58 protein-coding genes and 1 pseudogene (2 of these 59 running past the window's edge) are annotated in these 56195 nt (G+C 59.0%); 26 read left to right on the top strand and 33 right to left on the bottom strand.

All coding sequences use genetic code 11. The features are described 5' to 3' along the window. On the top strand, window positions 1-213 hold the 3' portion of the coding sequence (locus KF767_11475; GenBank protein ID MBX3018503.1) for a hypothetical protein. The gene continues 492 nt to the left of window position 1, outside the view; 213 of the gene's 705 nt are visible here — the last part of the coding sequence; its start codon lies off the left edge, out of view; it ends in the stop codon at window positions 211-213. Here the strand turns inward: KF767_11475 and KF767_11470 are convergent. Then, on the bottom strand, window positions 210-950 hold the full coding sequence (locus KF767_11470; protein MBX3018502.1) for a hypothetical protein: 741 nt from the start codon (window positions 948-950) through the stop codon (window positions 210-212). The genes KF767_11475 and KF767_11470 overlap by 4 nt on opposite strands. Before the next feature lie 123 nt (window positions 951-1073). Between KF767_11470 and sohB the strand changes: the two genes are divergently transcribed. The 6 genes from sohB (at window position 1074) to KF767_11440 (ending at window position 8260) form a co-directional block, all read left to right on the top strand. Then, window positions 1074-2111, top strand: a complete 1038-nt coding sequence (gene sohB / locus KF767_11465) for a protease SohB (protein ID MBX3018501.1) — start codon at window positions 1074-1076, stop codon at window positions 2109-2111. 95 nt (window positions 2112-2206) lie between these two features. After that, window positions 2207-3169: an ABC transporter ATP-binding protein gene (locus tag KF767_11460; protein ID MBX3018500.1), complete on the top strand. Its 963-nt coding sequence runs from the start codon at window positions 2207-2209 to the stop codon at window positions 3167-3169. A 15-nt stretch (window positions 3170-3184) separates the two neighbouring features. Continuing rightward, entirely contained in the window at window positions 3185-4261 is a 1077-nt protein-coding gene (locus tag KF767_11455) for a dipeptide ABC transporter ATP-binding protein (GenBank protein MBX3018499.1), read from the top strand. A gap of 12 nt (window positions 4262-4273) precedes the next feature. Continuing rightward, on the top strand, window positions 4274-5953 hold the full coding sequence (locus KF767_11450) for a peptide ABC transporter substrate-binding protein (protein MBX3018498.1): 1680 nt from the start codon (window positions 4274-4276) through the stop codon (window positions 5951-5953). Between the two features lie 68 nt (window positions 5954-6021). Next, on the top strand, window positions 6022-6990 hold the full coding sequence (locus KF767_11445) for an ABC transporter permease (protein ID MBX3018497.1): 969 nt from the start codon (window positions 6022-6024) through the stop codon (window positions 6988-6990). Further along, window positions 6956-8260 (top strand): ABC transporter permease subunit, encoded by a 1305-nt coding sequence (locus KF767_11440; GenBank protein MBX3018496.1) that lies wholly within the window; start codon window positions 6956-6958, stop codon window positions 8258-8260. The genes KF767_11445 and KF767_11440 overlap by 35 nt, the downstream gene beginning before the upstream one ends. A gap of 65 nt (window positions 8261-8325) precedes the next feature. On the opposite strand, the gene KF767_11435 is transcribed toward KF767_11440, so the two are convergent. Next, window positions 8326-8976, bottom strand: a complete 651-nt coding sequence (locus tag KF767_11435) for an ASCH domain-containing protein (GenBank protein ID MBX3018495.1) — start codon at window positions 8974-8976, stop codon at window positions 8326-8328. Window positions 8977-9150: 174 nt separating this feature from the next. After that, window positions 9151-9831 carry a hypothetical protein gene (locus tag KF767_11430; protein MBX3018494.1) on the bottom strand — a complete coding sequence of 227 codons (681 nt, stop codon included), beginning with the start codon at window positions 9829-9831 and terminating at the stop codon, window positions 9151-9153. Between the two features lie 134 nt (window positions 9832-9965). Here KF767_11430 and KF767_11425 point away from each other — a divergent pair, with 134 nt between their 5' ends. Beyond that, window positions 9966-10307, top strand: a complete 342-nt coding sequence (locus tag KF767_11425) for a hypothetical protein (protein MBX3018493.1) — start codon at window positions 9966-9968, stop codon at window positions 10305-10307. A 166-nt stretch (window positions 10308-10473) separates the two neighbouring features. Next, window positions 10474-11115, top strand: coding sequence for a hypothetical protein (locus KF767_11420; GenBank protein ID MBX3018492.1), 642 nt, complete (start codon window positions 10474-10476; stop codon window positions 11113-11115). Here KF767_11420 and KF767_11415 read toward each other — a convergent pair. Genes KF767_11415 through greA form a run of 3 tightly spaced genes read right to left on the bottom strand, consistent with a single transcriptional unit; the run spans window position 11042 to window position 14336 of the window. Further along, window positions 11042-11938 carry a glycerophosphodiester phosphodiesterase gene (locus tag KF767_11415; GenBank protein ID MBX3018491.1) on the bottom strand — a complete coding sequence of 299 codons (897 nt, stop codon included), beginning with the start codon at window positions 11936-11938 and terminating at the stop codon, window positions 11042-11044. The two genes, KF767_11420 and KF767_11415, sit on opposite strands and share 74 nt — an antisense overlap. Further along, window positions 11910-13850 carry a hypothetical protein gene (locus KF767_11410; protein ID MBX3018490.1) on the bottom strand — a complete coding sequence of 647 codons (1941 nt, stop codon included), beginning with the start codon at window positions 13848-13850 and terminating at the stop codon, window positions 11910-11912. The genes KF767_11415 and KF767_11410 overlap by 29 nt, the downstream gene beginning before the upstream one ends. A gap of 27 nt (window positions 13851-13877) precedes the next feature. Then, window positions 13878-14336 (bottom strand): transcription elongation factor GreA, encoded by a 459-nt coding sequence (greA, locus tag KF767_11405; protein ID MBX3018489.1) that lies wholly within the window; start codon window positions 14334-14336, stop codon window positions 13878-13880. 246 nt (window positions 14337-14582) lie between these two features. Here greA and KF767_11400 point away from each other — a divergent pair, with 246 nt between their 5' ends. After that, window positions 14583-15584: a bifunctional oligoribonuclease/PAP phosphatase NrnA gene (locus KF767_11400; protein ID MBX3018488.1), complete on the top strand. Its 1002-nt coding sequence runs from the start codon at window positions 14583-14585 to the stop codon at window positions 15582-15584. A 29-nt stretch (window positions 15585-15613) separates the two neighbouring features. Then, the gene (locus KF767_11395) at window positions 15614-15901 is read left to right on the top strand and encodes a (2Fe-2S)-binding protein (protein MBX3018487.1); all 288 of its coding nucleotides are present in this window, start codon (window positions 15614-15616) and stop codon (window positions 15899-15901) included. Here KF767_11395 and KF767_11390 read toward each other — a convergent pair. The 3 genes from KF767_11390 to KF767_11380 are packed head-to-tail and all read right to left on the bottom strand — an operon-like array spanning window position 15898 to window position 19053. Beyond that, window positions 15898-16368 carry a (2Fe-2S)-binding protein gene (locus KF767_11390; protein ID MBX3018486.1) on the bottom strand — a complete coding sequence of 157 codons (471 nt, stop codon included), beginning with the start codon at window positions 16366-16368 and terminating at the stop codon, window positions 15898-15900. The two genes, KF767_11395 and KF767_11390, sit on opposite strands and share 4 nt — an antisense overlap. After that, a complete protein-coding gene (locus tag KF767_11385; GenBank protein ID MBX3018485.1) occupies window positions 16337-17725 on the bottom strand; it encodes a TIGR01777 family oxidoreductase in 1389 nt (462 codons plus the stop codon). The genes KF767_11390 and KF767_11385 overlap by 32 nt, the downstream gene beginning before the upstream one ends. Next, window positions 17722-19053 carry a deoxyribodipyrimidine photo-lyase gene (locus KF767_11380; GenBank protein ID MBX3018484.1) on the bottom strand — a complete coding sequence of 444 codons (1332 nt, stop codon included), beginning with the start codon at window positions 19051-19053 and terminating at the stop codon, window positions 17722-17724. The genes KF767_11385 and KF767_11380 overlap by 4 nt, the downstream gene beginning before the upstream one ends. 142 nt (window positions 19054-19195) lie before the next feature. Here KF767_11380 and KF767_11375 point away from each other — a divergent pair, with 142 nt between their 5' ends. The 3 genes from KF767_11375 (at window position 19196) to KF767_11365 (ending at window position 23935) form a co-directional block, all read left to right on the top strand. Next, complete coding sequence (locus KF767_11375; protein MBX3018483.1) at window positions 19196-20503, top strand: AarF/ABC1/UbiB kinase family protein; 1308 nt, start codon at window positions 19196-19198, stop codon at window positions 20501-20503. Window positions 20504-20611: 108 nt separating this feature from the next. Further along, window positions 20612-22444: a hypothetical protein gene (locus KF767_11370; GenBank protein ID MBX3018482.1), complete on the top strand. Its 1833-nt coding sequence runs from the start codon at window positions 20612-20614 to the stop codon at window positions 22442-22444. A 282-nt stretch (window positions 22445-22726) separates the two neighbouring features. Beyond that, a complete protein-coding gene (locus tag KF767_11365) occupies window positions 22727-23935 on the top strand; it encodes an HNH endonuclease (protein MBX3018481.1) in 1209 nt (402 codons plus the stop codon). A gap of 55 nt (window positions 23936-23990) precedes the next feature. On the opposite strand, the gene KF767_11360 is transcribed toward KF767_11365, so the two are convergent. Continuing rightward, window positions 23991-24437, bottom strand: a complete 447-nt coding sequence (locus KF767_11360) for a hypothetical protein (protein MBX3018480.1) — start codon at window positions 24435-24437, stop codon at window positions 23991-23993. A 329-nt stretch (window positions 24438-24766) separates the two neighbouring features. Here KF767_11360 and KF767_11355 point away from each other — a divergent pair, with 329 nt between their 5' ends. From KF767_11355 to KF767_11340, 4 genes are all read left to right on the top strand, one after another. After that, window positions 24767-25636, top strand: a complete 870-nt coding sequence (locus tag KF767_11355) for a 3-hydroxybutyryl-CoA dehydrogenase (GenBank protein ID MBX3018479.1) — start codon at window positions 24767-24769, stop codon at window positions 25634-25636. A 9-nt stretch (window positions 25637-25645) separates the two neighbouring features. Then, entirely contained in the window at window positions 25646-26422 is a 777-nt protein-coding gene (locus KF767_11350; protein MBX3018478.1) for an enoyl-CoA hydratase/isomerase family protein, read from the top strand. A gap of 98 nt (window positions 26423-26520) precedes the next feature. Next, window positions 26521-29937 (top strand): cobalamin-dependent protein, encoded by a 3417-nt coding sequence (locus KF767_11345; protein ID MBX3018477.1) that lies wholly within the window; start codon window positions 26521-26523, stop codon window positions 29935-29937. Window positions 29938-29977: 40 nt separating this feature from the next. Next, entirely contained in the window at window positions 29978-30646 is a 669-nt protein-coding gene (locus KF767_11340; protein MBX3018476.1) for a tyrosine-protein phosphatase, read from the top strand. A gap of 67 nt (window positions 30647-30713) precedes the next feature. Here the strand turns inward: KF767_11340 and KF767_11335 are convergent, their stop codons facing one another. After that, window positions 30714-31454 carry a class I SAM-dependent methyltransferase gene (locus tag KF767_11335; protein ID MBX3018475.1) on the bottom strand — a complete coding sequence of 247 codons (741 nt, stop codon included), beginning with the start codon at window positions 31452-31454 and terminating at the stop codon, window positions 30714-30716. Window positions 31455-31693: 239 nt separating this feature from the next. Between KF767_11335 and KF767_11330 the strand changes: the two genes are divergently transcribed. After that, complete coding sequence (locus KF767_11330; protein ID MBX3018474.1) at window positions 31694-32137, top strand: hypothetical protein; 444 nt, start codon at window positions 31694-31696, stop codon at window positions 32135-32137. Window positions 32138-32311: 174 nt separating this feature from the next. Here the strand turns inward: KF767_11330 and KF767_11325 are convergent. Beyond that, a pseudogene (locus tag KF767_11325) lies at window positions 32312-33838 on the bottom strand (hypothetical protein). A gap of 36 nt (window positions 33839-33874) precedes the next feature. Between KF767_11325 and psd the strand changes: the two are divergent. Together psd and KF767_11315 are read left to right on the top strand one after the other, a co-directional pair. Then, window positions 33875-34750 (top strand): phosphatidylserine decarboxylase, encoded by an 876-nt coding sequence (psd, locus tag KF767_11320; protein ID MBX3018473.1) that lies wholly within the window; start codon window positions 33875-33877, stop codon window positions 34748-34750. Further along, window positions 34698-35591: an MOSC domain-containing protein gene (locus KF767_11315; protein MBX3018472.1), complete on the top strand. Its 894-nt coding sequence runs from the start codon at window positions 34698-34700 to the stop codon at window positions 35589-35591. The genes psd and KF767_11315 overlap by 53 nt, the downstream gene beginning before the upstream one ends. Window positions 35592-35630: 39 nt before the next feature. On the opposite strand, the gene KF767_11310 is transcribed toward KF767_11315, so the two are convergent. Both KF767_11310 and KF767_11305 read right to left on the bottom strand, forming a co-directional pair. Then, window positions 35631-36548 carry a hypothetical protein gene (locus KF767_11310; GenBank protein ID MBX3018471.1) on the bottom strand — a complete coding sequence of 306 codons (918 nt, stop codon included), beginning with the start codon at window positions 36546-36548 and terminating at the stop codon, window positions 35631-35633. Then, window positions 36545-36916 carry a 6-pyruvoyl tetrahydropterin synthase family protein gene (locus tag KF767_11305; protein ID MBX3018470.1) on the bottom strand — a complete coding sequence of 124 codons (372 nt, stop codon included), beginning with the start codon at window positions 36914-36916 and terminating at the stop codon, window positions 36545-36547. Before KF767_11305 ends, KF767_11310 begins: the two co-directional genes overlap by 4 nt. Window positions 36917-37009: 93 nt before the next feature. Between KF767_11305 and KF767_11300 the strand changes: the two genes are divergently transcribed. Next, on the top strand, window positions 37010-37498 hold the full coding sequence (locus KF767_11300; protein ID MBX3018469.1) for a 6-carboxytetrahydropterin synthase: 489 nt from the start codon (window positions 37010-37012) through the stop codon (window positions 37496-37498). A 74-nt stretch (window positions 37499-37572) separates the two neighbouring features. Here KF767_11300 and KF767_11295 read toward each other — a convergent pair whose 3' ends face one another. The 3 genes from KF767_11295 to KF767_11285 all read right to left on the bottom strand — a co-directional run bounded on the left by KF767_11295 (window position 37573) and on the right by KF767_11285 (window position 41322). Next, window positions 37573-39444: a hypothetical protein gene (locus KF767_11295; protein ID MBX3018468.1), complete on the bottom strand. Its 1872-nt coding sequence runs from the start codon at window positions 39442-39444 to the stop codon at window positions 37573-37575. A gap of 134 nt (window positions 39445-39578) precedes the next feature. Then, on the bottom strand, window positions 39579-40133 hold the full coding sequence (locus KF767_11290; protein ID MBX3018467.1) for a hypothetical protein: 555 nt from the start codon (window positions 40131-40133) through the stop codon (window positions 39579-39581). Window positions 40134-40299: 166 nt separating this feature from the next. Beyond that, window positions 40300-41322, bottom strand: coding sequence for a hypothetical protein (locus KF767_11285; GenBank protein MBX3018466.1), 1023 nt, complete (start codon window positions 41320-41322; stop codon window positions 40300-40302). A gap of 222 nt (window positions 41323-41544) precedes the next feature. On the opposite strand from KF767_11285, the gene KF767_11280 reads away from it, so the two are divergent. After that, window positions 41545-42540: a hypothetical protein gene (locus KF767_11280; GenBank protein ID MBX3018465.1), complete on the top strand. Its 996-nt coding sequence runs from the start codon at window positions 41545-41547 to the stop codon at window positions 42538-42540. Here the strand turns inward: KF767_11280 and KF767_11275 are convergent, their stop codons facing one another. After that, window positions 42541-44307, bottom strand: coding sequence for a polysaccharide deacetylase family protein (locus KF767_11275; protein MBX3018464.1), 1767 nt, complete (start codon window positions 44305-44307; stop codon window positions 42541-42543). Between the two features lie 123 nt (window positions 44308-44430). On the opposite strand from KF767_11275, the gene KF767_11270 reads away from it, so the two are divergent. Beyond that, window positions 44431-45018 carry a hypothetical protein gene (locus KF767_11270; GenBank protein MBX3018463.1) on the top strand — a complete coding sequence of 196 codons (588 nt, stop codon included), beginning with the start codon at window positions 44431-44433 and terminating at the stop codon, window positions 45016-45018. Window positions 45019-45062: 44 nt separating this feature from the next. On the opposite strand, the gene KF767_11265 is transcribed toward KF767_11270, so the two are convergent. The 4 genes from KF767_11265 to KF767_11250 all read right to left on the bottom strand — a co-directional run bounded on the left by KF767_11265 (window position 45063) and on the right by KF767_11250 (window position 48614). After that, window positions 45063-45719 (bottom strand): hypothetical protein, encoded by a 657-nt coding sequence (locus KF767_11265; GenBank protein MBX3018462.1) that lies wholly within the window; start codon window positions 45717-45719, stop codon window positions 45063-45065. Window positions 45720-46054: 335 nt separating this feature from the next. Next, a complete protein-coding gene (locus KF767_11260; GenBank protein MBX3018461.1) occupies window positions 46055-46726 on the bottom strand; it encodes an iron-containing redox enzyme family protein in 672 nt (223 codons plus the stop codon). Continuing rightward, the gene (locus KF767_11255) at window positions 46723-47397 is read right to left on the bottom strand and encodes a hypothetical protein (protein ID MBX3018460.1); all 675 of its coding nucleotides are present in this window, start codon (window positions 47395-47397) and stop codon (window positions 46723-46725) included. The genes KF767_11260 and KF767_11255 overlap by 4 nt, the downstream gene beginning before the upstream one ends. A gap of 2 nt (window positions 47398-47399) precedes the next feature. Further along, window positions 47400-48614 (bottom strand): acyl-CoA/acyl-ACP dehydrogenase, encoded by a 1215-nt coding sequence (locus KF767_11250; protein MBX3018459.1) that lies wholly within the window; start codon window positions 48612-48614, stop codon window positions 47400-47402. Between the two features lie 218 nt (window positions 48615-48832). Between KF767_11250 and KF767_11245 the strand changes: the two genes are divergently transcribed. Further along, window positions 48833-49576, top strand: a complete 744-nt coding sequence (locus KF767_11245; protein MBX3018458.1) for a hypothetical protein — start codon at window positions 48833-48835, stop codon at window positions 49574-49576. Here the strand turns inward: KF767_11245 and KF767_11240 are convergent. The 5 genes from KF767_11240 to KF767_11220 all read right to left on the bottom strand — a co-directional run bounded on the left by KF767_11240 (window position 49573) and on the right by KF767_11220 (window position 52540). Continuing rightward, the gene (locus tag KF767_11240; GenBank protein ID MBX3018457.1) at window positions 49573-49890 is read right to left on the bottom strand and encodes a helix-turn-helix transcriptional regulator; all 318 of its coding nucleotides are present in this window, start codon (window positions 49888-49890) and stop codon (window positions 49573-49575) included. The two genes, KF767_11245 and KF767_11240, sit on opposite strands and share 4 nt — an antisense overlap. Further along, entirely contained in the window at window positions 49880-50581 is a 702-nt protein-coding gene (locus KF767_11235) for a response regulator transcription factor (GenBank protein MBX3018456.1), read from the bottom strand. Before KF767_11235 ends, KF767_11240 begins: the two co-directional genes overlap by 11 nt. 80 nt (window positions 50582-50661) lie before the next feature. Continuing rightward, window positions 50662-51558, bottom strand: a complete 897-nt coding sequence (locus KF767_11230) for a hypothetical protein (protein MBX3018455.1) — start codon at window positions 51556-51558, stop codon at window positions 50662-50664. Then, window positions 51548-51988, bottom strand: coding sequence for a serine protease spb1 (locus tag KF767_11225; protein MBX3018454.1), 441 nt, complete (start codon window positions 51986-51988; stop codon window positions 51548-51550). The genes KF767_11230 and KF767_11225 overlap by 11 nt, the downstream gene beginning before the upstream one ends. Then, on the bottom strand, window positions 51989-52540 hold the full coding sequence (locus KF767_11220) for a redoxin domain-containing protein (protein ID MBX3018453.1): 552 nt from the start codon (window positions 52538-52540) through the stop codon (window positions 51989-51991). It abuts the gene before it with no gap. A 109-nt stretch (window positions 52541-52649) separates the two neighbouring features. On the opposite strand from KF767_11220, the gene KF767_11215 reads away from it, so the two are divergent. Then, the gene (locus tag KF767_11215) at window positions 52650-53063 is read left to right on the top strand and encodes a FixH family protein (GenBank protein ID MBX3018452.1); all 414 of its coding nucleotides are present in this window, start codon (window positions 52650-52652) and stop codon (window positions 53061-53063) included. Between the two features lie 9 nt (window positions 53064-53072). Here KF767_11215 and KF767_11210 read toward each other — a convergent pair whose 3' ends face one another. From KF767_11210 to glpX, 6 genes are all read right to left on the bottom strand, one after another. Then, the gene (locus KF767_11210) at window positions 53073-54434 is read right to left on the bottom strand and encodes an aldehyde dehydrogenase family protein (protein ID MBX3018451.1); all 1362 of its coding nucleotides are present in this window, start codon (window positions 54432-54434) and stop codon (window positions 53073-53075) included. 2 nt (window positions 54435-54436) lie between these two features. Beyond that, window positions 54437-54793 (bottom strand): hypothetical protein, encoded by a 357-nt coding sequence (locus tag KF767_11205; GenBank protein ID MBX3018450.1) that lies wholly within the window; start codon window positions 54791-54793, stop codon window positions 54437-54439. Continuing rightward, window positions 54786-55214: an SRPBCC family protein gene (locus KF767_11200; GenBank protein MBX3018449.1), complete on the bottom strand. Its 429-nt coding sequence runs from the start codon at window positions 55212-55214 to the stop codon at window positions 54786-54788. Before KF767_11200 ends, KF767_11205 begins: the two co-directional genes overlap by 8 nt. 98 nt (window positions 55215-55312) lie before the next feature. Then, complete coding sequence (locus tag KF767_11195) at window positions 55313-55816, bottom strand: DUF456 domain-containing protein (GenBank protein MBX3018448.1); 504 nt, start codon at window positions 55814-55816, stop codon at window positions 55313-55315. A gap of 4 nt (window positions 55817-55820) precedes the next feature. After that, window positions 55821-56117, bottom strand: a complete 297-nt coding sequence (locus tag KF767_11190) for a hypothetical protein (GenBank protein MBX3018447.1) — start codon at window positions 56115-56117, stop codon at window positions 55821-55823. Window positions 56118-56119: 2 nt separating this feature from the next. Then, on the bottom strand, window positions 56120-56195 hold the 3' end of the coding sequence (glpX, locus tag KF767_11185; protein MBX3018446.1) for a class II fructose-bisphosphatase. Its footprint extends 896 nt past the window's final position; 76 of the gene's 972 nt are visible here — the last part of the coding sequence; its start codon lies beyond the right edge, outside the window; the stop codon is at window positions 56120-56122.

Raw genomic sequence — 56195 nt, 5'->3', positions numbered from 1 at the left:
TTCCTGGCGCAGAAGATCTTTCTGCCCATCGATCCGCTGTTACCGGATCCGGAAAAAGCCACGATCCTGAACCAACAAATTGCCGAGATGACGGGCACGAGCTTCATCGTGATCATGATCCCGTCCATGGCGATGCTTATCGGCATCATGGTGTATCTGTTCCGCGGGATGAGCCGCGCAACCGGGCTCACACTTCAAGAAATGGTTCGTTAGAACTCGTCATCAAAGATCGGCGGCGGCGCCCCTTCATCGATGGCGGGCGGCGGCGGAGGCACGTCAAATCCACCATCCGGCGGAGGCGGCGGGGGCGGCGGCGGAATGTCGGGCTCGAAGAACTCCGGCGGCGGCGGCACCGAGGGCGGAGGCGGCGGCGGAGAATCAAACTCTGGCGGAATGAAGTCGTTCCCCGAGTTCGACGGAAAGCTCGGACGCGACGGTGAACTCGAGCGTCCCCCCGACGAACCCGATCCCTTCCCTTTTTCCGCGAGGATGTTTCGTTTGTGCCACTCAACCCGTTCGGGATCGTGCGCGATCCCCAACTCTTCGAGTTCGGTCACTTTCACGGTCGCCGAGAAGTTGTGGCGAATGTCGTTTCGTTCCGCGAGGTAGGTGTCGCGCAAACGTTCTTGCCGCTTCACCTCTTCGGCTTGCAGACGCAAATATTCTTGGTACTCGGGACCATCCTCACCCATGGCGGCTTTTTGCTTCTTCTTCCAGGCGCGGTACTCGACGAGGTCTTCGTCTCTTTCTTTCTCCCAGGCGTGACGCGACTTCGCGACTTCACCGACGTCTTTCTGGCGCTGGGAATCGAAGTCTTTGATCTGACGTTGATGCGCGTCCCACCCCTGCAAACGCACAAGATCCTCGCGCGAACTGACGACGCGATCAGACAGCGCGGGAAGCGCGAAAAAAATTAGGCTGAAAAACCACAGAGGCGGGCGGTGAAGCATAGGCTCCCCTGAATTCTACCAAGACCGCCGCCGCAAGACACCAACTGCGCCGGTTCCAGGTGGAAAGGACTCGACCTTGGGCCGCCGCCTCAGTTAGGGTGACAGGTCCTTTGGAGGGGTTCCATGAGTGAAGTTCTGATTTTTGCGGCCCAAGCCCTCATCATCTTTCTGGTCATCGCCGGCCTCATCGTGCTTTTGGCGATGATGATCGCTCGGGGTTCCGCGAGTTCCGATCTCGAGGTCACCGCGCTCGACGAAAAGTGGAAGGACCTGAAGTTCTTCATGAACTCCTTCGTTCTCGATAAGGACGAACTCAAAGCCGAGAAAAAACGCCTCAAAAAAGAGAAGAAAGCCGAAAGCAAATTGCCCGAGCCCGAACCTCAGGGACGGGTTTTCGTTTTTCGTTTCGACGGTGACGTGAAGGCCAATCAGGTCGATTCACTTCGTGAAGAGATCAACGCGGTCATTCAGGTCGCGGGTCCCCAGGACGAAGCGGTCATTGTTTTGGAATCCCCCGGCGGCATGGTTTCGGGTTACGGCCTCGCGGCCGCGCAACTCTTGCGTCTGCGGGATCGCGGTGTGAAAGTAACAAGCTGTGTCGATCAGGTGGCGGCCTCGGGTGGTTATCTGATGGCTGTCACCTCGCATCAGATTTTGGCGGCCCCGTTCGCGATCCTGGGATCCATCGGCGTGGTGGCTCAGGTTCCCAATTTTAACCGACTCTTAAAACGCCACGACATCGAATACAAAGAGTACACGGCGGGCGAGTTCAAACGCACGGTCAGCATCTTCGGCGAGATCACTCCTGCCGGCGAGGCGAAATTCAAAGAGCAACTCGAGGAAACTCACGTTCAATTCAAGGATTTCGTGCATCGCTATCGCCCCAATCTCCGACTGGAGGAGGTCGCCACGGGCGAATACTGGTATGGCGAGCGCGCCCTGCAGCTGGGATTGATTGATGCCATAAAAACTTCGGATGACTATCTGTTCGAAAAACTGGCCGAGAAAAAGCAGATCCTCGAAGTGAAGCACAAGCAGAAGCTTCCGCTCTCGGAGAAACTTGCTGAAATGGTCAGCGCTTCCGTCGCCGCCTCGATTGCGGCCTCATCCAAGGCTCTGACGCGGACCTTATCAAAAGAAGCAACAAAACCGCTCACCTAGGTGAGCGTGCCCAGATGAAATCCAATTGATGAATCTTTGACATCCGACTTCCGACCCGCAAGAACTAAACCCTGTTTTTTGGATGGGGGGAGCTTTTGGGTCCGGTGATCGAGGTCCAAAATCTAGAGACGACATTTCCGACGAAGCTCGGGGACTTCCGCGCCGTGCGCGGGGTCTCGTACAAAATCCACCAAGGGGAAACCCTGGGGATCGTCGGCGAATCCGGTTGCGGGAAATCCGTAACCTCGTTGTCCTTGATGCGTTTGATTGAAAAGCCCGGCCGCATCACGCGCGGCGCCGCCATCTTGAATGGCAAAAATCTTTTTGAGATGACCGAAAAAGGCGTCGAGGACGTTCGTGGCGGCGAAATGGCCATGATCTTCCAAGAGCCCATGACCGCGCTGAACCCCGTTCTGACCATCGGTCGCCAAATCGACGAGCAGGTGCTGCGTCACCGCAAATGCTCGGCGAAGGAAGCGCGCGAGCGTTCCATCGAGATGCTGAAACTCGTCGGCATCCCCTCGCCCGCGGATCGTTATAACTCGTACCCGCACCAGCTGTCGGGCGGAATGCGCCAGCGCGCGATGATCGCCATGGCGCTCAGCTGCGATCCGAAGTTTCTGATCGCCGATGAGCCGACGACCGCGCTCGACGTCACCATCCAGGCGCAAATTCTAGAATTGATCCAGGACGTGCAGTCGAAATTCAACATGGCCGTGCAGTTCATCACGCACGATCTCGGCGTCATCTCGGAAATTTCAGATCGGATCATGGTCATGTACGGCGGACTCACCTGCGAGGTCGCGGATGCCCAAGAGCTGTTCCTGAATCCGAAGCACCCCTACACCGAAGCGCTGATCGCCGCGCGGCCGAAGCTGGGTCAGCGCACCGACAAGCTGCGCACGATCGAAGGCTCGGTGCCGGCACCGCATGAAATCCCCAAGGGCTGCCCGTTCCAAAACCGCTGCCCGCGGGTGAAGTCGGATTGCGCGGTGGCGCCCCCGCCGCTCATGGAAGTGAAACCCGGCCACTCGGTCGCTTGTTACCACCCGCTCTAGAAGGAGAAGACGATGATGAACGAATCGGCGCCTCTTCTTGAGGTGCGGAACTTAAAAAAATACTTCCCGGTCCGTAAAGGTCTGCTGCTTCGTCACGTCAACGACGTGCGCGCGGTGGACGACATCACCTTCGATCTGCGCCGCGGGGAAACCCTAGGCCTGGTCGGCGAATCCGGTTGCGGCAAATCGACGCTCGGTCGCGCGATCATCCGTCTGTACGAGCCCACCTCGGGCGAAGTGAAATTTCAGGGGCGCGATTTCCTGAAAGTGGGTGGGAAAGATCTGCGGCAGATGCGCCGGGACGTCCAGATGATCTTCCAAGATCCGATGGCGGCGCTCGACCCGCGCATGACGGTCGCCCAGATTCTGGCCGAGCCTTTCGACATCCACGGCATTTTGAATTCCGAACAGCGCAAAGCCAAAGTCCGCTCGCTGCTGGAAACGGTGGGCCTGAAGGCCTACCACGCGAACCGCTATCCGCACGAATTCTCGGGCGGACAAAAGCAACGCATCTGCATCGCGCGCGCGCTCGCCCTGGAACCCCAGCTCATCATCTGCGACGAGCCCGTCTCGGCACTCGATGTGTCCATCCAGGCGCAGATCCTGAACCTGATGAAAGAACTGCAGCAGAAATTCGGGCTGACGTATCTGTTCATCTCGCACGATCTGTCGGTCATCGAGCACGTCTGCGACCGCATCGCCGTCATGTATCTCGGTAAGATCGTGGAGCTTGCGGACCGCGAAGAGCTGTTCCGCAACCCGAAGCATCCCTACACCCAGGCGCTCATCCGCGCGATCCCGCGCATCGGCGAAGGGAAAAAGAAGTTCTCGCGCTCGCTGAAAGGCGAAGTGCCCAGTCCTTTGAATCCGCCGACGGGCTGCCACTTCCACCCGCGCTGCCCGCACGTGATGGACCGCTGCAAAGTGGAACGCCCCGCGCTCGTCGATGTGGGTCGGGATGCAAGCCCGCTCGTGGATGCGGAAGGTTTCCGGACCTCGGCGGGTCTTCCGCCGACCGTGGGGCTTCCCCATGCGGCCGCTTGTTTTTTGAACGAGAAGACCTTGAACCCGAACCCACGCCCGAGCGCGTAGGAGGAAGAGTTTATGAAAACTTGGAAAATGATCTTGGCGGGAACCCTGCTTTCCGCACTGACGGCCCAAGCGGCGGTCAGCAATAAAGAGCTGAAGATCGGTATCTCGCAAGAGTTCGAAAACTTGAACCCGCTCATCATGACCATGTCGGCGACATCCTACATGTACTCGATGGTCGGCCGTACGCTGGTGACCCTGTCGCCCGATGGTAAATGGGTTCCGCAGCTGGCGAAATCCATCCCCTCTTTGGAGAACGGCCAAGCGAAGCTGAGCGCCGACAAAAAGAAGATCATCGCGACTTGGGAAATCCTCGAGAACGCGAAATGGTCGGATGGCAAGCCCGTGATCTGCGAAGATTTCAATTTCGCGCGCACGGTCGCCTCTTCGCCGAACGTTTCGATCGGTGAAAAAGAGACCTACACCCAAGTCGAAAAAATCGAAGTCGACAAGGCGAACCCCAAGAAGTGCACCTTCACTTACGAGAAGGCGCGTTGGGACTTCTACCAGCTCGCGCGTTTCTTCCCCCTTCCCAAACACATGGAAGAGCCCGTCTTCACCAAGTACGGTAAGGCGAAAGAAGGTTACGAGAAGAACTCGAGCTACACCAAAAACCCCACCGCGAAAGGCCTGTACAACGGTCCTTACCAGATCGCGGAAGTGAAGCTCGGCTCGCACGTCACTTTCGTGCCGAACCCCGAGTTCTACGGAACCGCGCCCAAGATCCAAAAGATCATCGTGCGTTTGATCCCGAACACCGGAACGCTCGAGGCGAATCTGCGCACGGGTGAAATCGACACCATCGGAACCCTGGGCATGGCGTTTGACCAAGCCGTGGCCTTCGACAAAAAAGTGAAGTCGGAAAAACTGCCCTTCGACGTGCAGTTCAAACCCTCGATCACTTACGAACACATCGACCTGAATCTGGGAAACCCGATCCTGAAAGACCTGAAAGTCCGCAAAGCGCTGGTCCACGCGATCAACCGCGACGAACTGGTGAAGGCTTTGTTCGACGGTCGCCAGACGGCCGCCGTCCACAATATGGCGCCCATCGATCCCTGGTTCACCGCCGATCCCAAGAAGATCACGCTTTACCCCTACTCGCGCCGGGAAGCCGGTCGCCTTCTGGACGAAGCGGGCTGGAAAATGAACGCGGCGGATGGCTTCCGTTACAAAGACGGCAAGAAACTCTCGTTCGTGTTCATGACGACCGCGGGCAACAAAACCCGCGAAACCGTGCAGACCTTCCTGCAACAGCAGTGGAAAGACGCGGGCGTCGAAATGATCATCAAAAACGAACCCGCGAAGGTTTACTTCGGCGAGACGATGAAAAAGCGTAAGTTCCCCGCGCTCGCGATGTACGCGTGGGTTTCTTCGCCCGAGTCGACTCCCCGTTCGACCCTGCACAGCGCTTCGATCCCGTCGGAGAAGAACGGCTGGTCGGGACAGAACAATCCCGGTTGGGTGAACAAAGAGGTCGACACGGCGATCGACGCCCTCGACACCGAATTCGACGCGAAAAAGCGCGTTGAGCTCGCCCACACGATCGTGAAGGCCTACACCGACGAAGTGCCGGTGATTCCGCTTTACTACCGCTCGGACGTCGCCGTGACGCCGAAAGGAATCCAGAACTTCCGCCTCGCGGGTCACCAATTCTCGGAGACCAACGAAGTCGAGAACTGGGAAATCAAGTAAGCGAAGATTCATTGAGGGCGCGCCGCACGCGCGCCTTCGCTTGAGTTTTTGGGGAAGGACCAAGGCACATGACCAATTATATTCTGCGACGCCTGCTGCAGACCTTCATCGTCATCATCATGCTGTCGTACTTCTGCTTCTATTTGATGACGCTGATGCCGGGCGACCCGGTGGAATTGATGATCCAGTCCAATCCGAAGATCACTTCGGCGGACGTCGCGCGCCTGCGCGATATGTACGGTTTGGATAAGCCCGCCTACGAACGTTACTGGAACTGGGTGACGACCATCGCTTCGGGTGATTTGGGTTATTCGCGAACCTACCGCGTGCCGGTTTCGGAAATCATGGGCCCGCGTTTGTGGAATACGTTCGTCCTGTCCTTCGCCGCGCTCCTCGTCGCGGTGATTGTCGCCGTGCCTTTGGGGGTCATGACGGCGCTGCGCCCGAACTCGAAATTTGACTACGTGGCGAACCTCTTCGCGTTCACCGGCGTCAGCGCCCCCTCCTTCTGGTTGGGGATGATGCTGATTCTGGTTTTCGCCGTGAACCTGCGCTGGCTGCCGGCGGGGCAGACCTACACCATCGGTCAAGAGTTCGGCTTCTGGGGGACGATCGCGGATCGCGGCTACTATCTGGTGTTGCCGGTGATGACGCTCGCTTATCTGCAGATCGGCGTGTTCCTCCGTTTCACGCGCTCGGCGATGCTGGAAAGTCTGCGCAACGATTATGTTCGCACCGCGCGCGCGAAGGGCCTGGCCCGGAACCGCGTCGTCTGGGGCCATGCATTCCGTAACGCCCTTCTGCCCTTGATCACGATCCTCGCGCTTTCGATCTCGTCGGTCTTTTCGGGCGCGACGATCACCGAAACCGTCTTCTCGTACCAGGGCGTGGGCCGTCTGGTGTACGAGTCCATTCTCGGAAACGATTTTAACGTCGCCATGGTCAGCTTCATGATCTCGGTGTCGATGGTGCTGATCTTTAACCTCATCGCGGACATACTGTATGGATTTGCAGACCCACGAATCAGCTTCCGCTAAACGGCGACAACCTTCAGGGAAAGTGAAACCGAACGTGAGTGAGATCACCTCGAGCGAACAGCGTACTTTACCGGAGGACTCGACGATTTCGCGCCGCCAGATCGAAGCGGCCGAAAAAGTTCAGTCCCTGGGCTCCATCATCTGGGAGAAATTCCTGGTGCACCGGATGGCCGTCGCGGGTTTATTCGTCATCATCGCTTTCATCGTCATCGCGCTTTTGGCGCCCGCGATCGGTCACTTCACGAAGCTCGACCCCATGGCGCAAAACGCCCTGCACCGCTACCTGCCGCCGTTCTCGACAACGACGGCGTCGTCCTCACAGCGCGAGATCGCCATCGAGCGTTTCATCTTGATGTACCCCGAGCTATCCACGGCTTTGCAAAACGAGGCCATCGAAAAGCAACTCGTCACGCCCGTCCGTCCCGAGGACGCGCTTTACGATCTCGCGCAGAAAACCGGCGACGATCTGACCAAAGCGGTCAAAGAGCTGAAGGTCGACGGCGCTTCCTCGTTCCGCGACCTGGTGTCGAATTTCGAAACCTACCACGTCTTCGGCACCGACGAGCTCGGCCGCGATGTCTTCATCCGTTTGGTTTACGGCGCGCGCGTGTCCATCGGCGTGGGGATCATGGTCGCGCTGGTTTCGGCCTTCATCGGGCTTTTGATCGGCTCGGTCGCGGGTTACTACGGCGGCTGGATCGACGTTCTACTCATGCGCTTCACCGACTCGCTCTTGTCGCTACCGCAGCTGCCGGTCCTGATCGTGGTTTCGGCGGTCTCGATCGAAAAGCTCACCGAGGCGGTCCCCTTCCTGGGCTACATCGCGAATCCGTCCAACGAATCCATCGTGAAGCTCGTCTTCATCCTGGTGCTTTTCTCGTGGATGCAGGTCGCACGTTTGGTGCGCGCATCGGTCTTGTCGTTGAAAGAGCGCGAGTTCATCCTCGCCGCGAAAACTCTGGGCGCGACCGATCGCAAGATCATCTTCCGTCACTTGTTCCCGAACACGATCGCACCGCTTCTGGTCTCGGTGACCTTGGGCGTGGGCTCGTCGATCCAAACCGAGGCGGCTTTGAGCTTCCTGGGTCTGGGCATCCAGCAACCGACCCCCTCCTGGGGGAACATGATGTTCAACGCGTTGGAAATCATGCTAGATTCGCCGTTCCTGGTCATGATCCCCGGCTTCCTGATCCTGATGACAACGATCAGCTTCAACTATCTGGGCGACGGCCTGCAGGACGCGATCGATCCGAAGACCCTGCGGAAGTAAGCTTTCCGATTTTCAATCTGGATCCACTTCCGATTCGGAAGTGGAGGAAAAGGAGATGTCCATTCTCACTTTTGAGGTTTGCGAGAGACGTTCTTCCTTACAAGCGTCGGAATTTCTAAAATCGAAAAGCGGTCTTTAGATAAAAGCCTCTTCAGAGCCTTGTCCGCTCTCGAAACCGTAGGATTCGATGTGACGATAAGTCGTTTTTTCTTTAGGTAGTTTTCAAATTCGCGTTCAAAACCCGAGAGCGTACGAGGAATTTCACCCAGAAAGTTTGCGAGGATCGGCTTTGGGTAAAGCTTACCCTTAAGCGGGGCCTTCTTTTTTACCAAGGACGGATCTTTCCTCGGCTTCCGAGAAGGACCGAATGGAAAGAAAAAGCAAGGCTGCGCCTGATTGTCCGGAACGCGGGTCGCGGTATATCTCTTGGGATGCTTGAGTTCGTATCCGAATACCCTCCGCGAGGGGAAAAACTTGCAGCCAACAATTTCAACTGAACCTACGATGGTTCCGCGCGGGAGGGAGTTATCCTCATAGCCTTCGGCGAACTTTCCGGAGGCATAGAGGTACACCCTTCCCCGGATATGAGTGGCCCTCGATCTAAACTCGTACTTCTTTTTACCCGTCAAAATTTCTTCAACATAGGGTTGCCGAATGGAAATCGCCCGGCCACTGGGAACATCTCGAGTTTCGCCAAGACTCTTCTTTAGCTTCATGAGTATCAATCTCGGGTTTCTCGCTCTGAACTTAAGCTCTTCACAAGAACTTAGGGGCGACGTGTTCTTCTGAGATATCGTTTAATAATGGCGGACGCCCTTGTTTACTTACTCATTGACCGCAGCGGATAAAACGTTCCGTTAACGCCAAAAAGATATCTTCTTACCTTTCGCTCAACCCCGAAGGGCTTTGATTTCCTCGCAAGAGCGGCGGAAGGACTCGAGTTCTTTCTCATCCACCGGCTTTTTCATTTTGCCGAACATCGCACGGAAGATCCGCTCCGCGATCTCGTATTCGCCAAGGCAGGCCGCCGACTGTGCGCCGAAATGGTTGATGTTGTACCAAGTGGGATTTTTCTTCTCGAACTCGGCGAAGTGTTGAATCGATTTGCGCGCCCAGGACGTCGCCGCCTCTACGTCGCCCGCTTTGAGTAAACGCAGGGCCATCCCGGAAGCTCCGACACAGGCCGGATAGTCGCCCTCTTCACCGAGGGCGATACGTTCAAGCCCCAACTGATACTGTTCTTCGGACATCTCGTTGAAGAAGTAGTGTTCGTTGCGAACGCGGTGCTGGAACTGCAAGGGCCACTCGCCAAATTGCGGATCTTCCAGCAAGGCCCGCACCCCCGAGATCGCGATCTGTTTCAGCCGCGAGGCCTCTTCCACGGAGTGCCGCGAATCATAGGAAAAATCCCCGCGCATCACGGCCACGCAGTAGCGGGCCAAGGGCGCATTCGGGTACTCGCGCAGGAACTCATCCGCCAGCCTCACCGCCGCTTCACAGTCCCCCGAGTTGTAGACGTCCGCGATCCGGGTCCGCCAAGCGACTTCCGCTTCAGGAAATAATGTCATCATATGGGGAAGTATACATGAGACTCGCGCGAAAGCTTTGCGGAAATAGAGCTTCCCTTCCGTTTGCAAAGGCGTGACCCTGAGTTATGGCTATACGACTTTTGATCGGTTTGGTTACGGGATTCTTTTCCGCCATCATGACGACTTTGATTTTTGTATTCTCGGCCGTCGCACTTCACTTGGACTCTCATTCCTCACTCCCCCTCTTGCTGCCCGTTATCTTTTTCGGAGCCTGGATCGGCACCCACCTTTTCGTTGCTTCGGCGGACCTTGATCTCGACGAGGTCAAAGCACGGGCCTTTCTCACCGGCACGATCCTGTGGGCCCTGATGATTTGGGGGCTTTATGGCTTTTGGATCCTTCTGCTCAAATCAAACCCGTTTGCGGGATTGGCCGCCTATTTCATACTTCCCTTCTTGGCCGTCATCTGTCTCGCCATGGCGGGTGGCTGCTACTACGCCTACTCTCGCTTCAAATAGCCAAAAGCGACCTTTCGGCTGTCAAAATACGGAACAGTCTTGAAAATCGGATAGGGCGGCCGTGGCTTTGCGCCCACCCCTGCCCACTCCTTTGGGATTCCCGCCTGGCACGGATTTCGGAATGTCTCCCGCGAAAGCTCCGTAATGAGTTTTTAAAGGGGTGAATGTGAAATCCTTATCTTTCAAAACCGGGCTGATCGCGGGACTGATGCTCGTGGTGGCGAGCGCGCAAGCGCAGTCGCAATCGACAGCGCCCCGTACGGACGCCATGACCGCGCTTTGCCGCGTGAAAGCGAAAGAGTCCGCGAACCTGGCGTTTCGTTCGTGCATGAGCGAATCGAAGACCGGCGAAGTGGAATCGATCCGTCGCGACTATCAGGAAAAGCTCGCCGCCATCAAAGCGGAATACGAGAAGGAACTGGGACGCGTTTCGGGTAAAAAAGACGATGCCAAACAAGAGATCGTTCCCGCCACCGAAGACTCAAAATCCTTCGAGCGCGAACAGTCCGAGTCCGACTCGGATCTGATGAAAAACGCGATCTTGAACGATATGACCGACGAAATTCAGCCCCGCGATCAGCTGATCCGCAAGGCGCCGAAATTCGATTCGGCTTCGCGCAACCAAACCGAAAAGCGCGAGCCCAAGGACTCCACGGTCGAAACGCCCCGCACGAAGAAGGTGAAGGCGAACGTGAAAGCGCAAATCGCTTCGCGCGCGCAGAAAGCCATTCTGTTCAATGACGGGATGGAACTTCCGGAGCCGATTCCGGTTGAGGCGATGTCTTCCTTCGGGGGAGTACATCAGTAATCACCGAAGCGACGCCGAGGTTGAGGTAATGCTCGATCTCGGCCTCCGTCGCGGCGGTCCACACGGCCACCGGAACGCCCAGACGTTTCCAGGTGCGCATCGAACTTTCGGTCACCATGACCTTATCCAAGTTCACCATGTGAATCTTTAGAAAAGGCGCGAACCACATCTCGCGGAGCGACCTTTCCTCCATGTCGGGGCTGATCAGAAAAGCCCGCGGCACTCCCGGCAGCAGATTCGAAATTTTCCAGATCGACGCCGGATTGAAACTCGAAAAAAGAATCCGTCCCGCGGCACCGCACTCGTCGACGACCTTCGCGACCGCGCGCTCCAGGGGATCGTTCAGGACCTCTTCGCTTTTCAGCTCGATGTTCAAAAGCTCCGGCACGTCCGGGGACTGCAGAACCTCTTTCAGCGTCGTGAGCCGGAAGCGGCCCGCGACTTCCGCTTTCAGCTCGCGGTAGGTGAGCTCACGTACGCGCAGCTCTTTACGGCCCACGACCTCGAGATCCGGGTCGTGGAACAAAACGACGACCCGATCCTTCGTCAGGCGCACGTCGAACTCCGCCATGGGGGCGCCCGCCGCGCGCGCCGCGATCAGCGACTCGAGCGTATTTTGGGGCGCGCCCTCTTTCCAGTAGCCACGGTGCGCTTGCCACTCGGGAAGACGGTAAGCCCCGCGCGGCCAACGCACGACCTGAATGCGCTCGGTGATCCAACGCAGCCGGAAGGGCTCGACGTGCTGGACGAAACGCCGCGCGCCGCCCAGCAGATCACGGCCGAAATTGATGAAATCATTTTTCTTCAACAAAGACTGGGGCATCACGCAAGCCCTCCACCCGCCAACGCGAGTCGCGATCGCGGAAGCGGACATTCACCGCCCCGCGCACGTCACCCGCAGGATTCCATCCGCCCTCTGAACGTAACTGCCAACCCTTGAAGACCAAGGGGCGCAGTTTCCAGCTCAGCGAGTCGTTTTCTTTCACGTCAAAAACGATATGCAATTGTTCGCTCATCCACGCCCCCGCAAGCGACGGGTCCGTCCGCAGCGCCACGGGAATCAAGGGACGCAAAACCGCCCGCGCCGGCGACGTCGGCTCGATGCCCAGATCGGACGCGCGCACTTCCAAATTGAGGTTTCCGTCCTTCAGTCGCTGCACGTTCGAACGCAGCCGCGCGATGTTCACGCCGTCCACGCTCAAGTCCTGCGCCAGGATCTGTCCACGCAAGCTTTCCACGCGGCCCTTGTTCCAGGCGGCCTCGACGTCGGCGGCCCAGCGGCCCAGACTTCCGCCTCCCGACATGAGCGACTGCACTTCCGGTCCCAGATGCATTTCGTCGATGTGCACGCGTGCCCGCAGCTGCTCGGCGTCCTCATTGCCTTCGACGAAAACCTCGCCCAGGAAAAGCCCCTCGTAGGGACGGATGCTCGGGATCGTCAGCGACCAGCGGCCCTGGTCGTAGTTCCAAACCCCGGTCATCAGACTGATGACTTGGGATTTGCGCTCACCCCGGTTCGAGAAGATGAGTTCCAGCCCCGAATACTCGCCGCTCAGACTCATGCGACGTGCGCCTTCGAGTTTCAACACGCCGTTCAGCTCGCCCAAGGCACCGACGCTTTTCGGCAGTTCCGTGCGCCCGAACAAACGCAGCAGCTTTTCGATTTGCAGATTTCGCAAGGTGATTTCGGTATTCGAAAACTCCAGGGGATTCCAGCGGCGGATATGAAAACCCCCGCCTTCGATCTCGCCCAAGTCGCCCTCAAAACTCAGACGCTCGACCTGCAAAGGCACGCCGTCCATCCAGCGCGTGCGGCCCGGCGACTTGAAACGCAGATTCAACCAGACCTGACGACCGTCGTACTCCCCGCGCAGGACGTTGTACTTCTTCAAGAACGGTAAGATCTGCGACAGCGGCAGGTGATCGATTCGTCCCGCGAGATCGAGCTCTTTCTTTTCGACGTCCGAATCCACCTTCAGCGCGTAGGTGCCTTCGCGCCAGGTGCCCGTCAAATTCAGCGTCAATCCCGGGTGCCGGTAATCGATCTGGAAACGCGCCTTCGACGAGTAGTCGCCCGAAAGCGTGGCGCCGCCCAAATTCAACTCACCCACCGTGCGCAAACTCAGCGGCGTTTCACTCAGGCGGTCGATGCTCAAGCGATCGATTTCGAAATCGGTGAAGGGCACGGGCAGATACTGCACTTGGAGCGACCGGACCGAGATACGCGAGATCGGTCCGCGCGAATCGGGCGGTTCGAACAGCGGGGCTTCCTCACTCGTCGGCGCGGGCGCACTGGGCGCAGGCGGCACAGCCCCCCCCGCAACCGTTTTTTGCTGCTCGCGGCAGGCTTCGGGCGTCGTGCGCAGCTGCAGATTGACGTCACCGAGTTTCACTTCGGTGATCTCGACCTCACCCCGCAGAAGTTTCCAGAGATTCAGCGGCAGACGCAGTTCATCGACCACCGCGACGGGCGAAAGCCAGCAGAGCTCTTCGCTTTGCACTTTGACGTTCGTGACGACGATGGCGAATTCCGGAAAAGGACCGTCAGCCAAGGAGAGGTCGGCGGACTCGAAATCGATGAGCGTTTTGGCGTGAACGTTGGCCGCGGCCTTACGCACTTGCGCGCTCAAGGCCTCTTCGTTGAAAGCGGCCTTGAGCAAAAATCCCAGAATGACGGCCAGGGCGATCGCGAAAAAACTGCGTCGAAGTCCTGGCTGATCGGCAACATCACTCATAGGAACAGATCTTAAGCGCGTGAACGCTTACTTGAACAGGAAACTTTGGATTTCGTATTCGCGCTCGCCTTTGGGGCTTTGCACCGCGACGGTTTCGCCGGCCTTGCGGCCGATGAGCGCCCGCGCGATGGGCGACAGAATCGAAATTTTGCCCGCTTTCACGTCGGCTTCGTCGACGCCGACGATCATATAGGTGTGCTTCGCATCGTCATCGAGGTCGATGAGCTCAACGGTCGCGCCGAAAACGATGACTTCGGATTTGATGTCCGCGGGATTGATGACTTCCGCCGATGCGATTTTCGCTTGGATTTCACCAATGCGGCCTTCGATCATCCCTTGGCGTTCTTTCGCGGCGTCGTAATCGGCGTTTTCCGAGATGTCGCCGTGCGCGCGCGCCTCTTCGATCGCTTTGATCACGGTGGGGCGTTCTTCGAGCAGGAGCTTTTTGAGTTCCGATTCGAGCATGGCCTTCCCATTCGCGGTCATCGGCATTTTGTCGGCACCTGTACTCATTTGAGAACCTCCGGGTTCATCGGAAAACCATCAGAAACACGAACTGGCCTTAAGTTGGCCTTAGAAAGTCCAGCACCCTAGCAATATTCTTGATCTGAAGCAACTGACGCACAGCACCTAGACCGGGTTTTAAGGCTAAATCACGGGTCCGGTGGAGGGGTTTTTCCTCAACGTTTTAGCCAAGAAAGCCGAATCTTAAAGGGTGGAGGAACGACATCCGTGATTCAGCTCGCGAACATCATCAAAGCGGCGAAATCCATCGTGCTGTCGACCCATCGTCATTGCGACGGTGACGGTCTCGGCGCCGAAATGGCGCTCTTCTTCGCGCTTCGCAAAATCGGGAAAAAAGTTCAGGTCATCAACCTCGATGCGACTCCTCGTAAGTACCGCTTCCTGCAACCCGATCATTGGATTCAATACTTCGACGAGAACCCGACGATCCCGAACGACGTCGACCTCACGTTGATTTTCGATACGAACGACGAACGCCTGGTTGAGCCGCTCTTCAGCGCCTGCACGCAACAGGGCGCGAAGGTCGTGTTCATCGATCACCATCCGATTCTCGAGCAAGGCCCCAAGCCCTCGGCCGAATCGGTCATCGACACGCTCGCGGCCTCCACCGGCGAGATGGCGTTTCAGCTGATTCAGCAGCTCGGCATTCCGCTCGATCGCGACATCGCGCGCTGCCTGTACACGAGCATCACGTTCGACACGCAACTCTATCGCTTCATTCGCAATTCCCCGAACTCGCACCTGATCGCCGCGGAACTGTTACGTTACGATATCGATCCGGAAGAGGTTCACCGCCATTTGTTCGGCAATCAAACCGTGCAGAAGATGGCGTTCCTTGCCAAAGCGCTCGGACAAATTGAATACTTTGGGGAAGGCCGGGTCGCGGTTTTGAAAATTCGCGACGCGGATCTCGCCTACTACGGTCTAGAGACGGACGAGTCACGCGATCTGATCGACATGATCATGACCATCGAGACTCTCGAGGCGGGCGTGATTTTCCGTGAGGATCTGCACGACCGCCGCGTCTACAAGGTCAGCCTGCGCAGCAAAGGGCAACTCCCGGTGCTGGGGCTCGCGGAAAGTTTGGGCGGAGGCGGACACATGTTCGCGGCCGGCGCCAACTACCGCGGCGATTTCGATGAACTGCGCGATAAGGTTGTCCAAAACCTCGTCGGCGCGCTTCCGAAACCGCGCCTGACCGGCTCCTGAGATCCTCCGACCTCGATCAGGAGACGCTTATGTCCGCACCGCATTCGAAGCGTCGCCAGCAGATCATTTGCCGCTGCAACAACGTCACGCGCGAGACCATCGAAAAAGCCATCGTCGACGGCTGTCACACGCTGAACGAAATTTTCGACGCGACCACGGCCGGCGTCGGCCCTTGCGGAGGCAGCTGCCGCCGCAAACTGGCCCCGATGCTGAAACACTATCTGGAAACGGGAACCTTTCCCGAAAAAATCGTGGAAGACCTCACGGGCAAAGCTCCCGCGCCAGGCACTTCGACTCCGGAATCCGACGAGACTTAGGCGGCTTTTTTCGCGGCCGCCAGACAACCCGTCTTGCGGTACTTGATGATGCATTCGACATCCGGGCGACACGTGCCGCAGCTCGTGCTGGCATTCGTCAGTCGCGACACCTGCGGCCCCGTATGCGCGCCGTTCATGATCGCGCGATCGACGACCGCGGTCGGCACGTTCCGGCAGTGACACAGCTCTTCGTCCGCGTAGGGATAAGCCCACGCGCCTTGAGTTTTCAGGATGAACTCCCGCAAAAGGAGCCCCACGTGATCGGTCGTCTCGGGTAAAGCCCAGGTCGACGGATCGTTCGAAATTGCCGCGAGCGCGCGCACCTCGGCCAAAAGACGCGCGCAGCCCACGGCCTTCAGCCGCCAACCCGCGTCCGTTTTTTCGCCTTCAATTCGGTCCTGGTAAGGAATCTCCGCGACGACTTTCACGAGGAACTTATCGGCCAAAAATCCCCGCCGCATGATCATGGAGGTACTTTCGCCGGAAAGCGAAAATCTTTTCGACATCCCCACGCACGAAACTCCCCGCCACGACCTGGCCCAGAAGGCCCAGCGGGAGTTTGTACCGGACCCGGTCCCGCATCAAGACACCCGTTCCCAGGTCTTCGAACCGGTGGCGATGGTGCCAGTATTTGTACGGGCCTTTGAGCTGGGTATCGACGAACTCGTGGGGCGGATTCCAGTCTTCGATCAACGTACGCCACTTGGCGGGCACGCCGCGAATCTTGAGCACGTAGTCGATCAGCGTCCCCGCCCCCATCGCTTCCGTCGACTTCGTTTTCACCGCGAAGTTCAAAAGCGGCGGCGTGATTTTCTCGAGATTTTCGGCGGCGGCGAAGAACGGAAAGACCGCTTCCTTCGTGTAGGGAAGGTACTGCGATTGCGTCAGCACCTGGTAACCGCCGCGGTGAAATTGGCAGACCTCCGTCAACGCCGAAAGGATGTCTTGATACTGAAACGTAAATCCCAAGGCGGCGGCGCGGGACTCCGTCACTTTTTGCGAGGCCAAGACGACTTCGCTCATTTCTCCGTAAAGCGCTTTGAGCGCGAGCTTCGGGACCGGTGGTCCTTGGAAGGAATCGAGCGCGGTGACGAGGGCTTTGGTGAACTCACGGTTCCGCACGGGATTCGGCGCCGTCGCGTTCACGACGCCGCTCGCGTGCTTCGCGGTCAAGGACCACAAGAGCAGCCGGACCAGATCCTGCAGATGAATCCAGCTCATCCACGCCTGACCGTTACCGATCACGCCGCCCGCGCCGGTTTGGTAGATGGGGATCAGTTTCGCGAGCGCGCCGCCCTCGGCCGCGAGCACCATCCCGATCCGGAGCGAAAGTTTGCGCGTCGACGCGAAGACCGCGTCCGTGGGAAACTGCACCGCGCGCTCCCACTCATCGCAGACATCCGCCAAAAAGCCCGTCCCCTTCGCGCTGTCTTCGGTCAGGGACTCTTCACCGCGGTCGCCGTAATAGCCGATCGCCGAGGCCGAAACGACGACCTCCGGTGCCCGTCCGCGCAAGGACGTCCAAAGATGTTGGGTGCCGGCGCGACGGGACTCCAGGATGCGCGCTTTGCGCTCGGGGGACCAGCGTCCGTCGGCGACGCCTTCGCCCAGCAGATGAATGACCGCTTCGACCTCGTGTAAACGTTCGTGCACGAGGGGTGCCGTGGCCAGATCGCCCTCGATCAAAACCGCCGGATAAGCGAGTTCGATTTCCGCTTTCGCGCGATTTCGGGTGACCGCGAACACCTCATGCCCCGCGCGCACGAGCGCTTGGCCGACCTCTTGTCCCACAAGCCCCGTGGCTCCGGTTAAAAGAACTTTCATTTGGTTTTACCTTTCTTGCCCTTGAGTTCGCGATGATACGCGCGCAAGGCGCGGTCGCGTCCCTCGGCGTGCGGAATCATCGGCTTCGGGTATTCGGGAGTTTCAAATTCCGGGACCCAACGACGAACGTACTCGAAGTCCGGATCGAATTTCTTTTGCTGAATCTCGGGATTGAAAACCCGAAAGTAAGGGGCCGCATCGCAGCCCGACCCGGCCGCCCACTGCCAATTCCCCACATTGCTGGCGAGTTCATAGTCGAGGAGTTTTTCGGCGAAGTAACGCTCGCCCTGCCGCCAGTAGAGCAGCAGATGTTTACACAGAAAACTCGCGACGACCATGCGCACGCGGTTGTGCATGAAGCCCGTGGCGTTCAATTCCCGCATCCCCGCGTCGACGAGAGGGTAACCCGTCCGTCCTTCACGCCACGTCTTGAAATCCGCGGGACTTTTGCGCCACACGATCCGGTCGTAGTCCGGACGGAAAGATCTTTTTTCGGCATGGGGAAAATGAAAAAGGACTTGCATGAAGAACTCGCGCCAAATCAGTTCGGAAAGCCAGACGTCGCTTTTCCCGCGCGCGCGTTTGACCAAACCGCGCACGCTCAACGTACCGAAACGCAAATGAAGACCTAGGTGCGACGTCGAATCCCGCGCGGGCAGATCGCGAGTTTGCGCGTAGTCGAGCAAGGTTTTGTCGGACAATTTTACGGAGGGAATCGCGATATCGGAATTTTTTTTGAAGCCCATCTGGTCGAGTGTGGGGAGCATGGGTGCGGGACCGGAGACGAAGAGTTTAAAGTCCGCGTTCGCTTCCGCACGAAGATCGGCGTCCCGCAGCGTCTTCAGCCATTTCCTTTTATAGGGAGTGAACACCGTATAGGGCGTGCCGGCGTCCGTCATGATATCGCTTTTCTCGAAGATCACCTGATCCTTAAACGAAGTGGTTTCGATCTTCATACGACCCGCAAGCTTTCGGGCCGCGGCGTCGCGGGCGATGGGCATTGCCTCATAGTCGTGATTGAAAGTCAGCGCCGCGACCTGATGCTTTTCAAACACAGCTTTCAGCACTTGCAAGACGTCACCGTGAAAAACCCAAAGATCCGCACCCGCGGCGCGCGCCTCGTCTTTCATTTCGCGCACACGGTCGTGAATGAAACTCACCCGCGCGTCGTTTTTATCGGGCAACTCACCCAGAATGTCCGCGTCGAAAATGAAGATCGGCAAGAGTTTCGCCCCGTCCTCCCGCGCCCGTGCCTGCGCGCGGGCGAGCCCCCGATTGTCGACCCAACGCAAGTCGCGGCGAAACCAGAAGACATGGGTCTGTGTCATTTGACGTCCTTTCACCGCGAGTTCTTTGTCTTTGCGGCCACCTTCGACTAAGCTGACCCGCGTGGATTCTGGCAAGGGTAACGGCAAAAAACTAGAGAAAATCAAATCCTCGGCGCTCTCGCGTGGACTGTCCCTCGCGAAGATGACGCTCAATACGGGCGCGGGCCTGGCCGGTCATCGCGTCTCGACCCTTTTTGCCTCGGACGCCAAAAAAGACGAAAACTGGAAGAGCTTTCTGCTGAATCGCGCGAAGTTTTTAACGAGCGAACTCGGCGAGCTCAAAGGCAGCCTGATGAAGGCCGGCCAAATGTTGTCGATGTACGGCGAGCACTTCCTGCCGCCCGAAGCGAATCAACTTCTGAAAAGCCTGCAAGCGGATTCGCCGCCGCTCAAATGGAGCGCGATGGAGCCGCTTTTCCGCAAAGAGCTCGGCGCGCGTTATGACGAACTCGAAATCGAACCCGAACCCATCGGTTCGGCGTCCCTCGGACAAGTGCACCGCGCGAAAGTGAAAGCGACGGGCGAGCTGCTCGCGCTGAAACTGCAATACCCCGGCGTCGACCGCGCGATCGACAGTGATCTGAAAGCGCTGAAAAGCTTCTTCAACATGATGAAGTTCCTGCCCCAGGGAAAAGTCACGGATCACATCTTCGACGAGATCCGCGACATGCTCGAACAAGAGACCGACTACCCCGCCGAAATGGACGCGACCGAAAAGTACGCGCGACTCTTGGCGGACGACAAACGTTTCGTGGTTCCGCGCGTGCACCGCGAGTACAGCGGCCAGAAGCTCATCGCGACCTCTTTCGAGCGCGGCGTACGCGCCGACGATCCCCTGATCCGCAATCTCGCGCCCGACCGCCGCAACCGTCTGGCGCTCATGTACATGGAGCTCTACTACAAAGAGCTCTTCGAGTGGGGCGTCGTGCAGACAGACCCGCACCTGGGAAATTACCGCGTGCGTATCAATCCGAACGGCGAAGACCGGCTCGTGCTGTTCGACTTCGGCGCGGTCCGCGAGTATCCGGAAGAGTTCCTGAAGCCCTACCACGATATGGTCGAAGCTTCGCTCCGTAACGACGTCGAGGGCCTGCGGACCGCGGCGCTGAAGCTGCGTTTTCTGGAAGAGGGCGACGATCCGGAACTGCGTCGCATCTTCGAGGATTTCTGCACCATGACCGTCGAACCCTTCCTGGAACCGCACGATCCGCGCAATCAGGCCGGACAGGTCGCCGCCGACGGCACCTACGACTGGAAGAACTCGGATCTGCCGCAGCGTTTGACGAAAAAAGTCTTCGAGATGATCCGCCGCTTCGAGCTGCGCCCGCCTCCGCGCGAAATCCTATTCCTGGATCGCAAGACCGGCGGCGTTTTCGTCTTCATGTCGGTTTTCGGCGCCAAGATCCGCGCCCGCGAACTGCTGCTGAGTTATTTGGAAAAACGCCGTTAGCTTTTTCTCGCGCGCCCCCTCACGCCGAAGGGCGCAATCAATCTCAATTTTTTTTGAGAATCCACGCCCGGATTGAATGCCTCGCGATCTTCACCAATTCTGAAAGAGATGAAGATTCTGCGGCTCTCGTTTTTCTGCGTTTTGATTTTCATCGGCCTATGGGCCCACGGCGCGGAAGAGATTCATCCCGAAGTCCTGGAAGCCCTGCACGAAGCCCCCGAAGTCGTCGAAGAGCTCGTCCTGGCCCCGAGCCCGAAGGGCTCGGCCTCGTCGGTGAGTTTCGTCGCGCTCGTCTTCGGACTGACCTTCCTGATCGAGGAGGTCGCGATCGCGGCGAGCGCTTACTTCATCGGCACGGAACGTCTGAGCTCCGTCGCGGGATTTTTGCCGCTGTTCATCGGCATCTTCCTGAGCGACATCGCCCTTTATGTCGCGGGTGCCTGGATCGCGCGCAGCCGCTGGCTGCGGGGTTACGTGGACGTTCCCTCTTACCAGCGTCAGGTGGGCCGTCATCTGGATCGCGGGATGTGGATGACGATCCTGATCTCGCGCCTGGCTCCGGGAATGCTGATTCCGATTTTCCTGATGCTCGGCTTTTCGCGGGCGAATTTCAAGCTCGTGGCCTTCGTCACGTTCTGTATCACCGGAATCTACAGCGCCGTCGCGCTGTACGGACTTCTGTACATGGGATTGCAGATCTCGGATCTTCTCGGTGCGGAAGCCCTGGCCGCGCTCGCGCTCCTCGCGGTTTTTTATATTTTCCGAAATGAAATCCGCCGCAGCGTGCGGACCTGGCTCCGTCGGCGTCGCCTCCCGTCCCCTCCGCCCTGGCCACCGGCGCCGCTACGGGGACTTCCGGACTTGCAGGTCCCCCGTGCGCGCACGTTCTTCGAAAGCCTGCCGTCGGGCCTGAGCTACGCGCCCATCGTCCTCGGCTACTTCTGGAACGCGCTTTGTTTCCGCTCGCTGAGCGCACCCCTTGCCGCGAACCCCGGCATCGAAAACGCCGGTATCTGCGGCGAATCCAAATCCCGTATCCTTCAGGCATTTCCCCCGCGCTTCGCCGAACATCTCCCGCGCTTCATCGCCTTCACGGTCCCCGAAGATCTGGCGAGCTTGGACGTTCTAAATCTCGTCGCGCAAGCGGAATTGGCGTTCCCCATCGTCGCCAAACCCGACATCGGCTACATGAGCCGCGGGGTCGAGCTGATCGCGGACGCGGACGCCCTTACGGAATATCTTGAGCGCTTCCCGCAGAACCAAACCGTGATCCTGCAGGCCTACGTTCCTTGGCCGGCCGAGGCGGGCGTTTTCTACGCCCGCCCGCCCTCGCGCGAACGGGCGGTCGTGCGCGTGGCGATGACCTATTTCCCCTTCGTCATCGGCGACGGACGGCGCACGACCCGTGAACTTGTCGAGTGCGATCCGCGCTTCGCGCCCCACCTGGAAGATTTCGCCGGCGAGGCGCTGGACTTCGTTCCGGGCGCGGGCCAAGTGACGCGGCTGAAGCTTTCGGGCAGCACGCGCGACGGCAGCATCCATACGGAGTTCACTTTGCCGGCGGATGCGCCACTGATCGCGCGGATCGATGAGATCTGCCGCGCGCTTCCGGAATTTTGGATCGGACGTTTCGACGTGAAATTTGAATCGGTGGCGGAGCTGCTCGCGGGACGATTCCAAATCCTGGAGCTCAACGGCGCGAGCGGCGAAGACCTGACCGCCTGGGACCCCGCCCGCGGCGCGGCCCACGCCTACCGCACGCTCTTTCGTCAAATGCGCTGGATCTTCGAGATCGGCATCGCCAACCGCCGGCGTGGTGTCACCGCGATTTCGGGCGGCGCGCTGTTGAAAGCCTACATCGAGCAGGAGAGCTTGCTGTTTCGGTTGCTGGAGCGAACGCGCGAGCGCCGCAGGGCCCGCGGGGGCGGGGGCGCGGAGTGAAACCGGGTGTAAGAGACCGGCGTGTCCAGCGGAGAATTGCGGCGCACTGACAAACTTGATTCTGCTTGACGACATTTTTCGTGTTCTCTCGGGGCAGCGGCAAGCTTTGCATTCTGAACTCGCGGTCCTTCGCGAGCGGCGAAGCGGAATCTCTCCTGAAGCCAAAGAAGAGGTTTGAGGCGTATTCCCTGGCGGCTTCCGAATCTCACCCTCATTCGGGAAAAGCGCCAAAATTCGGTTTTAAAAACCCGTGATACGTTCCTCGACGGATGGAGGTCCGTCATGACGCTTAAAACTCTCTCGCATGAAAACCTACTCGTGCGACTCACGAAACTCGTTCGCACCGAGAGGAAGATCACGCACTTGGTTTTGGAGTGCATCGCCGAAGTGGACCGACGCCGGCTGTATCTGGAAAGAGCTTATCCATCCCTCTTTGAGTATCTCACCCAGGTGCATGGTTACTCCGCCGGAGCGGCACAACGACGGATCAGCGCGGCGAGGCTTTTGCGGGAAATTCCCGAAGTCGCAGCGAAGATCGAGGAAGGAAAGCTGAACCTCTCCCAGATCGCACTCGTCACCCAAAACATCAAACTGGCGGAGAAAGAGTTCGGCGCCAAAATGGAGGCCGAGGATAAACGGGAGCTCCTTGCAAAGATCGAGTCGCGCAGCTTCGTGGAGACGCAGCAGATTTTGGCCCATGAACTGAAAGTTGAAGTGCCTGCCACAGAACGCACTCAACACCATGGCGACGGTTCGGTGACGATCAACATGACTTTGACCAAAGAGGAGTATGAAAGCTGGTGCCGTGTGGGAGAACTCGTCTCCCATTCCGTTCCGAAGCGGAGGCACGCGGACTTGGTCATTTATCTTGCGCGCAAAGAGATCTCCCGCCGCACCGAAATCAAGCGCGCCTCGCCGCAACGTGAACGCTCAAGTCATCCCCGCCAGATCGCGCCGAATCTGCGGAAACGAATTCTTACCGGTCTCGGAGTTGCCCCCGCACATCGGAAGTACGCAGTCCTTGAAAAAGAAAAGGGCCACGTGAAATGCGATTCAGATTCTACATCTGGGAAAGGCGACTCGAAGTGCATTTCTGATTCTAAACTTTGGAAAGGCGACTCGAAGTCCACTTCAGATTCGAAACCCGGGAAAGACTCCTCGAGGCCCAATTCAGATTCTAAACCTGGGAAAGACTCCTCGAAGTCCACGTCAGATTCGAAACCCGGGAAAGACTCCTCGAGGCCAAATTCAGATTCAACCCCTCTGAAGAAAGCCTCACCATCCACTTCCGAATCGGAAGTGCGCCCGCGCGGCTGCGGCTATGTGGACCTACTCACCGGTAAACGCTGCGGCTCACGGTGCTTCCTGCAGATCGATCACATCCACCCGGTCCATGCAGGTGGCGGGAACGCTCCCGCAAACCTGCGCGCCTTGTGTTCGGCGCATAATCGGGGCCGGAGTCGGAAACCTGGGGCTCACCCTTTCAGATAACAAAAGAAAGTCGCTGCACGTGACCTGGTCGCGGCGAATGAAAGAAATGAAAAACTCACTCGACGGCGTCCAGCACGCAGCGTCCGGCGGACGAGCAGGCGGCGCGCTGGTCGGGCTCGCCCTGTTTGCAAACCCAGGCGAGCTCGGGGTGAAGGGAGGCGCGGTCGGCGTACATGCGCCAGTCGGCGCGATGCTGGGAAATCAAATTCAAAATTTCGCGCCGGTCGCCCCGGCGCCGTGAAGAGGCCACTTCCCGCGCGCACGCGGCGGTCACGGTCAGGATCTCGCAGTCGGAGTCGACCGCGCAGTTGAGGTCCGCCGCGATCAGATCGATCATGCGCGCGCTTTCTTCTTCGAGCGCGCCCTTCTCGGCGGTGAGGCTCTGCAGCGTATTCCGGTCCGTCGTGAGCGACGGCGTCTCGGGCGCGCCCGCGCAGTTCTGAAAGCCGACGACGACGATCAGGGCTCCGAGGCAGAATGTCCCAATCCGAGACAGCGACATGACGAGGCTCCTTCATCCTAAAAACAGTGCAAGCACGGGGCCGGAGCCGGCCTCTTTTAGAGCTCCAGGCTTTTTCGGACCTGTCGACGCCTTTCATTCGCGCCGAAGTTCGTCCGCCAGGGCGCACTCCGGGGCGTCTCGATCCAAGACGAAAACGAGGAGGCGCCAAAGTGAAAACGCGGCGGAAAACGGACACGAGGACACGCGAGGAGCCGGGCGGCCGCGACCCCAAACGCACCGCTCCAACTTCCGCCGCCGAAAGTGACTTTCCGCTCTCAAAAAGGCAAGAATCCCAGGCATTTCAAACGCTCACATAAAGGATGATCCACATGGCGGATTCGGCACTTTCTTCGATCAAAACTCTCGGCGTCGTGGGTGCGGGCCAGATGGGGAACGGCATCGCCCAAGTCGCGGCGACCTATGGGCTCAACGTCATCATGACCGACATCAACGAGAAGGGGCTGGAGAAAGGCCTGTCGACGATCATGGGAAGCCTGGATCGTCTGATCAAAAAACAAACGATCACCGAGGCGCAAAAAACCGAGATCATCGGTCGCATCAAAACTTCGGTTGGCACGGCCGCTCTCAAAGACGCGGACTTCATCGTCGAGGCCGCTACCGAAAACATCGATCTCAAAGTCAAAATCTTCCAAGAGCTCGATCAGGTCGCGCGTCCGGGCGTGATCCTGGCGACCAACACCTCGAGCATCTCGATCACGAAAATCGCGGCGGTCACGAAGCGTCCCGAACTCGTCGCGGGCATGCACTTCATGAATCCCGTGCCGCTCATGAAACTTGTCGAAGGGATCCGCGGTCTGCAGACCTCGGACGCGACCTACGCAACCGTGAAGACGCTCGCCGAAAAAATGGAGAAGACCTTCGTTCCCTCGGACAAGGACATGCCCGGCTTCATCGTCAACCGCATCCTTATGCCCATGATCAACGAAGCGGTCTTCACTTTGAATGAAGGCATCGCGACGCCCGAAAATATCGACAGCGCCATGAAGCTGGGCACGAATCAGCCCATGGGCCCGCTGACCCTGGCGGACTTCATCGGTCTGGACACCTGCCTCGCGATCATGAACGTCTTGCACGACGGTCTGGGTGATACGAAGTACCGTCCGTGTCCGCTGCTCGTGAAGTACGTCGAAGCGGGATGGCTGGGACGCAAAACCGGACGCGGATTCTACAAATACTAGGAGCGAACCATGAGCGTGACTCTGCAAATTGAAAATCACATCGCGACCCTGACCATCAACCGCCCCGAAGCGCTGAATGCTTTGAACGGCCAGGTCCTGAAGGAGCTCGAAGCGCATTTGACGGCGCTGAAGTCGCAGTTTCCGGCGACGGTCCGGGGACTGATCGTGACCGGCGCGGGCGAGAAGGCCTTCGTTGCCGGCGCGGACATCAAAGAGATCTCGGCACTCGGCGGTCACGACGCGGTTCACTTCGCGGAGCGGGGCCAGCGGATCTTCCGTCAGCTTGAGCTTCTGCCTTTCCCCACGATCGCGGCCGTGAACGGCTTCGCGCTCGGCGGGGGCCTGGAGCTCGCTCTTTCCTGTGACTTCATCTACGCCGCGGACTCGGCGAAGCTGGGACTTCCCGAAACGAATCTGGGGCTGATCCCCGGCTTCGGCGGGACCGTGCGCTTGTCGCGCGTGGTGGGCGTGAACCGCGCGCGTGAATTGATCTTCTCGGCGGGCACCGTGGGCGCGGCCGATGCGCTTCAGATGGGGCTTGTGAATAAGGTCGTCGCGAAAGCGGAACTCCTCGCGACCGCGCAGGCGGCTCTGAATTCCATCATGACGAAGGGTCCGCGCGCCGTCGCGGCGGCCAAGCGCTCGATTCTCGAAGCGCACGATCTCGCGGTGGATGCGGCTCTGGCCCAAGAGGCAAAACACTTCGGCGAGCTCTGTGGCAGCGCGGAAGTGAAAGAAGGCACCGGCGCCTTCCTCGAAAAACGCAAACCCGCCTTCGCGCCCTAATCGGCGGCACCTGAACCGGCCGCTCTGCGGCTGGCTTTGCCACGGTCGGCTGAGATCCAGCCGACCGCAACCGACCCAGACCCTTTTTGGAGACCTCGATGAAACCTGAAGTGAAATCCCCGAAGCCCGCCGAGTTTGCTCGTCACGTCCCGAAGCATCCCATCCGGATCGTGACGGCGGCGGCCCTGTTCGACGGCCACGACGCGAGCATCAACATCATGCGCCGAATTTTACAGGACTTCGGTGCCGAGGTGATCCACTTGGGGCACAACCGCTCGGTGGCGGACGTCGTGCGCACGGCACTGCAAGAGGGGGCGCAGGGGATTTGCGTCAGCTCCTATCAGGGCGGACACATGGAGTACTTCAAATACCTGAAGGACCTCTGTGACGAGATGGGCGCGGGCTACATGAAGATCTTCGGCGGGGGCGGCGGCGTCATCGTTTTCGAAGAGAAAAAAGAACTCGAAGCCTACGGCATCGCGCAGATCTTCCATCCCGAGGACGGACGCAAGCTGGGACTCGAGGGGATGATCAACATGATCATCGAGCAGTGCGATTTCGACGTGCTCGAGGCGGCGAAGAAATTCACCGCGCAAAAACCGAAGGACGGCCGCGAGGCTTTCGACAACCGCAATCCGATCCCGAGCCAAAAGATCGGCGTCTTTTTGACGGACGTCGAAGATCAAGCCCTGCTGGGGAAAGCGACGGAAGACTTCGTCAAAGCCGAGGTCGCGAAACGTTTCCCCGAATTTCAACGCCAGGGCCAGGCCCCCACGGTGCTCGGGATCACGGGGACCGGCGGCGCCGGCAAGTCGAGCCTGATCGACGAGCTGGTCCAGCGTTACCTGAATCTCTTCCCGAGCAAAAAAATCGCGATCCTCTGCGTGGATCCGTCGAAGCGTAAAACCGGCGGCTCGCTGCTGGGTGACCGCATCCGGATGAATTCGCTGTCGCGTCCGGGCGTGTACATGCGTTCGGTCGCGAGCCGCGGTTCGGGGCGTGAAATCTCGAGCGCGTTGGGGCAGTTGATCCAGGCGACGAAGGCCCTCGATTTTGATTTCATCATCGCCGAGACCTCGGGCATCGGGCAGGGGAACCTCGCGATCACCGAAATTTCGGACCTGTCGCTTTACGTGATGACTTCGGACTTCGGTGCGCAGTCGCAGCTCGAAAAAATCGACATGATCGACTTCGCGAGCATGATCGCGGTGAACAAAGCCGATCGCCGGGGCGCGCTGGACGCCGTTCGCGACGTCGCCCGCCAGTTCCGTCGCTCGCGCAAAATCTTCGATCACTCAACGCCGGTGCCGGTGTTCTTGACCCAGGCCTCGCAGTTCAACGACGGCGGCGTGAATCAACTGTTCTTCCATCTGGCCGACGAACTCGACAAACGCGAACCCGAGCAAGGCTGGAAACTCTCGGAAGAAACGAAGTCGCGGATTCTCTCGGCCGAGGAAAAGCCCGTCATCCCGGCGGAACGCCAAAACTATCTGGCCGAGATCGTCTCGACCAACAAACGTTACCGCGAGCGCACCGAGGGACTCGCGAAAAAGGTCTCGGTCTGGGGACAGCTCGAAAATCTGGCGAGCGCTACGCCTCCGGTGGCGAGCTCGATGACCCCGGCGTCCACCGCGCACCTCGTGAAGGACGGGAACCTGACCGTCACGACCGCGAACGCGCTTCGGGACGTCGCCGAGAAAGCGCTCGGTGAAATGCGCAAGTCGCTCGCGCAGGAGTTGACCCAAGACGAGATCGAATCGATCCGGAACTTCGATCAGCTGAAGTCGCGTTACGATCAGAAAGACCTCGTCTTCCACGTGCGCGACAAAGAGATCCGTCAGTCGCTGACGCGGACCTCGCTCAGCGGTACGATCATCAAACGCGTCGTCGTTCCGCCCAAAACCGATTGGGGCGACCGCTTCCGTTACCTGAAACTTGAAAACGTGCCGGGCGAATTCCCGTTCACGGGCGGGGTCTTCCCGCTGAAACGTCCCGACGAGGATCCGAAACGGATGTTCGCGGGCGAAGGAACTCCCGAACGCACCAACAAACGTTTCCATTACTTGTGCAAAGGTGAAAAGGCGCATCGTCTGTCGACGGCGTTCGACTCGGTCACTCTGTACGGACAGGACCCGAATCCGCGTCCGGATATTTTCGGTAAGGTCGGCGAGTCGGGTGTCAGCATTTGCACGCTGAACGATATGAAGAAGCTCTACGGCGGTTTTGATCTGTGCGCGCCGTCGACTTCGGTCTCGATGACGATCAACGGCCCCGCGCCGATGATCCTCGCCTTCTACTTCAATACGGCCATCGACCAGCAGGTCGAGAAGCGCGAAAAAGAACTGGGTCGCAAACTTAGCTCTGCGGAACTGGACGAGACCCGCGACTTCACGCTGCAGCAGGTGCGCGGGACCGTGCAGGCCGACATCCTGAAAGAAGATCAAGGGCAGAACACCTGCATCTTCTCGATCAACTTCGCTTTGAAGCTCATGGGCGATATCCAAGAGTACTTCACGCGTAAGAAGGTGCGGAACTTCTACTCGGTGTCGATCTCGGGCTACCACATCGCCGAGGCCGGTGCGAATCCCATCTCGCAGCTCGCGTTCACGCTGTCGAACGGCTTCACCTTCGTGGAGTATTACCTGAGCCGCGGTCTCAGCATCGACGAGTTCGCGCCGAACCTGAGCTTCTTCTTCTCGAATGGTCTGGATCCCGAGTATTCGGTCTTGGGCCGCGTCGCCCGCCGGATCTGGGCGGTCGCCATGCGCGATCTGTACAAGGCGAACGATCGCTCGCAGAAGCTCAAGTACCACATTCAGACCAGCGGCCGCTCGCTGCACGCGCAAGAGATCGACTTCAACGACATCCGCACGACCTTGCAGGCGCTCATCGCGCTGTACGACAACTGCAACTCGCTCCACACGAACGCTTACGACGAGGCGATCACCACGCCGACGGAAGAGAGCGTGCGTCGGGCGATGGCGATCCAGCTCATCATCAACCGCGAGTTCGGCATGACCATGAATGAAAATCCCATGCAGGGCTCGTTCTTCATGGATGAACTCACCGACCTCGTGGAAGAGGCCGTGCTGACGGAGTTCATGCGCATCAATGAGCGGGGTGGGGTGCTCGGCGCCATGGAAACGCAGTACCAGCGTTCGAAGATCCAGGAGGAGTCGCTGTATTATGAAACATTGAAGCATAGCGGCGAACTCCCGATCATCGGGGTCAATACCTTCATCGATCCGAAGACGATGGCGGCGGATTATATCCCGCCGAAAATCGAACTCGCGCGCGCCAGCTATGAGGAGAAAAACCAACAGCTGACGAACGTCCGGGGCTACCAGCAGGCCCATTTGTCAGATTCCGATCAGGCCCTCAAAGACTTGAAGGAGACCGCCGTCAGCGGTGGTAATCTGTTCGAAGCTCTCATGAAAGCCGCGCGGGTGTGCTCGCTCGCGCAGATGACCCAGGCCTTTTTCGAAGTCGGAGGCGAGTATCGTCGCAACATCTAAACGTCGTTGGAAACGGTGGACGAGTTATCTGGGGCTTTTTTTGTTCCTGGGTTTTGTCGCGTTCGCGTACCGCTACTCGACCTTTCGGATCACGAAGAACTTCGAAGAGGTCGATCCCGGTCGCTTCTACCGCTCGGCGCAGCTGACGCCCGAAGAAATGGAAGAGGCGATCAAAAAGTACGGCATCAAAACCGTGGTTTCTCTGCGGGGCGCCCCCGAGCACGCGCCCTGGTATCAACCCCAGGTCGACGTGCTTGAGAAAAATGGCGTGAAGTTCGAGAAGCTCTGGTGGACCGCCGAGCATTTCCCGGCGAAGGAAGAGCTCATCCGCTTCGAGGACATCCTTGAAAAAGGCGACTATCCGATTCTGGTTCACTGTCGTGCCGGATCGGACCGGACGGGCGAAGCCACCGCGATCTACGCGATCAATCACATGAAACTCACGAACGAGCAGGCCGTCGCCAAGCATCTGAACTTCGACTACTGGCATGTCGAGACCTTCAAGCCCGCGATGAAAGAGTTCGTGCGGCGCTATCAGGGGCCGACATGGGCGCGGGAGGTCTTTGAACCCTGTTCGGCTGAAAATCGCCCGTGGGTTGAGGCGCATCACTGCATCAGTAGCGATGCCAGCGCGAAGACGGCTGGTGAGGCCTCGGTCGATACGGCGTCGGTTGTAAAATCCGAGACCCGCGAGCCCGCGAAGAACTAGTCCGCGATTCCCATCTCGGTGATCGCGTAGAAGTGCATTCCCGTGACCAGTTTGAAAATCGGCCCCATCACCGAAAAGGGAAATCCTTTGGACTCCATGACTTGGTGGTGGGCGTGAATTTAAGGCGTGGGTGCGGTGAGGTGAGCTCCGTATAGCGTCGGGGCCCCCAGTGGAAATCCGCATGGGTCTGACTGACCGAAGCGTGATGTTTCGCGCGCCCCACCACCAGCCAGCACATATGATCAAAAATGAAGACCGAACCCGGCGCCGCTCTTTCACCGAACTGGCGGAGGACCCCCGCGACCTCGGTGGGGTTCAGGTACATGAGAACCCCTTCGCAGATGAAAAAGCTCGGCGTTTTGGTGGGGAGTTCCAGCTTCTCCCACCAGTCGGGCTCGGTGAGTGAGCCCGCGATGAACTTCTGGCGGGCGCGTGGCTCCAAGAGCGCGCGACGCACGTTCATGGACTCTTCCAGGTCGAAGTCGATCCAGGAGTTTTCGCCATTGTCGAGCCACTGGAAATAGTCGGCCAAACCCGCGCCGAGCGAAACACCCGTGGCGGTAGGGTGCTTCGCAAAGAACTTCCGCGCGCGTTCGCGGAAAATCTGGGTGCGCTTCATGATACCGTAGACGGAGCTTTCGTCTTTCATGAAGGGGCGCAGATCTCGATCCACGCGACCGATGATCTTTTCCGAAAGCGGATCGTGGAACTGAAGCTCGGGGTAACGCGCGGGCCCCCGGGCGCGGGCGGCCAGCGTGATCAGGAAAGTGGTGGGGACTTCGTTCAGATGGGCGACAGAGACTTTCATGCCCCGAAGATAAAGAGTTCATGGGGGGTTGGCCAGAATCCTCGGTCGTTGAATTTAGACGATCAGAAGCTGAGAGCCGTCAAAAGTTGGCCAGTCGGGAAAGCCTTACAAGCGGGGGGTGGGTCTACCCCCACGGGTTTGCAGAAGGGGCTGTCAAACGAGTTGGCACTCTCTTTGGAAGGGGGATCCGTGACTGCCGAAAGCGATTTCGGTTTGGGGAAATCTGGGGAGGTTTTCAAATGAACACTCAATTGAAAGTATCCGTGATCGTGGCCCTTTTAGGGTTGGGTCTTCAGGCTCAGGCGCAAAGCCGCTGTGAGCGCGTTCGTGAAGTTCGGGGCTGCGTTTCGTCGTTCTCGGACATCGATCGCGAACAAAAGAAGATGGATGAGCTCGATAAATCGATCCAGCTCCGTAAATCCATCGTCGGGGTTTTCAAGGATATCAACGGCAAGGATCTCGTGATGTCGTACTTCGGTCGTCACGAGCTGCGCATCGACTACAATACCAAAAACGTCGCCGTCACCTACAACGGTGAGAAAACGAGCGACGTGAAGCTCTGTTACGAAGCTTGTCCCACGGAAGGAAAGGTCACGTGGTTCCACGACAAGCACGGAGAATTTAAACGCATCCAAGGCGGCTTGTCCGTCGGAGGTTATGAATTCAAAATTGACCGTAAATAATCCTGGTGAGTTTCACCTGGTGTTTTAGGGTTCGTCTCAGATAATTGATTTGTTTTTGTTCACGGGAGTCCTCTGCGACTCCCGTTTTTATTTGGGAAATCAGTCCTCGGTGCGGGCGCTCTTCAGATCTTGAAGCAGCACCTCGTCGGGAACGGGCGGGGGTGTGGACTGCAAAAGGTCTTCGATCATCTTTTCGGCGACGCGAATGCCGTCGCAGGCCGCCGACGTGATGCCGCCCGCATAACCTGCGCCCTCGCCGCAGGGATAAAGGCCCCGGTGCGAGATCGACTGTAGGGACTGTGAATCGCGGGTCACGCGCACGGGGCAAGAGGTGCGGCTTTCCACGCCGTAGAGCTGGCCTTCTTCCGAAACGAAACCCGGGAGCGACCGGTTGAATTTCTCCAGTCCCTGCGCCAGACGTTTTTTGATCGGGGCGGGCAGAAGTTTGTCGAGCGCGACGGCCTTCACGCCCGAGGGCGACGAGCCGGGGCGTACGCCCGTGAGTTTGCCGCTCATGAAGTCCGTGACCTTCTGGGCGGGGAGTTCGCGGCCACCGCCGGCGGCTTTGGAGGCCTGATAGGCCTCGGTCTCAAGTGTGCGACGGAAATCCAGACCCGAGAAGAGATCGGTGCCGAAGTGGCGTTGATCCACGGACACCACGATGGCCGCGTTCGCGAAGGGCGAGTTACGGTGGAAGTTCGACATCCCGTTCACCACGATGCCGTCGGCCTCAGTGCCTGAGGACAGGACAAATCCGCCAGGGCACATGCAGAAAGAATAAACGCCGATCCCGGTTTTCGGGTCGTGGTCGGCGACGCGGTAGTTGGCCGAGCCCAGCTTCGGGTGCGTGGCCGCATCCCGGTACTGCAGTTGATTGATCATGGGCTGCGGATGTTCGATGCGCAGACCCAGGGCGTAGGGCTTTGCTTCCATGGCGACGCCGATCTCGCGCAGGTGGCGGATCATATCTTCGGCCGAGTGACCGGTCGCGAGCGCGACGTGGTGACTGGTGAAACGTTCGCCGCGTTCGGTTTCGACGCCGACCAGGTTTTCGCCGTCGGTCAGAAGTTTTTCGATCTTCGTGTCGTAATAAATTTCGCAGCCATTCGCTTTCAGGAATTCGCGGATCTTCGGAATCACGCGGCGGATTTTATCCGAGCCCACGTGCGGATTCGCCAGATACTGGATCTCGGCGGGGGCGCCGAAGCGGACCAGGCGTTCGAGCACGTAGGGGATGTGCGGGCTTTTGATACGTGTGATGAGTTTGCCGTCCGAATAGAGGCCCGCGCCGCCTTCGCCGTAACAGACGTTGTTGCGCGGATCGAGCTCGCCGTAGCGCCAGTATTTGTTGATGCCCTTGATCCGCTGACCGCTCTCCGAGCCGCGTTCGAACAGGCGACAGGGAATCCCGCGTTCCACCAGTCGAAGCGCGGCGAAGAGGCCCGCGGGGCCGGTGCCGATGACGATGGGCTTTTCGAAGGTCGCGGGCGCGTTCACGCGGGGGACCTCGAAGCGGTAGAGGGGGCGGGATTCCCCAGCCCCCGCGACTTCGACGGTATAGACGAAGTGGACGTTGTGGCGGCGACGCGCATCGACGCTCTGGCGGAGGACACGGTAGCCCCCGTGGTTCGGCTCCATCCAGGCGATTTTCTCGGCGAGGTCGTCGTCGAGGCCGATCTCCAGATCTTTAATGATGCGCATGCCTCGGGTTTGACACAGATGGCCTTAAACCTCAAGATGGCGGCCGTGGAATTCCTTTATCTTGTCCCTAAAAATGCTCTCAGTCGCTTTGTGGGTTGGCTCGTGCACCTGAAACTCCCCGGGGGTTTGGCGAGTTTTACCATCACCCAGTTCGCCAAAGCCTATAACATCAATCTGGAGGAGGCCGAACGCCCGGTTTCCGCCTACGCCAGCATCGGCGACTTCTTCGTGCGCCGACTGCGCGGGGACGCGCGCCCCTTGGGAGGGGCCACGCTTGTGCACCCGGCTGACAGCGTGATCACCGAAAGCGACTGGATCAAGGACGGCAAGATCATCCAGGCGAAGGGTCGCTACTACTCGCTGCAAGATTTTGTCGGGACGAACGAATCGGCGAAGCCCTATCAGGGGGGCGCGTTTGCGACCTACTATCTGTGCCCCACCGACTATCACCGCGTGCATTCGCCCGTCAGCGGCCAGATCGTGCGCGTACGCCATTTGCCGGGGCATCTGTGGCCGGTGAATGACTGGTCGACGACCCATATCGAAAATCTGTTCGCGGTGAATGAGCGCGTGCTTGTCGAGATCCAGACCGACTTCGGCCTTATGGGCGTGATGTTCGTGGGGGCCACGAACGTGGGGCAAATCTCGCTGTCGTTCTGGCCCGAGTTCCGCTCGAACGATCCGCGCTATCCCTCGGTGCGCGAACGGGTGTTCGAACCTTCCGTGGCGGTGACGAAGGGGGACGAGCTGGGCGCCTTCCACATGGGGTCGACGATCGTGCTGCTCTTCTCGGAAGAGATGTTCGCGACTCTGCCTGCGCTCAAACTCCAGCTTCCTCATCTGAAAGGACTGAAGGCCCGTGTCCGGGAAGATCTTTTGCAAAATTCAAAGCCTGCATCTGTACCCCATTAAAAGCGCGGGCGGCCTCAGCGTTCCGGAGGTCGTCTTCGATGCTTGGGGTTTACAGCGGGATCGCGAGTTCATGGTGGTCGACGACTCCGGTCGCTTCCAGACCCGTCGCGAAACTCCGCAGATGGCCGAAATCGAAACCGAGATCGGGGGCGAGAATCTGCGCGTGCGCATTCAAGGACAGGACTACTTCGTTCCTTTGCGCGCGGACACAACTCCCGCGACGGAAAAGGTTCGGGTCTGGAAATCCGAAGTCGAAGCGGATCTCGTGGAGCATCCGGGGCTGAATGAGGCGCTCTCCAAACTCCTCGCGCGTCCGGTGCATCTGGTCCGTTACGGCCGACACTCCCAACGGGAAGTTAAAAAGAGCGGCAAGGCCTGGGGACGTCAGTTTCGTTTCGCCGATTCGGCCAACGTGCTCGTCACCAGTGAAGAGAGTCTTCACGACCTGAACGGGCGGTTGACCTCGCCGATTCCGATGGGGCGTTTTCGTCCGAATATCGTCGTCAGCGGCGATGGGCCTTGGGCCGAGGACCGCTGGGCGTCGCTGCGCTCGCCGCAGGGACTGACGCTGACGATCGTCGGCGGTTGCGGGCGCTGTCAGATCATCAATCAAGACGTGGCGACGGGGGAAACTTCCTCCAAAGAGCCGCTTCAGCGTTTGGCCGAATTCCGGAGATTCGGGTCCAGCGTGGACTTCGGCGTTCATGCCGTCCATACGCTCCCCAGCGGTCTCGCGAAGGATGCGGACGGCATGGGAATGGGGCCTGTGGGGACGGGCTTGGGGCTTTTAAAAGTCGGCATGGATCTCGAAATCGAAATCAACAGTTTGTCCGTGGTCTAAGGTTACTTCCGGCGCCGGAAGTAAAATTCAGATCTACGTTCAGCGGAAGAATTCCCGCTGCTTCCGCAGGCTTGCGAGTTTTTCCTGAACATAGTCATTGAGCGCCGATTCCAGGTTTTCGCCGAGGAGAGCCCGGTGGATGTCTTGGTAGGCCTGGTCCCACAGGGTGAGATCCGAAGCGGAAATGGCCTTCTGCCGCAAAAGGATGTCGGCGACTTCATTCATGCGGTTCAACGCTCGGGCCAGCTTGTCCGGAAATTCCGGCGAACGGCAGCGCAAATAAATCAAGCGATTCGCGCAGACCTCGGGATCGGGCGAAAAACGCCGACACTCGGGCGAGATGCGCACGCGATGATCCATGATCGAGAACCCACGTAAAGTGACCGGTGTTGCGCCCCAGTAGTCGACTCCCTGTTTTTCAAGAACGAATCCGGGGGACAGATGGATGAAGCCGTGAATCCACAAGGTCGACGGCGCAAAAGCCGACGCCCCATCGGAATTCGGTGCGTGATAGATGCCGATGTCGAAGGTCTGAGGCTCTTGGACCTCTTGGCAAAAAGCCCGGGCGAAGGCCTTCATCTCGGGCGCGTCCACGCCCGTCAGCGAAGTCGTCAGGCCCGCGCCCCGAAGCGCCGTTGAGAAGCAGTTCGGCCCCGCTTGGGCATAAGTGGCGCCCAGATCGTTTCGGAAGTTCTCCGGCACACAAAGGGTCACGTCCGCGCGGCAAGGGACGGCGTCGGGATTCAGCTCGCAGCGGATTTCTGAGGAGCAGCGAAGGGCGGAAAGCTCCAGCTCAAGGTCTTCTCGCGTTCCCGCGATGACGACCTCTTGCGCGGACATGGCTTCGATCTGCGGAGGGCCCGGAAGCCAGAGCCAGCGGGGGATCGTGGGGGCCACCGAGTTCAAGGTGGCCTGCGCGCTCATCGCGAAAAAAGTGAGCGCGAGAAAGAGCTTCAAACGTCGCCCGCCCGTACGGGATAGCGGCACTCGGTGTCGCGGGTTTCGCGGATGATGACCTGATGGAGCAGCGGCAGGCTCGGCCGAAGCTTTTCGTAAAGGTAAACGCAGAGTTTTTCGGAGGTCGGATTTTCGAGCCCCGGGACCTCGTTCAAAACGCGATGGTCGAGCTCTTTCAGGATCGGCGAGGCCACCGTGTCGATCTCGTGGAAGTCGTAAACCCAGCCGATCTTCGGATCCAGATCGCCCCGCAAAACGAGGAGGATCTGAAAGCTGTGCCCATGCAGACGTCGGCAGGGGTGGCCCTCCGGCAGCTGCGGCAGGGACCGGGCGCTCTCAATGAAAAAAGTGCGGCGAAGTTCGAACACGAAGCCCTTCGACCACGCCCCGAGAGGGGGGTCAAGGTTCACCCCCGATTCCCGGCTAGGCCCTGAATCAAAAACATGCTAAAGCTCTGGGATATGCCGGAAATGACTCTTCATTTGTTCAAGCAGAACTTCAAATTCTCGGCCGCGCATTTCCTGATTTTCGACGCGAAGTCCGCCGAAAAACTTCACGGCCACAACTACCAGGTCCGCGTCGACATCGGCTGTCCCGCGGAAATCGCGAACGCGGCGTCCGGCTATTTCGTGGATTTCAACGTCTTCAAGACCTACATCAAAACGCGTCTGGACGCCTGGGACGAGCACATCCTTTTGCCCGCTCGCCAGCCCGAGATGTCTTTTGAAACCAAAGGCGCCTCGCTGGAAGTGCGCTTCCGCGATCGGTTTTATGTCTTTCCGGAAAATGAAGTGATCCGGCTTCCCGTCACGAACACCAGCGTCGAGCAGCTTTCGCGGCTGCTCGCCGAGGATTTCGCGCAGGAATTTAAGAAGGTCGGCGTCACTTCGGTCACGGTCACCGTGGAAGAGACCGCGGGGCAAGGGGCGAGTACGAAGGTGCTCGCCTAAGTTTAAGCCCCAACCCAGCGGACACGAACGCCGCGAAAGTCGACGGGCACGACCGTGCCCGTGATCAAAAACTCTTACAGCTCGTTCTGCAAACGCGTCAGCAGATCGAAGTTTTCGGACTGGGCCGGTCCCAGATCCGCGGCCTTCTGCTCCAACTGCTCCAGCGTATAACCGGTGAAGATGTTGGTGTCGCGGGCCATCTGGTTACGCAAAGTCTGCTGGGCATTGTACCAGCGCATCTTCGTTTGATCGCGCAGATCCGGGCAGGTCGCGAGCTCTTGCTGAGCGGTCGCGCCCCAACGGAGCTCCACGCAATGCCACGGCGAGAAGCTCATCATCGGCATCCGCTTCAAAAGCTGCTCGAGCGTGAGTTTCACCGCTTGGCCGCGCGTGTTCTTGTAAGTGATCGAGCACGACTTCAGCGTTTCCGACGCCGCTTTGATGAAATCCGCCTTCAAGTCTTTCCCGCGGTAAGTGTACTCCGGGTTGCGGCGATCCACTTGCGCTTTGAGTTCTTTCGCGGTCGCGAGCGCGTTGTTCACGGAGTTGCGGCGACGGACGTCCCCGCCGGGAGTCGAGAACGTATCCCACTCGCCCGAGCCACCGTAGATGGTGTTCGGCAGAGTCTCGGCGTGGGGTTTCGCCGCGACGCCCTTGGTGGTGCCGTCCTGCACGAGGCTCACGCGCGAACCGAAGTCGTCGCAGATCGTCTTCATGCGGACTTTGAATTCACCGATGACGTCCAGGGTGTAGCGACCCATGAACATCCGGCGACGCAGGAACTCTTGGAACGAGTTCGTGATCTTGCCTTCGATGTTGTAAGCCGATTTGCCATCCGCGGTCGTCGTGTTCCCGAACATCTCGTCCGAGTAGTCGTGGATCTCGGCGTTCGTCAAAAGACGCAATTTACCGCCGATATAAGAATTCGAGAAATTGTCGTACTGCGCGCCTTCGATGACGACGGGGCGGAAGTTCAAGATCCAGCCACCGTGCGCGGGTTTCGAGCGTTTATAGAAGTCCGCCGAGTAAGCGCGGCGGGGCGAGATCGACTTGGTGTCGATCAAGGCGTCGAACACCATGACCTGACCGTCGGGAGTGATGTCGTAAACGACGCCCACGTGACCCGAAGGATCGTAGATCACGGAGCCTGGACGGATCGCGCCCTGGCGGATCGCCGGGGTATAGAAGTCGCCGAAGTTCGTGCGCGGATCCACACGCAGGGTCGCCGTGTGGACCGAGTTCTGGATCGTCTTGTGAACGTCGAAGAAATTCGTGTACTGCGAATCCATGGGCAGGCGCAGGCGGCGCGAAGGTTTGTTCCCGTTCCACGAGTAGCGCACGTCGGTCTGCGCGACTTCTTTGCCGTCCGCGATGGATTGCTGTTGTTCGGGAGTCAAAGGCAACTGCACCATACCTTGCGAGATCGCCATGGGTAGACCGTTTTTCCAAGCGAAGTACGAACGCAAGAAGTACGGCCAGTCCGCGCAGTCCGACCAGAAGCGGTACTCTTGCGAAGTGGGATCGGTATCGCGGTAGGGGTTCGCTTCCGAGCGCATGCACGAATCCACCGTGGTGCAACCCGAGCGACCGATGGCGCGCACGAAATCCGAATAGGCCAGTTCATCCGAGTCCGACCAGAAGGGTTGCTTCAGCACCCAGGTTCCCAGGCCGCGCAGCGGATCACCATGTCCGTAGCCGTCATCCGCCTGGCCGCCCCAAGGGTCTTGACGTTGACCACCCCAGGGATCCTGTTGGCGCTGTCCGCCCCAGGGATCCTGATTCTGATCATAGCGGGGACGGGGTTCGTAGCGCGGCTGCTGACGGCGCTGACCGCCGCCACCGAAAATCAAATCCAGAAGGTTCTGGGCGTGCGCCGGCGTTCCGACGAAAAGCGAACAGCCGATCAAAAAGCCAAAGACGGACGGGAGTTTGAAAGTCGGACGCATGGAAACCCTTTCCTCATCAACCTGTTTAGTCCACGAACAGGGGCGCCCAAAAAGGGGCCTCACGATCCGCCAAAAACCAACCAGGGCCTGTTCAAAGTCTTCACAGGTCTATTTTACAAAGTTTAGGCCACGCCTTAGTCTTCGACCCGGTCGTCCATACGCCAGTTAAGGAAGATCGTCTCCAGCGCCATGCGGCCCTGTAAATCGAGGGAAGGTCCCGGTTCGCGCATCTGGAACATCTCGGGATCGATGAGGACGACCTTTTTACGATCGGCGCTCACTTGAAATTGGATATCGAAGGGGTAGACGCCGTTTTCGAGTAAGACGCCCAGCTGACGTTTCATCTCGTTCATGACTTCCGTATTGAGCTTGAATCCCGAAGGCGCAAGCAGCGCCACTTGCGTGTTGATGCCGCCCACATCCGCCATCACGAAGAAGGTGTCATTTCCCCTCTGCACAAGTCCGTGCAGTTTCGGTCCCAGGCCCACGGCGTTCAGCTCCTGGAGCCAGGCGGCCTCTTTCAAGTTTCCGTCGGGAAGTTTTTTGCCGATGACGGCGTGACCTTGAATGGTCGCGCGGAAAAGATCTTTGCGGGCCCCGAGGGGCGCCACATTCTCGAGCCAAGCTTCCTGGAGGCTACGAAATTCGGTCGTCTTATAAGTCTTGTCTTTGAGTCGGGGCGCGTTCATCCGGGGGGTGACGACGCCGTTGACACCCCTGTCGAAGCGATGCGCAGAGACGCAAAATACGGCTCCGGCTTCAACGCCGAGGAACATCATAACGAATAGGATCAGGGCCGAGCGCATGCGCACCTCAACGAAAGAGGATCATTGCAAACGGACGGACCAATTTCGATTAGGGAAGCTCTTCGACGACCTGGTAACCCCAAAAGCAGATGATCGGACGGCCGCCGGTATAGGCGCCCGAAAGCCACGCCTCGAGTTGGTCCTCGAGCTGCTGGGGGTGACCGTCGCAGGCCTGCGACGCGAGTGAGGCAAAGCGAATCGGCTGAGCGATCCGCCAGCTCCAGGGGTGCTGGGTTTTGTCGTCCCAGTTGCGATTGTCATTCAAAAGATTCACGCCGACTTCCGCGACCAAGATGCGCGGCAAATAGGTTTCGGGATCGCGAATCTGTTCGCGTGCGGCCGCGATCATCGCGGGGTCCGCAAGATCCACCAAGTAGGAGGCCGTGCGCGAAGAGTTCGATAAAACAAAGTAACGTCCGCGCGGAGCGGGAAGTGCGCGCGCGTTCGGACGCAGCTCCGCGAATTCCAGCGGAGCGGATTTAATATGAGCCTGTAGGCTGAAATCGGATTCGATGGCAAATGCGGTTCCCGAAAACCCGGAAAGATCGAGCTTGAGCACTTCGCGGCCGCTCACGCGGAAACGTCGTAGCTCAAGCCCTTCCTCGCCGGGCTTTCGAGAGAGGATACGGCCATCATGGCTTTGGGAACTCAGATTGGTGATGACGAGCTCGCCCGAGTTCCGGGCCGCCCGTGCGGGAAAATACAAATGATTGCTCTGTCCGCCCGAAAGCGCGCGCAGATTTCCCTGCGCGTCGGTAAACTGAAGAGGCGATTTCACGAAGTCGGGAACATCGATGACACTGAGTTGAGTGCCGACGCTGACGGGGAGTGAAAGCGTCGTGCGCGGAGAGATCCGGTGCGCAACCTCGGTCAAAGACTGCGTGCCCGTGGAAAAGTCCTTGCGGTAGATCTCGAGGGTTTCGCCCGTCGGATTGCGCAGCTCGATCTTGCCTGTCGACTCGGCCGGGAGCACGTAACGTGCGGCCAGGGTCGTTGATCCCACGCTGAGCAGCGCGATCAACAGAAGGGCGGGGTGGTAAGAGCCGGACTGGCTGTTCGTCTTTGCGACCATTGTCACCAAGACAAACGGAGGAAGGAGGAAAGTCCTGAAGCCCCCGGCCCCTGATCCAGTCCAGATCTGGACCAAAGCTTGGAAAAACCGGCACTTCGTCTTGTTCAAAGCGAGACTTGGCAAGGTCACCAGGTCTTTCTGAATAAAACGCCATCGAGAGTATTTACACCCGTACGGGAGCCGGTGATCCTGAAGGAAATCGTGCAGGTCGGGAGCCTATTGATGATTGAACGTTTCTTCATTGCGAGCCTGGTCGGTGTCGGAATCGCGAGCGCTCCGGCGTGGGCGGCGGATTCCTACCGTATCGCCGTCGGAGCGAGCAACGTCGTGGTCAAAGAGCACTCCGTCTGCCGTCGTCTTTCGAACTCGGGTTCACGGGACGTCTTCGTGCCCACGAAAACAAAAGCCGAATGGGTCTCGTTCGTGGAGCACATCCCGGCCGCGGTCGGAATTTCCGCTTCGACTTGCTGTCCGACGGGTTTCGTTCTCGTGCCGGAAAGTCCCAGTAAAAGTTTGCCCGAGTTTTGCGTGATGAAATGGGAAGCGCGGGTCTCGAGCGGGACGGCCGTCGCGACCTCGACGGGCGCGCCGCGCGTGAACATCACGCGGGCCGACGCGGTGACGGCTTGCACGAACATGGGCGCGGGCTACAGCTTGGTGACGAAGGATCAATGGACCGGGATGATGAGAAACGTCGAATCGGTCAACGCGAATTGGTCGGGCGGCACGCGCGGCGTGGGTTGTATTTTTACCGGAAACGTCAACTACAACGGAAACTGTAGCTACGATGGGGCCTTACACGAATCCGGCGAAGCGAACGTGAAAGCGAGATTCAGCTTCTCGAACGGCGAACAGATCTGGCACTTGAACGGGAACGTCAGCGAGTGGGTGATGGGAAGTTATACGACGACGAACAACACCACATCCGCGAACTTTCGCATGGGCTCGCGAACGAACGGGGGCTTCAACAAAATGAGCGCGACGGACCGAACCGCTCATGGCCCCTTGTTCGACGACTACGGTTCCGGCTGCGGCGTGGGCGACGATACGAACGTCAACAATTGCGGTCTCGGTTATTATGTGGGGGCGAACGGTGATGCCTATATGACCCGTGGCGGAGAAGCGAACGATACCCGCTGGGACGCCTACACGGTTGAGGCGTTCGCCGCAGACACCATCCAGGATTACATCGGCTTCCGTTGCGCCTATCAACCCTGATCAGCGTCCACGTTTGCGGAAGTAGTACTCGCGATACCAACTCGAAGTTTTCTTCCAAAGACTAAACACGCCGTCCTCGGGGAAGACATTCACCCGAAACAGTGATCGCGGTTCGGTAAACCAATAGACCGGCCCCTGATCCGTGTTCACGGCGAAATCATATCCCGCTTCGCGTGCCAGTTCCGGCAAACGCCCATCGATGGCCCCGAAGGGATAAGCCACCGAACAGACTTTTTGCCCGAAATCGCTTTCGAGCTTTTCTTTCGAGACCTTGAGCTCACGCAAAACTTCCGCTTCGCTGAGATCCGGAAACGCGCGGTGGCTCAGTCCGTGACTGCCGATGGCGTAGGTCGGGCGGGGAAGTCGCTTCTTTTCTTCGAGGGTCATGATCGCTGAGGACTCGTCGCCTTCATCCGGATCCCAGTGGTTGCGTTGGATGTCCGCATCGGCGAGCAGAAAAATCTCGGCTTTTAGTCCCGCCTCGGCGAGCAGCGGCGCGGCCTTCTCTAGATTGTTGCGGTAGCCGTCGTCGAACGTCAGCAGGAGCGGACGTTTCGGAAACTCGACGAGCGGTCGTCGCTCCCACCAGAAATCCGCGAGGTCGCGAAAATGCAACGTCGAGTAGCCGCCACGTTTGAAAAAGGCGATGTGTTTACGGAAGGTCTCGGTGGTGACGAAAGTGCGGTGGGGCGTCTCGGGCGCGGTGTCGACGACCTTGTGGTACATCAGGATCGGCAAAGAGCGGGTGCGCTTGAAAAGGCGCAGCCCACGGTAAAGATCGATCACGCGGTTCAGAATTTTTTCCGAGGCGAAATGTGCCAAGATGTTTTCGGCGTTTTGCGGCGAAGGCCGCTCCAGTTCGGCGCAGAGGTCGCGAACGATCGTCGGCAAATCCAAATCGTCTTCCGGTCCGACGTCGCCGAAGTTCGAGGCCAGGATTTCGGTCTCCGATTGCGACGTCAGGAAACCCGGTTGCGAGGCTTCGCCCAAGGCGAAAACGCGTCGGCCCTGCGCGAGCGCTTCGAGCGCGATTCGCCCCGAAGCCAAGACGATCGTGCTTTGCGCGATCGCGGTTTGCAGCGAGGGTAAATGCCCTTCGACGAGCGCCTCGGGCCACTCTTCTTTCAGGCGTTCACGTTCTTTGCTTTCGAGTCCGCTGAGGACCAAATGGACCGTCGTGCCAGCCGGAAGCGGACCGCGCGCGAGTTCGCGGAAGATGGCGCGCAGACGACGTCCTTTGGGGCCGCTGCTCCGTCCGGCGAGCAGGATGCGCCCGGGAATCGCGGCGGGAAGATGCGCGGGTAAAACTCCCCGCGGCGCGACGGGATTGCGTAGCACCTCGATCGCGTAAGGCTTCGTTCGCAAATCGCGAATCATCTGGTCGCGAATCTTTTCACACACCGCAAGAATGTAATCCCCATAGATGTGGAAAAGTCGTTTCGAAAGCGAAGAGTGCTGGTAGCCGTGAATGGTCGTCAGGATCGGGATCCGCAGACCCCTCGCGGCCCAGTACACATGCCGACAAGCGCCGCGCGAGTGCGCGTGAATCACATCGATTTTTTTTTCGATCAAAAGACGACGGATCCGGCGGATATTCGCCATGCGGGTCCAGAACGAATCGGTGGACAGCTCCAGGCTCAGCTTTTCGCCGGGAAAATTCAGGTGAAAACGATCGGAAAGGGTCAGCGTCGCGTGACCCTCGCGCGTTTGGTGCGAAGCCAGGTCGAAAGCATAGGCTTCCGAGCCGGTGAGTTCAGTCTGAGACAACGCGTGCAGAATTCGCAAAAACAACTTCCTTCAGTGCCGCCATATCAAAGGAAACCGGGGCGTACGTCAAGGAAGGGCGTGCCTCCGCCTTGTGGGCCTGCGGTTCGCGTGTGAGAATAGGACATGCCTCGAATTCTAGCTTCAATTCTGGCGGTGAGTTTGATCGCGCCGACTCTCTGGGCGCGTAAACCCGTATTTCGTCCCATTCGCGGCGAAGAGCCCGCCCCCAAAGCCGAGGCCGAGTCGCTCTACATCACGCCGAACGGCGCGAACGCCAACTCACGTCGCGGCGGGGGATCGGCCGTGCCGAGTTCCGATGAGGACCTCCAGCGTGCCCAACAGGAAGCCGGTTTGGGGACTTTTTCGGTTGAAGCGGCTCCGGTGGATCCGACCCGCTACTTTGAAGATCTTCCCGGCGTGACCGTCACGGGTGTCCCGCGCCTCGCACGCGACAATCACGGGACCGAGATTTTCTTTACGGACGTGAATCAGAGTTATTTCATTCGGCAGGACAACTGGCACAACCGTCGCTACAAGCCGTTCGAAGCGGCGATGAAAAGCGGCGCGACCGTGTCTTTCCGCGCCGACCCCATCTCGCGCCAGGTGCTCGATGTCGATGGCGTCGAGAACGCGAGCGCGAAGCCCAAACCGAAAAAGCAGCCCGCCTCGGACACCGGCGGCCCTTCGCTTCAGGACAAAGGCCACAAATAACGAGCGCTCGCCTAAGCGAGCCGCCGCCATGGACTCCGCTCGCCCTAGCGAGCTCCGTTGGCCTTCAAACTCTCGGTGAGGGCGGTTGTCATGGCCGGGATTTGGGCGGATAGGATCTTGAAAATCTCATTCGTGATGGTTCCCGATTCGTAACGGGCGCCCCGTTCGGCGAAGGCGTCGATGCGCAGGTCCGCGCTGGCGTCGGCGATCTGCGCGCAGATGTTCACCTTCAGGGCGCGAAAGTTATCGACCAGTTTTTGCGTCGAGCGACCGAGATCCGCGGTCAGGATAAAATTGCGTGTGCAGTTGCCGTTGACCTCGCGGATCGTGACGCTGGCGTCGAGGTCCACCGTTTCGCAAATAAAAAGAACGCACTTTTTCGCGCTCATCTGCAAGCGGGGGTTCGACTCTGAGCCGCTCACCACGAGAGGTTTCGTGATGGTCGTGCCGGAATCCACCACGGGACGGTAGCGTTGGAAAACGCTTTTGAGTTTGGCGACGGTGGCGTTCAAGACCGCGGCGGGATCTTGCGCCCGGTACTGGAAGCTGCGTGAAGCGATCGGATCCAACTGGCCCGCGTTCAGAAGTTGCGGCGGCGGCAGCTCATGTTCAACGACGATGACTTCGGCGTGAGCCGAAGCGCCCGAAAAAATGGCAAAAATAAGGCCGATGCTGAAAAAGATGGAACGAAATTGCGTCATGAGACCCCCTTCTCAAAAGCGACTGCCACTATGACTGGCAGTCCGGGGGCTGTCACCGGGAAAGGCGGACTTTGACGCAGGCCTTGACTCTCAGGGTAAATCTCCGCAATCATCGGCCTTTCAGCAAAAAAAGGAGCCCTCATGGCGAAGAAAAAATCCGCACGCGCGAAAACTGGCAAACCCCGTAACAAGAGCGTTCGCCACAAGACCAAGCGCTTGGCGAAGAAAAAGCGCATGCTCAAAAACAAGAACAAACGTTAGAACAGACGTTAAATCAAACGCGGATTCCCGCGACGTTTGGCTCCCAGAAACCCGCCCATGGCGGGTTTCGTGCTTTATCCCGCCTTGCGTTTTCCCTCGGCGGCCGGAGGGGTGGCCTGGCCCGCGACGAGCGTGGTGGTCTGATACGCGAGCGGCAGATCGCGCAAGAAGGCTTCGAAGAGCGTGCAGCTCATCTCCAGATTCTCCCACACCGCGGCCTGAACATCCGTGGGAAGGCTTTCGATCATGGCGAAGGCCTGCTCGACGTGTTCGACGTCCTCTGCCGAGTGGACTTTCAGGAAACTTCCCGTTTTCTCGCCGTGACGACGGCAGACGCGTTCGTGAATCGCGGGACCGCCGCGGACCGCGAGGGCTTCCAGCGCCGCGATGTAACCCAGTAGGCTCCAGGGCGAGACGTTCTGGATCATGTAGTACTGCAGACGGTAAAAGGCCTTCACCGTGTCGAGCTCTTTGAAGTCTTCGACCCGGTAACCGAGCGCCGTGACGTCCCGGCTGGCCAGGACCTCGTGCCGGTTTTCCTCGCTGATGTGTTTGATGAAGCGCTGGTGCGCGGGGCCGGCCGACAGCGGCAGCAGGCCGGCGGCGAGCGCGAGCAGACGCGTGGAGTGACTGACGTAGTAGTACGTCTGCGCCATGTAGGCCGCGTAAATCTGCGGATCGTCCCAGTTGACGGTATCCATGGTTTTCGTCAGTCGATCGATGCGGGCCCAAATTTGTTCTTTCATCCGGTTCTCCTCAGGTTCGTTTCGTTTTGAAGATCGTGCCAAAGTTTCTCGACGTCCGCGCGCGCGGTCTCAGGGATGACGATCGGCGCTTCGGACGGCGCGAAGTAGACGAGGTCCACGGTCGCGCCGTGGTATTCAAGACCGCGCGCGAGCACCCGCGCCCCGCAGGCTTCGAAGACCTTGTCCATGCCCCGATCCACGCGGATCGTCCCGATCGTGAATGCCGCACCGAGATCGCGTACGCGCTGAAACGAGGCGAACGAGATCAGCATCTTCAAGCCCAGCTTCAGATCCCGCGCGCGCCAATCCTTCGCGACGATGATCTGACTGCCGATCACGCCGGTCCCGTCGAATTGCGCGGCCTTGCGTTTGAGAGCCTTGAGCGCCAAAGGGGGCCAGCCCGTATGGAAGTAGCTGTCGGCATAGAGCGAAGGGTCCTTGAAGTTCACGAAGCGGTGGCACACCATCGCGATCGGGCGTCGGCCGTCCATGAGCGTGATCACTTCGTGCTGACGGGTCAGATTATCCGACGCCGGATCGAAGGTGCCGCCGATTTCGCGGTAGACGTCGCTCCAGGAGTCGCGCCAAAAGTCGTAGACGATCCCGAAGTCCGCGGCGTCGCGGTCGGGGACCGGCGGCTGAAACAGCCGCAGTCGCAGTGATGATTTCAAAATCAGACCGCCTTCTTCAGCTCATTGGGGCGAAGAATGAAGTCGCCTTTCGGCGCGGCGCCCGTGGCGGCGGGGGTTTTCCTTTTCGGGAGGAGCGCGCGACCGACGAGCAATTCCTGCACGAGGCTCGGGCCTTCGACGATCTCGACGGCTTTGGCGTCGTTCGAGAGCCGACTGATTTCGTAGTCGTTGAAAAGCCCGCGCGCGCCGAAATACTCGACCGCCGCCGACGTGATTTTCGCGGAGGTCCGTCCCGAGATCCACTTCGCCTGGCTGGACTCCGTGGTGGCGTCGGCGCCGGCATCCCAGGTGGCCGCCGCTTTCAATGTCATGAGCCAGGCGGCCTCGTTTTCGGTGTGGTGGCGCGCGAGTTCGTGGCGCAGCACGGGTTGGTCGATCAGGGATTTTCCGAATCGCTCGGTCTCTTCGAGGCGCGCGGTCACGAGTTCCAAGGCGCGGTCGGCGATGCCGACGCCCATGGCGCCGAGCAGGGTTTTCGATCGATTCAGGCAGTGGGTCAGGATGCGCAAGCCCGCCCCGGGCTCGCCCAAACGGGCGTCGGGCGCGAGCGCGACCTCGTGGAAGATCAAGGTGCCGGTGTTGGCCTTGCGCCAGGCGGTTTTGCTCATGACGGGACCGCGCCGCAGGCCGGGCGCATCCCCGGGGACGAAAAAGCAGGAGATCCCGTGATCGTTCCCGGCTTCGTCGAGCTCACGCGCGAATACGCAGAGACGCCGCGAATACGACGCGTTCGTGATGAAGTTCTTCTCGCCGCTTAAGATGAATCCGCCGTTGTTCTGGCGAACCGCGCGGGTCGCGATGTTCATGAGGTCCGACCCCGCTTCGGCCTCGGTCATCGCGAAGCTCCAAAGCTCCAGCCGGTCGCGATCGAGCGAACTCAAGATCGAATCGCGGAGCGGAGCGGGCGCGTAGAGCAGAACGGCCGAAAGGCCCAAGAGATTTCCGATGAACGTGGCCGCGGCGCTGGGCGAAGAGCGACTGAGGTAACGAATCGTCCAGGCGAGATCGGTGACGCCGAATTCTTTGCCGCCGATCGAGCGCGGCAAGGGGAGATCGAAAAGCCCCGCGGCGTGCGCGAGTTCATGTGCGGCGTGCGGGAATTCTTGGGCGAGTGGGGAATCGGTTTCGGTGGGAAGGTAGGTGGTTTTTGCAAAATTCAAGAGCCAGTTCAGATCTTCATTCGGTGCATATCTCATTTGAGGAATCAATTCGACCTCCTGTCGTGATGACTGCTTCGGATGTTTGCCCCCAAGAACTAAAGCCCCGAGTTGTGAAAGCATGGTTAAAGCGTCGCGAGTTGAGCGAGTTGTGACGCAGCACAATGACTAGAATTAAGTAATCTTAAGTACGTGAGCATTTTGGAGCGTTGGCATGGTGTTGGACAAAATTCTCTTCCGTTGCTAGTTTCTGCACCATGGAATTGGCATTTTCGCGGGAAAATGACGGGCAGCGGAACTCTCTCTATGAGCTCATTTGCACGTCGGCACAAGCCTATGACGCTTATCTAGGCAAGCTCGGACTGGAGCCGAACCGCGATATCGCATGGTTGAAACGCGAAATGAGCGCGATGACTCTTGCGGATCTCGTGGATCTGGAGGCGCGTTTTTCCTGGCGTTTGGCCAGCATGGCGGCGGGCTTTCCCGCCGTCGCGAACGAAGTTCTGGCGGGTCGCAAAAGTTTTTCGCGCCAAGCGGAAATCCAGAGTTTCAAGTGGGCGCTCAAGAAAGCGGATCTGGATTTAGCCGATCCGGATTTCTGCGACTACTTCGAAGAGGATGACATCATCGAGGTCTACTCCGAGCAGGGCGTGCAGCTCTACCGCAGCTGGTCCTGCTATCGCCACTGTTCTTATTCGGTGCTCGAACTGAAGCTCTATGATTGGGACACGCTTTATCAACGTCCGTCCTGGGTCGCGAAGACGCTGTGGGACATGATGCCGAGGCTATTCGAACCCGGTCAGAAGACCATCGCCTACAATATTCCCGAGTACGTCATGACGGAACGACTGCAGAAGCACAATCGTCGCCTGCTGTTCCGGATGAAGTACGCGTCACCGCTTCTGGATAAGTCGACGGGACGCACCTGCGCCTTCGTCAGCACGGGGCACATCTCGTTGCTGCGGGACGCGTCGCCGAGTCCCGACATCCTGATTCTTTAAATTTTGATTTTCGAGATGCGCTCGAGATCGTCGGACGATTCGGCGTTTCCCGTGTGGATGTCCGAGATGACGTCCATGATCGCGGAGGGATCGATGTTGTAGATATTCGCGGCCGCGAAAATTCGCTGCAGCGGGATCTCGAGGCGTCCCGACTCCGCATCGCGCAGATCTTGGACGCTGATCTCCAAAAGCTCGGCCGCCGTTTCGGGCGAAAGCTGTGCTTGAACACGCCCTTCGCGCAGAAGGTCGCTGATGCGGCCACGGGCTTTTAAGACCTGCAAGGCGGGACGGGAAGAGTCGTCGTTACGAGTCATGGTGTCCTCCGTGCGCGGCTGCGCTGGTCATCGTGTGGGGCGGGTTTTTCGTCGTTAAAATCCAGCTGCCACGTTTATTATTAAAACGAATTTCAAGGCCGGTCGGCGCAATCTTGCGTCGAATATTGAAGAGGTGAACGTCCAGCGAGTTTGAGTTCACGGAACTTGAATTCCAAAGCTCTGCGTTGATCGACGCGCGCGAGGCCGCGAAATCGGGGCTCGCCAAGAAGCACAAAAGAATTCTTTGCTCCATCGTGGTGAACTCCACGTGGAGCGAGCCAAGGAAATCAAAGGTCGTGCGCATCGCACGCACCCAGGGACGGCGGGCGAGTTTCAAACGGATGTTGAGCTCCGCGGGTTGGACGGGCTTCACGATGAAATCGATCGCACCTTTTTCGGTGAGCTGCGCCGCGCTCGCCAAAGTGGAACGATCACAGATCAAGAACAGCGAACATGTGCGCAAAACCTGTGGATTGGCACAAAGAAATTTTTCGAGTTCGCTGGCCTCGAGGGTCGTCAGGTCCCAGACGATCAAAGAGTGTTCACAGCCATTGAGGGTTCCGTCACGGACGGAAGCTCCGTCATGAACCTTGAGGTGGAAGTGGGACTCCACCTGACTCGCCAGGGCTCCGAGGAATTCCGCATCCTCGGTGACCGCGGAGATGAGTGTTTCGTTCCAAATTCTTTGCATGACGGAAGTGTTAACCTAGCGTTTGGGCGGAATGCAAAAAATTACTGTCCCGCTTAAGAGAAATGAAGCCGAGATCGATTTTAGCGGGCCCAGCGCCTTTGCATATGCAGTCCCACGCCGCTCGCGAGGCTCGTGTTTTCCGGAAGGCCCAGCCACGTTTGATTGACGTAGGAGAGGGTGAATCCCCAGTCGGTCGAGGGGAGGTACGAAACGCTCAGATTGGCGGTCGCGTAACGTTCGCGCCCTCCGGGAAGGGACAGGCCCGTGGACTCCAGGCGAACGGGGTCTTCGTGAGTCCAGGTCGCGAGGGCGCCGTAGCGGAACTGGCGGGTATTGAATCCCGCTCCGGTTTGCAGTTGGCCACCCCAGCCCGGGACCAGTCGGCGCACGCCGCTCGTTTTTTCGAAGCCATGGTGCACTTCGCCCGCCAGCAGCGCGTCCCACGCGCCCCAGGACTTCGTGAGAACCGCGCCCGTGCCCAGCGCCCAAAATCCGTGACCTCGGCTGTCGAGGCCCCCGCGTTCGCTCTCGGCGCGTCCTAAGCCCGTGGGAAGAACGACTTGCAGATAAGCGACGCCTTTGGGGCGGTACGGATTGTAATCCCAATCCGGAAGGAATTCGTAACCCAGTGAGCCGGCGACGTCCCCCAGGCCCGCGTGACGTTCGTTCAATCTTGTGCGCGAGATGACCGGCACGACGACGCCCATCTGGGCGCGATCGGACAAAAGCCACGCCCCTTCGACACGCAACGTGGACACCGAAGTCGGGACGCCGGTGTTTTTCCAGTAGCCGTTGGGATCGACGTAATCCACAAGCAGGTCTTGGCGGAGGATTTGCGCGGCGAACTGTGCGCGTTCATCACCTTGGATGAGCGCGGGGAGGCTGACGCCGCCGCCACAGCATGCGGCCGCCCAGGCCTGCGACCCCGCGATCAGCGCGATGAAAAAAGAGAGAAAGAAGATCGCCTTAGATCTCAAGGGCGAAAAGTCCTTCCTCGAAAAGCGCGCCGTCCTTCCAGACTTGGATGTTGATCGTCCAATCGCCCGGCATGATGAAATAGACCTCGTCCAAGCGGTAAAGACCGACGCCGAATTTCTCGATCGTCATTGGGGTCGAGCCGTGACTCATGCTGGGCATCCACAAATGAGCACGCAGCTCGCCCTGGAGTTCGGTCGTGGTGGGAAGTCCGTAGGTCGAAGTGGAGCGGACGCTCAGCCAGAGCGTGCCCGTTTCTTCGGCCGTGGGAAGTTTCGTCCAGGTGAGGTGCACGCACTGACCCGACTTCGGAAGCGGGATCGCGCAGGCGGCGGTTTCGCCGGCGGGAGTCAGGGGGGACGGCGCGGGCGGAGCGTAGTTTGGCCGCGCGCACGCGGTCAGCAGCAGGGCGAATAAAACGGCGAACCGCATCTAGTCCTCCCGTTCGATGATGCAGCCGAGAGGGCGGGCCTGCGCGGTGCGGACCTTGCGGTTTGCGGTCACGTCTTCAAGGGCTTCGCGCAAATATTTTCGCGCCTCCGGTTCGAAATGCGAGACGCTCGAGACGCCGCCCTGGTAAACAAGATTTCCTTCAGGCGAAAACAAAAACGCGTGCGGCGTGCGCAGCGCTTTTAGATCGTTGGCCAGTTTCGAACCCGGATCGCGAATGACCGGGAACGGGAGTCCCGACTTTTCAAAATAACTTTTCGCGGAAACGAGCTCTTCGTCGGCGTTCGCATTCACGCCGACGATGATCGCTCGCGGAAAGTCGGCCTTGAGTTGGGTGAGTTCGGAGCGATGGCTATCCGAGCAGGGGCACACCGAAGACAGAAAGACGACCACGAGGGGGGAGCCTTCGGCGGACTTCAGATCGAAGGTCTTCCCGGTCACAAGATCGCGGGCGTGGAGATCATGGGGACGGATCAGCGCGAGGGCGGGAATCGACTGTAAAACGAGCAGGAACGTGAAAAAGAGATAACCCATACCTTCGGGTCTGCTCCCGTTTTCTTCATGCGGCAACAGGAAACGAGAGCTTGCGTCGGGAATTTCACGGGAGTAGGTCGGGGCACCATCGATTCGTAGGGGAGGAACTATGCGGAAGTTTTTGTTGGGTTTGCTGGTGGCGGGTGTGGGTTTGATCGCCTCGACCGCGTTCGGGCAAGAACGTTTGGTTTTCTCAAATGGCTTGCTGGCCATCGCCGTCTGGGAGAGCGCTCCCGCGCCGCGAGTGGAAAACAAGCTGACCTTGCAGTTCCAGCGCGTGAGCGATCTGGTCGCGGCGTCGCCGGAAGAAAGCGTCAGCGTAGAGCTCTGGATGCCGTCCATGAATCATGGTTCGCGTCCCACCGTCACCAAGGCGATTCCGGGCGTGGTGGGTGGTTATGAGGTTTCGAAGATCTATTTCGTGATGGGTGGCGATTGGGATGTCCGCGTGCATCTGACCGCGCCGAACGGCCAGCGCGAAACGCAAAGTCTTCAGCTCGTTTTGCCCGGTGGGCACCATTAGTAGATCGCGTTACAGAAGAATCGTTTTGATGTTCTGAAATTCTTGAACACCTTGGCGGCCGAGTTCGCGTCCGTAACCGGATTCTTTGACGCCGCCGAAGGGCAGTCGCGGATCGCTCGCCACGATGCGGTTGATCGCGACGACCCCGCACTCCAAGCGGGCGGCTAGATTTTCGGCGCGGGTTTTGTCTCCGCTGACGACGGTCGCTCCCAGGCCGAAGCTCGTTGCGTTCGCGAGCGCGATCGCCTCTTCGACGCCTTTGTAGGGCGTGACCAGCGCGACGGGGGCGAAGAACTCTTCCTTCAAATACGAAGGTTGCGCGGGATCGGCGTGAATGACCGCGGGTTTGACGAAAGCTCCGCGCAGATCCTTGACGTCTTTCTGCCAAAGAAGCTTCGCGCCCTGACCCAGGATTTTTTCGACTTGCGTACGGGTCTTTTCGGCGAAGCGGCGGTGGGCCAGGGGCCCGATGCGGGTCGCTTCTTCGTGGGGGACGCCCATCGGGGCTTCGTCCATTTTCGCGATGAGCCCTTCCGTGAAGGCCATCCAGTGATCCTCCGGAACCAGAAAACGTTTCGCCGAAATGCAGCTTTGTCCGGTGTTGATCAGTCGACTTTGCGCCGAGAGTTCCACCGCAAGATCGATGTCCGCGTCGCTCAAAACCAAAACGGGATCGCTGCCACCCAACTCCAAAACGCATTTTTTGAGCGCGCGTCCGGCTTCACTTGCGACCGCGGCTCCCGCTTGGCTTGAGCCGGTCAGGGTGACCGCTTTGATGCGGGGATCGCGGATCAGTTCGGCCGCTTGGTCATGGGTCAGGCAAAGATTGGTGACGAGTCCCTTACCGAAGGCTTCGTCGGTGATCTTCTCGAGAATGTCGGCGGTACCGGCGACGATGTCCGAGTGCTTAAGTACGTACGCGTTTCCGGCCGCGAGGATCGGGACCAGGGAGCGGATGACCTGCCACAGGGGAAAATTCCACGGCATGATCGCAAAGACGATGCCCATGGGCTCGCGTTGGATGCGGTGGTCGCGTTGATCGAAGCGGAGGGTTTCGATGGGCGCGAGGTCGGGGATCAGGGTGGCGTAGTGTTCGCAGGTCGCGGCGCACTTTTCGACCTCACCGCGTCCTTCGTGAATCGGCTTTCCCATTTCGAGGGCCATGGTGAGCGCGAGGTTTTCTTTTTTCTCGCGCAATTTCAGCGCGAGAAAGCGCAGCTGCGAAGACTTCAATTCGCTGCCGGTCCAGCGCCATTCTTTCGCGCGCACGTCGGCGAGCTTCAGGGCGGACTCGATCTCGTGGGGATCGTGGTAGCGGTACTCGGCAAGGGGTTCCAGATTCGTCGGGTTTTCGGTCTGAAACGTCGCCATGATTAACCCTCGTTTTTTTGGGCTGGGTCGCGTGGGAGCGCCGCGCTCCGGTCTTTGCGGGTGATTTCGATTTCGGCCGTGATTTTGAATTTATGGTCTTCGGCGAAACGCGAGACCTCTTTCACGACATCCACCTTCCGCAGAATCCCGATGACTTCTTTGGTCACGCGGCTGGTGACTTCTTCTTTGGATTTCGCCGCGCCTTGGACGATCAGATTCAGCACATCTTTCGGAAGCTTGACGTCTTGCAGGTAGGTCCGGATCGCCTCTTCCGAGAGCATGGCGCCGCTGACGCCCGCCGCGAAGACGCGTTTTAAAACATCCGACCACTTGGGATCCTGACGATCGTCTTCAGCCATAAAGCTCACTCACCCGTTTTTGGTAGGCCGCGATCATATTCGGCAAGTTCACGTTCACCAGCGCTTTGGCGATGGGGCCCGGGACGAACATGTTGAAGGTCGCTTCGACCTCGTAATGCGCGCGGCATTTGCCGCCCTCGTCGGTCAATTTCCATTTTCCGCTGGAGGTCTTGAAGATGTCGCCGCCGGCGAACTCCCAGGTGATTTCCGACGACGGAGTTTCGGTCATCCAGAGCGAGTATTTGAAGTTCTTCACGACCTGCACGCTGTACTCGACGAGCTTACGGTTTCCTTCCGTCTTCAGGACTTTGCAGCCCTTCACTTCGGTCAGGAATTGGGGGTAGGACTCATAGTCCGCCACGATCTTGTAGAACTGTTCGGGAGTGCAATTGAAGACTTCGGATGTTTGTGCGCCTGCCATAGAGCGAGAGTCTATCGCGCACTCGGGAGCCTGGCACTGCGGGATGCGTTAGAAAAAGTCGTGTTGAAAACGCGCTAAAAAACCGTGTCGCAGACGCGCTAAAAGATGGCCCCGAAGATCAAGATCAGCGCCATGACGAGCAGGATCGCGAAACGTCCCACGAGCGAAAGGATAAAGCCCAGGGCCGCGCCCGATCCCGAACGCAAGAGCAGTACGAGGTCGCGCCGGCGTCCGTAAAGGTCGCCGATGATGGCGCCAAAGAAGGGGCCCAGGATGAGCCCCAAAAAGCCGAACGGAATCCCGAGGACCCCGCCGATCATGGCGCCCCAGAGGCCCGCCTTGGTGGCGCCGCCGAGCTTCGCCCCCCAGATCCCCGCCAAAAAATCCAGAAGCCAGCTCAAAATAGCCAGCAGAATCAAGCTCACGTGGGCGACCCAGGTGTAGGTGTCAGGACGTAGATATTCATGTGCCGCGACCGCGATGACGATCATGGCGGCCCCCGGAAGTCCCGGCATAAGGGTTCCCACGACGGCGATGAAAAAGCCGAGAATCAAAATGGCCCAAGCCCAGAAGTCCGCATGGGGGAAACTCGAGATATCCATCACGTCACTCGCCTTTCTTTTTGAAGAGGGCTTCCGCCGCGGCCAGAAGATCGGCCTTGGAAGGTCCCGATTTCCCGCCCGTGGTCGAGGGGTCGTAGTAGTCGCAGAAGTTCGCGCGGTCGCGCTCTTTCACGACGTCCGCTTGGGGTTCTTTGCACTCGTTGTAGACTTTCGGGTCATGATGCACGCAGCACTTGCAGGAGTGCAGGTCGGCCCCGCACTGGCTGCATTCATCCTTGCGGCCGACCTGGCCGGGGACGATGTTTTCCTTCCCGCAAGAAAAACACTTCACCGCCGCCAAACTTAGCCCCGGAGGTTTTCAGGTTTGCGGGTCAGGTCGTGATGGGTTTCGACCGTACGGATCGTGCCGGTGAGCGAG

This window comes from Pseudobdellovibrionaceae bacterium (assembly GCA_019637875.1).
Classification (GTDB): domain Bacteria; phylum Bdellovibrionota; class Bdellovibrionia; order Bdellovibrionales; family Bdellovibrionaceae; genus JAHBUW01.
The sequence above is the reverse complement of the archived record's forward strand: the minus strand, read 5'-3'. Positions and strand labels throughout refer to the sequence as shown.

Bases quoted from the DNA above. Each gene is read 5' to 3' on its own strand.
- KF767_11260 (MBX3018461.1), bottom strand. From the start codon at position 46,726: ATGAAAGAACAAATTTGGGCCCGCATCGATCGACTGACGAAAACCATG.
- KF767_11215 (MBX3018452.1), top strand. From the start codon at position 52,650: ATGCGGAAGTTTTTGTTGGGTTTGCTGGTGGCGGGTGTGGGTTTGATC.
- KF767_11235 (MBX3018456.1), bottom strand. From the start codon at position 50,581: ATGCAAAGAATTTGGAACGAAACACTCATCTCCGCGGTCACCGAGGAT.
- KF767_11225 (MBX3018454.1), bottom strand. From the start codon at position 51,988: ATGCGGTTCGCCGTTTTATTCGCCCTGCTGCTGACCGCGTGCGCGCGG.
- KF767_11240 (MBX3018457.1), bottom strand. From the start codon at position 49,890: ATGACTCGTAACGACGACTCTTCCCGTCCCGCCTTGCAGGTCTTAAAA.
- KF767_11345 (MBX3018477.1), top strand. From the start codon at position 26,521: ATGAAACCTGAAGTGAAATCCCCGAAGCCCGCCGAGTTTGCTCGTCAC.
- KF767_11220 (MBX3018453.1), bottom strand. From the start codon at position 52,540: ATGGGTTATCTCTTTTTCACGTTCCTGCTCGTTTTACAGTCGATTCCC.
- KF767_11430 (MBX3018494.1), bottom strand. From the start codon at position 9,831: ATGATGACATTATTTCCTGAAGCGGAAGTCGCTTGGCGGACCCGGATC.
- KF767_11350 (MBX3018478.1), top strand. From the start codon at position 25,646: ATGAGCGTGACTCTGCAAATTGAAAATCACATCGCGACCCTGACCATC.
- KF767_11365 (MBX3018481.1), top strand. From the start codon at position 22,727: ATGACGCTTAAAACTCTCTCGCATGAAAACCTACTCGTGCGACTCACG.
- psd (MBX3018473.1), top strand. From the start codon at position 33,875: ATGGCGGCCGTGGAATTCCTTTATCTTGTCCCTAAAAATGCTCTCAGT.
- KF767_11375 (MBX3018483.1), top strand. From the start codon at position 19,196: ATGACGCTCAATACGGGCGCGGGCCTGGCCGGTCATCGCGTCTCGACC.
- KF767_11390 (MBX3018486.1), bottom strand. From the start codon at position 16,368: ATGATCATGCGGCGGGGATTTTTGGCCGATAAGTTCCTCGTGAAAGTC.
- KF767_11280 (MBX3018465.1), top strand. From the start codon at position 41,545: ATGATTGAACGTTTCTTCATTGCGAGCCTGGTCGGTGTCGGAATCGCG.
- KF767_11210 (MBX3018451.1), bottom strand. From the start codon at position 54,434: ATGGCGACGTTTCAGACCGAAAACCCGACGAATCTGGAACCCCTTGCC.
- KF767_11300 (MBX3018469.1), top strand. From the start codon at position 37,010: ATGCCGGAAATGACTCTTCATTTGTTCAAGCAGAACTTCAAATTCTCG.
- KF767_11270 (MBX3018463.1), top strand. From the start codon at position 44,431: ATGCCTCGAATTCTAGCTTCAATTCTGGCGGTGAGTTTGATCGCGCCG.
- KF767_11435 (MBX3018495.1), bottom strand. From the start codon at position 8,976: ATGAAGCTAAAGAAGAGTCTTGGCGAAACTCGAGATGTTCCCAGTGGC.
- KF767_11370 (MBX3018482.1), top strand. From the start codon at position 20,612: ATGAAGATTCTGCGGCTCTCGTTTTTCTGCGTTTTGATTTTCATCGGC.
- KF767_11410 (MBX3018490.1), bottom strand. From the start codon at position 13,850: ATGAGTGATGTTGCCGATCAGCCAGGACTTCGACGCAGTTTTTTCGCG.
- KF767_11265 (MBX3018462.1), bottom strand. From the start codon at position 45,719: ATGACGCAATTTCGTTCCATCTTTTTCAGCATCGGCCTTATTTTTGCC.
- KF767_11195 (MBX3018448.1), bottom strand. From the start codon at position 55,816: ATGGATATCTCGAGTTTCCCCCATGCGGACTTCTGGGCTTGGGCCATT.
- KF767_11450 (MBX3018498.1), top strand. From the start codon at position 4,274: ATGAAAACTTGGAAAATGATCTTGGCGGGAACCCTGCTTTCCGCACTG.
- KF767_11355 (MBX3018479.1), top strand. From the start codon at position 24,767: ATGGCGGATTCGGCACTTTCTTCGATCAAAACTCTCGGCGTCGTGGGT.
- KF767_11415 (MBX3018491.1), bottom strand. From the start codon at position 11,938: ATGCCCCAGTCTTTGTTGAAGAAAAATGATTTCATCAATTTCGGCCGT.
- KF767_11360 (MBX3018480.1), bottom strand. From the start codon at position 24,437: ATGTCGCTGTCTCGGATTGGGACATTCTGCCTCGGAGCCCTGATCGTC.
- KF767_11380 (MBX3018484.1), bottom strand. From the start codon at position 19,053: ATGACACAGACCCATGTCTTCTGGTTTCGCCGCGACTTGCGTTGGGTC.
- KF767_11440 (MBX3018496.1), top strand. From the start codon at position 6,956: ATGGATTTGCAGACCCACGAATCAGCTTCCGCTAAACGGCGACAACCT.
- KF767_11285 (MBX3018466.1), bottom strand. From the start codon at position 41,322: ATGGTCGCAAAGACGAACAGCCAGTCCGGCTCTTACCACCCCGCCCTT.
- KF767_11205 (MBX3018450.1), bottom strand. From the start codon at position 54,793: ATGGCTGAAGACGATCGTCAGGATCCCAAGTGGTCGGATGTTTTAAAA.
- KF767_11295 (MBX3018468.1), bottom strand. From the start codon at position 39,444: ATGCGTCCGACTTTCAAACTCCCGTCCGTCTTTGGCTTTTTGATCGGC.
- KF767_11395 (MBX3018487.1), top strand. From the start codon at position 15,614: ATGTCCGCACCGCATTCGAAGCGTCGCCAGCAGATCATTTGCCGCTGC.
- KF767_11330 (MBX3018474.1), top strand. From the start codon at position 31,694: ATGAACACTCAATTGAAAGTATCCGTGATCGTGGCCCTTTTAGGGTTG.
- KF767_11425 (MBX3018493.1), top strand. From the start codon at position 9,966: ATGACGACTTTGATTTTTGTATTCTCGGCCGTCGCACTTCACTTGGAC.
- KF767_11470 (MBX3018502.1), bottom strand. From the start codon at position 950: ATGCTTCACCGCCCGCCTCTGTGGTTTTTCAGCCTAATTTTTTTCGCG.
- KF767_11445 (MBX3018497.1), top strand. From the start codon at position 6,022: ATGACCAATTATATTCTGCGACGCCTGCTGCAGACCTTCATCGTCATC.
- KF767_11335 (MBX3018475.1), bottom strand. From the start codon at position 31,454: ATGAAAGTCTCTGTCGCCCATCTGAACGAAGTCCCCACCACTTTCCTG.
- KF767_11245 (MBX3018458.1), top strand. From the start codon at position 48,833: ATGGAATTGGCATTTTCGCGGGAAAATGACGGGCAGCGGAACTCTCTC.
- KF767_11250 (MBX3018459.1), bottom strand. From the start codon at position 48,614: ATGAGATATGCACCGAATGAAGATCTGAACTGGCTCTTGAATTTTGCA.
- KF767_11290 (MBX3018467.1), bottom strand. From the start codon at position 40,133: ATGAACGCGCCCCGACTCAAAGACAAGACTTATAAGACGACCGAATTT.
- KF767_11455 (MBX3018499.1), top strand. From the start codon at position 3,185: ATGAACGAATCGGCGCCTCTTCTTGAGGTGCGGAACTTAAAAAAATAC.
- KF767_11200 (MBX3018449.1), bottom strand. From the start codon at position 55,214: ATGGCAGGCGCACAAACATCCGAAGTCTTCAATTGCACTCCCGAACAG.
- KF767_11385 (MBX3018485.1), bottom strand. From the start codon at position 17,725: ATGAAAGTTCTTTTAACCGGAGCCACGGGGCTTGTGGGACAAGAGGTC.
- sohB (MBX3018501.1), top strand. From the start codon at position 1,074: ATGAGTGAAGTTCTGATTTTTGCGGCCCAAGCCCTCATCATCTTTCTG.
- greA (MBX3018489.1), bottom strand. From the start codon at position 14,336: ATGACCGCGAATGGGAAGGCCATGCTCGAATCGGAACTCAAAAAGCTC.